Here is a 57,671-nt window from a genome sequence, read left to right as displayed (position 1 = left end):
TAGCGGCGCGGCTATATAGAAGGGAATATTATTTTCCTTTGCCAGCACTGCCACCATGTAAGTGCCGATTTTGTTGGCAGTATCGCCGTTTGCCGCTATGCGGTCAGCCCCAGTCACAATGAATTGAACCTTACCACGTTGCATCAGATGTCCCGACATATTGTCAGTTATCAGGGTATGAGGAATACCAAGTTGCTGCATTTCCCAAGCAGTAAGACGCGCCCCTTGCAGGTAAGGGCGAGTTTCATCCACCCAAACGTGAATCTTCTTACCAGCTTCATGCGCGGCGGTAATCACACCTACAGCAGTGCCATAACCAGCAGTAGCCAAGCCACCCGCGTTGCAATGGGTTAGAACATTATCGCCATCTTTGATAAGCTCTCCGCCAAACGCGCCGATTGCCTTGCAAAAAGCTAGGTCATCCGCTTGTATTTGCTTTGCCAATCTCAGGATTTCCCACGGAATGCTGACTACTTGAATATAAGCATCGTGCAGACGGTGTGCGAGCGCCAAGCATTGGTCAATCGCCCATTTGAGGTTAACAGCGGTGGGGCGGGTTTCATTAAGCCATACGCCCGCTTCGTCTAACTTTTTGATAAATTCGTCACGGGGGAGGTCACGGTATTCCAAAGCCGCCAAAGCCATAGCGTAAGCGGCAGTTACTCCGATGGCAGGAGCGCCTCGCACAATCATGGTGCGAATCGCTTCTCCGGCTTCATGGAAGTTACGGCACTCGACATTCTCAAAATGATGCGGCAACCTGATTTGGTCAATTAACAATAGCGTGAGGTCGGCATCTCGCCATTCTATTGTTTTAACTTTCAGTGTAGGCGTTGAAGTTGCATTCTCGTTCAATTGAACACCCCTTTGGCAAAACAAAAAAATCCTCGGTTTAGCAGTTGCTCGCATCAATCCGAGAATAGACGTAACTTACCAAAGTTAGCGCCTCTCATCTTTCAGGCAATAATTGCCTGCCGGAATTGGCACCACTCCCGAAATTCGGGCGGTTGCCGGGCTTCATAGGGCCAGTCCCTCCACCTCTCTTGATGAGAGCAATATTCAGTTGTTATGAATGCTTTATTCGCATCTAAACAAAATATAACATGGCAAAAAGTACATTGCAAATGACTTGTACTACAAAACAAAAAGTATTATGATACTGCCAAATATCATGATGTTATAATCTGATTATTTTTGCACCTTTTAAAAATAATACCAACGGGAGCTTGGGCTTTCCAGGCTGAGAGGAAGATTGAAAGTATCTTCGACCGTTTGAACCTGATCCGGGTAATACCGGCGAAGGGAAATTCTACGTAATTACGATTTATCTAGCTATTTCGTATCTAATTAAGTGGAATAAACGGGCGAGCCGCAGGATTTTTCTCCAGTATTCCTGTGGCTTTTTTGATTCTAACCTATCGAAATATATGGAAACAATACCAAAACTACAAATCAATAATCTAAACAAATCCTATGGCGCGTTGCCCACGCTGACTAACATCAGCCTTGTGGCAAATCGGGGCGAGTTTGTTTCGCTAGTTGGTCCTAGCGGTTGCGGAAAAAGCACCCTCTTTAATATTTTGGCGGGGCTTGAAACTGCCGATTCGGGCGAATTTCGCTACGACAATCAGCCCTTCCAGCCACAACCGGGCAAAATGGCGTATATGCTCCAGCGCGATGCCCTTTTACCGTGGCGTTCCGCTTTGGATAATGCCGCGCTTGGACTAGAGCTTGCCGGAACTCCCCGCAAAATTGCCCGCGAACATGCCCTTGCTTACTTTGAAATTTTCGGCTTGAAGGGCTTTGAAAAGAGCTTCCCGTGGCAAATGTCCGGCGGGATGCGCCAACGGCTTGCCCTCTTGCGAACCTTTCTGTCCGAACGCGAGGTTATGCTGCTGGATGAGCCGTTCGGAGCGTTAGACGCGCTCACCAGAGCAGGGCTTCAGGAATGGTTGGCAGAGATGCAAGCAAAGCTACGCCGTACCATCCTGTTCATCACCCACGATATTGAGGAAGCCTTGCTACTCAGCGAACGAATCTACCTATTCACCCATCTACCCACCACCATTCGCGTGGTGCAAGAAGTCCTGATTCCAAAACCGCGTTCGGTTTCCGACTCAGCCTTAGTAGAGCTAAAAGCTCGCCTGTTAGCAATCCTGAAACCGGAGGCAGATTTTGCCTAATTTTTTGAAATCCCTCTTACCGCCTGTTTTGCTAGTTATTGCGTTATTCGCTATCTGGCAAATATACGTGGATGTATCGGCTATTTCAGCCAGCATATTGCCTTCTCCCTTAAGAATAGCCAACGCGCTGGTAAATGCTTTTCCCGAAATCTGGGACAACACGCTGGTAACATTGCTCGAAACGTTGCTTGGCTTTACCGTAGCGCTGACACTTGGCTTTCTCTTTGCTATGCTGCTGGATAACTCGCTGCTGGCAAAAAGAGCAATTTACCCCTTGCTGGTGGCAAGCCAAACCATCCCCCTAATCGCAATTGCGCCCTTACTGATTATTTGGTTCGGCTTTGACATGCTGCCCAAGATTATTATTGTGTGGCTGGTATGTTTTTTCCCCATTACCGTTGGCGGAGTGGACGGATTCGCCGGAGTTGACCCCGATGCTGAGAAAATCTTCAGGGCTTTGGGCGCAAGCAAACGCCAGCTTTTCTGGAAATTGCGACTGCCCACCGCTCTTCCAAGCCTGTTTTCAGGCATCCGCATTGCCGTAACCTATAGCGTAGCGGGCGCAATTCTGGGCGAGTATGCCGGAGCGCAAAAAGGTTTGGGGCGATTGATTTCCCTTTACGCCCGTTCCTTTAACCGTGAATTGGTGTTCGCGGTAGTATTCGTAACCGCAATATTCAGCCTGTTACTATTTGGGCTTGTTTCGCTGGTGCAGTGGCGCGTTATGCCGTGGTATTACCAGATGCGCCAACTTAATAAGTAGTGTTATGTCAACTACAATAGTTGGCTCAAGGAGGATAAAATATGACTGTTAAGTTCAAGAAAAACGCCATCGTGTTGGCGTTGGTATTACTCGCAAGCCTATTGCTGGCAGCTTGTGGCGATAGTAGCGCCACTCCCGCCAAAAGCGGAGAAGCTACCAAAGTTCCTATCCAGACCCTTTCATTGGCTTTAGATTGGGTTCCCAACACCAACCACACCGGCATATATGTAGCGTTGGCGAAAGGTTGGTACGCCGAAGCGGGGATTGATTTGAAAATCCTGCCCTACAGTGAAGCCGCTACTCCCGAAAGCCTGATTGCCGGGGGCAAAGCTGAGTTAGGCATCGGTTCGGCTGAAAGCATTGCAGGCGCGGCAGCAGCCGGGCAAGCGCTTGTCTCTATTGCAGGGATTATCCAGAAGGATACCAGCGCATTAGTTACGCTCAAAAGCGCGGGGCTTATCTCCCCCAAAATGCTCGTTGGCAAAAAGTATGCGGGCTTCGGCGCAACCTACGAAGAACCTGTCATCAACTCTATGATTAAGTTTGACGGAGGCAACGGCACTTTTGAGAATATCACCGCCAATGTTTTTGGCTACGAAGCCGTTCTCAACAAGCAAGCCGATTTCGTGTGGATTTTCGAGGGATGGGACGGAATCGAGGCGAAATTGCGCGGGATTGACCTGAACGTAATCCCTATCACCAAATACGGCGTACCAGATCGCTATACCCCTGTAATTGAAACAAGCGCAGATGTGATTTCCAAAAAAGGCGATGCCCTCAAGCGTTTCATGGCGGCAACCGCTCGCGGCTATGATTACGCAATTGCCAATCCCAAAGATGCGGCAGACCTTTTGATAAACTCGAACCCTGCCGGAACTTTCAGCAACAAAGAGCTAGTTTATAAAAGCCAAGATTATCTCAGCCCGAAGTATAAGGAGGGCGCAACCCAATGGGGCAGCCAGACCCTTAAAATGTGGACTGATTACCCCAAGTTTATGTATCAGGTTGGCATCCTGAAAGATGCCGACAATAAGCCTCTCACCAAAGAATTGGACTACAACAAGCTATTCAGCAACGAGTTTTTACCCAAAAGCTGATTAGGATTTTACGCTCGTGAGAAACAAAAACAAGGGGCTTAAGCCCCTTGCCTGAAATAAAATCCTGATAAAGAGGCACTTTACTGCCCGAAGTGGAGGTTAGCGGATGCCTAATTCCAATAGTTGATCGCAAATCTTCTCGTAATTACGTAAAAGCTGAATCCAGTAATCTTCCCAATCCGCGATTTGGCGGGGGTTACGCCCGGCAGCGCGACCTTCTTCAATGGCAGATGCGCCTCGGTCTAGTCGCTCAATCAACTCATCTCTTTTCATTTCCAGAGCCGCAATAAGTTCTTCTTTTTCGCGCTGTACGCTTGCTGCTTCTAACTCAGCCTGAGCGGTAGCGGCGCGAGTTCGGCTGCGTGCCGTTCCAGAGCGTTCTCTTTTAACCGGAGCTTTATTTTCAGTTTTTGCAGCTTCCTGAGTTGTTCCATACCTAACATCTAATTCCCTCAGTGGCATTGCCATAGCTACTACTCCTTAATAATAAAATTAACAATATGATTTGTCTATTTGTTCTAATTTTAGCCCATTTTTTATCTGGAGTCAACAGTTTATAGAACTAATTTTCCAACTCTTGCAGTAAATTCCAATAGGTCAAAAAATGTAGTAACAACTACTGACTACCATACCGCGTTTTAGTAACATTTAGCCTTGATGGGTAAGGTTTTCTCACCCGTGTTGCTTGCCCATGCATCTGATTTGGCGTTTAGAAATTTTGTGCCGCACCAGTTTGTATATAAAGCTAAATAATGATGGAAACGCTGGTGGCGCGTTCCAAACATCCAGAGGGAGCAGTGCAATGACAATAGCGCCCGATACCCTTCCCGAAATCCCAGAAGCAGAAGTTTTGCGCGAAGATAACGGCTATCACGCTTTTTGTGGGCTAACCTGCACCGGGTGGCTTTACCAAAAAATGAAAGATAGCTTTTTCCTGATATTAGGAACGCATACTTGCTCTCATCTGATGCAAAATGCGCTTGGGGTTATGATTTTCGCAAAACCGCGCTTTGGCGTGGCTATGGTGGAAGAAAGCGACTTGAGCGCAGCCCAAATTGATATTACCGACATTGTTAAAAATATTGTGGAAGAACACAACCCTTCCATCATCTTCCTGCTAAACAGTTGCACGCCCGAAATCATGAAAGTTGATTTCGAAGCGATGGCTCGCCGCTTAAACCAGCAATTCAACAACGTGCCGGTTTTGCCAGTACGCGCCGATGGGCTTGAATACACCATGACCCAATCCGAAGATTGCGTCATCGAAAGCCTGCTGCAATTTTGCCCTGTAGCCCCCGCCGGAGATAAGCGCATCGTTTTTATGGGTGCAGTCAACGATGTTAATACCACCGACCTGAAACGAGAAGCCGAAAAATTGGGGCTACCCGTTGCCGGTTTCGTGCCTTCTAACACTATAGGCGAGCTTCCAGCGATTGGACCCGACACAATTTTAGCCCCGCTACACCCCTATGTAGCTAAATCTATCGCCCATTTCAGCCGCATACGGGGAGCAAAAGTGCTGCAAAGCCAATTCCCTATCGGACCCGATGGCTCTCGCGTTTTCTTTGAAGACTTGGGGCGCATGTTTGGCAAAGAAATCAACCTTGCCGAACGTGAAGCGGAAATCTGGCGCAACCTAGAAAGCAAAGTTTCGGCAATACGCGGCAAACGCATCTTCTTTACCGGAGATAACATGCTAGAATTGCCCATCGCGCGGTTTTTACGCAAGTGTGGCGCAGAACTAATTGAAGTTGGCACACCCTATGTAAATCGCAAATTCCACAAACGCGAATTGCAAGCATTGAACGGCTTGCGAGTAGTTGAAATGCCCAACATGCACCGCCAAATTCGCGACATCCGAGAGCTAAAGCCCGACCTCGTTGTCACAAATTTTTGGCAGGCTAACCCCTTTGAAGCTGAAGGCATTGCTACCAAATGGTCAACCGAAATTATCTTCACCCCAATCTACGGCTTTACGGGCGCAAGTGACCTCGCCAACCTGTTTGCTCGCGCTTTGAATCGGCACCGCAAACTCGATGTGCTGGATTGGAAAGAGTTTTTGCCCAACAATCGGGAGAATTAACTATGCGAATGAGTTTTTGGGAATATCAGGGAACCACCCATACCGGCGTAGCGCGAGTAGCAAGCAGCATGAAAGGCGTGCATGCCATAGCCTATTCCCCAATGGGCGATTGCTATATAAACTCGATGTTTACTATGATGGAGCGCGAACAACGCTTTCCGCCCGTACACACCAGCGTACTTGACCTGAAAACAATGGGCATGGGCATAAACCGCTTGCCCGAATCCTTGCGCGAAGTTAGCCGCGACCACAACCCAGACCTCATAGTAATCACCCAAACCTGCTCTTCCAGCCTACTACAGGAAGATTACGGTTCATTGGCACGGCAAGCGAACATCCCGAACGAAGTCTTGATATACGCGCCCAACCCCTTCCGGGTGGAGGAAGATGAATCGGCTAACGGCTTGCTAACCGCAATGGTTGAGCAATTTGCCACCCAGAAATTGCCGATAACGCCCAAGCCAAGCGTTAATATCATCGGACCCATCTCGTTGGGCTTCCACCATAAACACGACTTACTCAGCCTTCAGCGCATGCTAGAAACTATGGGAATTGCGGTTAACGTAGTTTTCCCGCTTGGCGCAACCATAGCCGATGTGAAAAAACTGCCGCAAGCATGGGCAACTATCGCCCCCTATCGTGAAATGGGCGCAGACGCGGCAATTGCGCTGGAAAAATTGCACCGGATTCCAGCCATTACCAGCGCCCCTATTGGAGTAGTTGCCACTCGTAAATGGGTGCGCGAAGTGCTAGAGAGCCTGAGCAAATTCGCTACCGGCAACGGGCTATCTTTCGACAGTAAAGAACCCGCGCTTGCCGCCTTTTCGATGGATCAGAAAAGCGCCCCTAGCGGCTTGCCTTGGTTCACCATCACCGCAGACGTGCAAGGCTACAGCTCAAAGAAGGCTTTTGTCTTTGGCGATTTTACCCACGCTGTCGCCATCACCCGCATGCTGGCAACCGAACTAGACATGCAAATAGTCGGCGCAGGCACCTATAATCGCAAGCTCGCCAACGAATTTCGAGAGCTAGTAAAACCTTATACCGATAACATCATCTGTAGCAATGAATTTGCCGAAGTACGCAAAGCAATCGGGGAAACGCTGCCCGATATAGTGCTGGGAACCCAGATGGAACGGCATACCGCCGCCGAGTTTGATGTACCTTGCGCTACTATCAGCAACCCCATCCATATAGAAGATTTCTCCCTGAGCTACCAGCCTTTTCTAGGCTATGACGGCTCAAACTTTATAACCGACCGCGTGTACCATACCTGCACATTGGGTCTTGAAAAGCATATGATTGAAATGTTCGGCGATGCCGGGCTTGGTGTGGATGAAGCGCGGCTCAAAGCAAATGACCGTGGCAAAATTCAGGTCGCAGAAGAACCAGAATCTCGCGAACAGGAATTGGAATCATATAAAGTCGCGGAAGAACTACGCGCTAAAGCAACCCAGTTAGCGGTAGAGAGCGGCGCAGCAGTAGTTGTCAAAACGCCTCCCGTTGCTGCAATCTCCGCTGAGTTGGTTTGGACGGACGAAGCGCAAAAAGCGATGAAACAAATACCCTTCTTCGTAAGACCAAAAGTCCAGAAGCGAGTCGAAGAATATGCGCGTTCACACGGTTACAGCCTTATTACACTAGACCTTGTATATGATGTCAGGGAAAAAGCTCAGCAATAGCTTGAACCCGGTAACTTAAAAAGCCGGTATTATAAAAAGGAGATTTACATAGATATGAACCATGCTTACGCTTTTTATGGGAAGGGTGGTATCGGCAAAAGCACTACTTCATCAAATGTGGCAGTTGCAATGGCAAAAATGGGGGCGAAAGTCTTACTAATCGGCTGTGACCCCAAACATGATTCCACCTTCACCATTACCGGACATATGATTGATACGGTAATTGATATTCTGGAAAAGAAAAATTATCATACCGAAGAAATCGAGCCGGACGACATCATCAAAACCGGGTATCTTGGCGTGGCAACCGTAGAAACGGGAGGACCTCCCGCAGGGGTAGGTTGTGGCGGGTATGTAGTGGGCGAAACCATGAAAATGCTCAACCGCATGGGTGTTTATGATAAGTACGACTGCATCCTGTTTGATGTATTGGGGGACGTGGTTTGTGGCGGTTTTGCTACTCCCTTGCAATGGGCAGACTACGCCATTATTGTAACAGCCAACGACTTCGATAGCCTCTTTGCCGCCAATCGCATCTGTGTAGCCGTCAAAGCCAAATCCGCCAAGTACAAAGTCAGGTTGGCGGGCGTGGTGGGCAACCGCATTCTGGCAAATGCCAACGGAAACGGCGAGAACGGTCATGAATTGATAGACCTCTTTGCCAATGAAGTTGGCACACAGGTTCTAGGCTATGTTCCGGCAGAAGACCATATCCGGCGCAGTCGCATAAACGGTAAAACCCTATTCGAGCTTGAAGGTATAGATACTTCCCCCTATGAAAACCTAGCAAACGCCTTGCTATGCGACCCTGAAACCGTGATTCCAAAACCAATGGGAGATAGAGCAGTATTTCAGGTTATTGGAAATCGCATTTAGCTTGAACGGTTGAAAGACTAACTACATTTGGCATCAGACCGAACCTTCGCGGGTTTGGTCTTTTTTATTAGGGTAAACTCATAAACCGCTTACATAAATAGCAGAATATTGGTAAAATATAGCAATCCAGTTCACAAAAATAAGTAAAGGAATTTATGGCAAAAGCTCTGAAAGAATTGGAACAAACGCCACTCCAAAACATACCCCCGAATTTTATACTGAGATTGCTCCGCATGCCTTTGCTTCTAAAGGTTTTGCTTGCAAACTCTATTATTGTAGGTATAGGCGCGTTTGTGGGTACATGGTTAACCACCTTTGTATCGGGTGGAGATGAGCATTTTACCAGCGGACTTGCCCTATTCCTGACTATCATCGGCTTCTTATTTAGCGGTTTAGTAAATTACGCCGTCCTTAGAGCCGCTTTTCAGCCCCTCTCCGAGCTTCAGCAGACCGCAGGAGCAGTCCGAAATGGAGATTTAAAAGCGCGGATTAAGCGCAGCCTTGTAGCAGACCACCAAACTGAAGAACTCGCCAATACTTTTAACACCATGCTTGACGCGCTAGAAGAGCGTAACCAGCAACTACGCGCTACCGCTGCACAAATAATAAAAGCGCAAGAAGATGAACGCACCCGTATTGCACGGGAGCTTCATGATGAAACGGCTCAATCTCTAACCGCTGCTATGGTACGCCTGAAATTTCTAGAGAAATCCTCAAATATAGACGATTTGAAAAAAGGGTTAAACGAATTGCGAGCTATCCTAAGCAAAACTATGGACGAAGTGCGCGAATTAAGCCGAAACTTGCGCCCTAGCTTGTTGGATGATCAGGGTTTGGTTGCTGCGCTGGAAAGTTATATTCAAATTATAAGCGAACGCTTGCCAAGCAAAATTACCTTCCAACATAAGGAAAGCGACCACTCCATAAGACTCCCAGAAATGGTAGAATTAGTTTGTTACAGGGTAGCGCAAGAAGCAATAACCAATGCAATAAAATATGCACAGGCAACAAAAATTGAGGCACTTTTGACTATCGACTCTAAAGTTACCCTCAGTATCAAAGATGATGGAACAGGGTTTAATACAGAGAAAACGTATGAAAAAGCCGGGTTGGGGCTAATTGGTATGCGCGAACGCGCCCAATTAGTTTCCGGTAGCTTGCATATAAGCAGCAAGCCGGGCAATGGTACAGAAATACGGCTTGAAATCCCACTTCAATATTTAAAAGATACTGGTTACATACAATAAATATTACTAAACTTTCGGAGAACTATGTCAGAGAAAATAAGGGTATTGTTAGCAGATGACCACGCGGTATTACGCAGCGGTTTACGCGCCCTTCTTAACGCAGAAGCAGATATTGAAGTTATCGGTGAGGCAGGCAATGGAGAAGAAGCAGTCAAGTTTACTCATGAGTTAAATCCAGAAGTGCTGGTGCTAGATTTAAACATGCCCGGTCTTGGTGGATTAGGCGCATTGAAAAAAATTAGGGGAACTAACTCGACCACTAAAATTCTAGTTCTAACTATGTACAGTGAAGAGCGTTATCTATACCAAGTTTTGCAACAGGGCGGTTCGGGTTATGTGCTAAAAAGCTCCGCCGATACCGATTTGCTAGAAGCGATTCGCACTGTACAAGCGGGCAATGTGTACCTATACCCCGCCGCCACCAAATTACTATTAAGAGGCTATCTAAACCGACGAGATGAAGAAGAAAAAACGGCGACATTGAGTGAGCGGGAGGAGGAAGTTTTGCGACTCACCGCCGAAGGCTATACCAGCCAAGAAATCGGCGAAAAGCTGGTAATTAGCTCAAAAACTGTGGATACCTATCGCAGCCGTATAATGGAAAAGTTGGGTTTTCATCATCGTTCCGAACTAGTACGCTATGCTCTTAAACATGGCATGCTTGAACCTAGCTTTGAAAAATAAGCGCATGTTGACGGCTTGCATCCGAAAGAACTAGAAACAATAAAAACTAGAGGAAACCAATTAGAGAAAAGGAACTCTATGAATGGTTTCCCCTAATTTTTGTTTATTCAACATTAGGAGGATTGTTTTTTGAGTCCAAAATTTCTTTTAGCGCAATTTGGAAATCCTCTGCCGTCAATAGCAATTTAATTCGGGTGTTATCAAATACAGCGCCGCTTTCTGTAGCTTCTTTCTCGGCTGTTACACGCAAATCCACCGCACGCCGTACTGCATTCAGAGAAGCGCGATTGCAAAGGGCTTCAATTTCTGCCCCGACCAAACCCTCAGTAAGCTGAACCAAATTCTCCACCAAACTAGGGTCTGCCAACGGTTTGCGGACGGTGTGTACCTCCAATATTTTGCGGCGGGAAGGCGGGTCAGGCAACCCAATCGTTAGCTTGACATCGAAACGCCCCGGTCTCATCAATGCCGGGTCTAGCATTTCAGGGCGATTAGTTGCCGCAATCATAATCAAACCGGCAGCGCGTTCGATACCATCAATTTCGGTGAGAAGTTGCGCCACCACGCGGTCTGCAACACTATCATTGACCCGCGCTCCCCGTACAGGCGCAACCGCATCAATCTCATCGAAAAAAATTATACAAGGCGCGGCATGCCGAGCTTTCTTAAAGATTTCCCGAACGGCTTTTTCGCTTTCCCCGACCCATTTACTTAATAGCTCAGGTCCCTTTACCGATATGAAATTAACTTCGCTTTCGGTTGCCAGAGCCTGTGCCAGCAAAGTTTTGCCACAACCGGGAGGTCCCGACAGCAATATGCCGTGGGGTGGCTTGGTATCGGCTTCTGCAAAATATTCAGGATACAATAGGGGCCATTCCACCGCTTCCCGCAAAGCCTGTTTCACATCTTCCAGCCCACCGACTCTATCCCATTTCACGTCAGGGACTTCAGTATAAACCTCACGAATAGCGGACGGTTCGATTTCCTTTAAAGCATTGAGGAAATCTTCCATTGAAACGCTCAGATTGACAAACTGCTCGTAGGGTATAGCGGTTTCCATGTCAGGAATTACACGCCGTACCGCGCTCAAAGCGGCTTCTCGACAAAGAGCGGCAAGGTCTGCCCCCACAAACCCATGCGTCAACGATGCCAAACGCCCGATGTCAACTTCGGATGTAAGCGGCATACTGCGCGTATATATTTCAAGAATTTCTTGGCGACCGGGTCTATCCGGCACACCAATGACTATCTCACGGTCAAACCGACCGGGGCGGCGCAAAGCGGGGTCGAGGTTGTTAGGAAGGTTGGTTGCGCCTATTACCATCACATGCCCGCGCCCCTGTAGCCCATCCATCAGAGAAAGCAACTGCCCGACTACGCGCTTTTCTACCTCGCCCTGTACATTTTCCCGGCGTGGGGCTAACGAATCTATTTCATCAAGGAAAATGATACTAGGCGCGTGTGAAGTCGCCTCTTGAAAAACCTTACGCAGGTTAGCTTCGCTTTCCCCGTAAAATTTCTGTATCAGTTCGGGACCGCTAACGCTTATAAAGTGAGCCGAAGTTTCATTGGCAACAGCACGCGCAATCAAAGTTTTACCGCTACCGGGTGGTCCATATAGCAAAACCCCTCTAGGCGGTTCAATGCCCAAACGGTCAAATACTTCGGGATATTTAAGCGGAAGCTCAATCATTTCCCGAATATGGGATAACTGCTTTGACAAGCCGCCAATATCTTCGTAGGTTACGCCTGAGCCAGAACGCCTTAAAGGGCGAGCGCGAGTCTCTTCGCGGACTATGCTGAATTTCAGAGCAGTAGCAGGTCCAATCACCAACGCGCCGATTTTTGGCACAGTTTCCTGTACTACAAATTCCTGAAAGCGACTACCCAGAAAATTAACTCGCAGCAAATCGCCGGATTTTACGACAATCCCTTCCAGCGTATGCTTCATATAAAGCTGCCCCTGCACATTCTGATTATTTGCATCGGGCGAGGATGAATCGGCAAGAGGGGTCAATATCAGGGTTTTAGCAGGAGTGGCGCTAGTTTTGCGGATAGTAACCCTACCATCCAGCGTTGCGCCGCAATTTGCTCTAACCAACCCATCAATTAAAATGAGGTTTCTGCCTCTATCTGCCGCAAAAGTGGGCAAAACTTTAGCAGCAGTGGTACGTGTTCCGCGCACTTCAATAACATCACCGATGGTCAGGTCAAGTTTCTTCATTTCATCGGGGTCTATTCTAGCAATAGTACGCCCCGTATCTCTTGAAGCTGCTTCGGCTACCCGCAAACTTAGGGTGTCAACTTGGTCGGAAGTATCATTCATTTTAGCCACCTGAAATTTAGCAAAATCCGGCTAAAACCGCATTTTGAAGTCACAACAGTTAAATGTTATAGAAATTAAGCTCGCTTTAATCTGAGTTCAAGCAAACCATTTTGATATTGCTGACTAACTGGTTCAGCCTTTACCATAGCCGGAAGCATAACTTCTTTCTCATAAAGGCAATCGGTGTTTTCGCCCCGCACTAGCAAAATATCATCATGAATTTCAAACCAAACTCTCTCTTCCTCCACACCCGGCAGTTCCACAATTACTAAAATCTGACTTTCTGATGCCTCGTCATGTATTTCAACATACGGCTCTCGGACGGTAGCAACGGGAGTAAGATTAGAAGTATTCGGATTTGGGCGTTGCCCTGCTTTATCTTTAGCAGGAGTGGTGTGTCCCGGCGTAGTAACAGGACGGACGGCGGAACGATTAGCAAAACCGGGAGGGCGACTAGCGAAAGGTCTAGCTGCGCCGGGGTTTTCTTCGAGTGTGGAATTATTAAAGCCCCACTTTACCACGAAGCCTTTGCTATTAAATTCGGATTTTAATTCGCCGCCGCTTCCATTTCCGCTGGCTTCGGCTTCTTTGGCTTTTCTGGAGAGTTCCTCTGCCTTTTCAACAACTTCATTAAGACGCTCGGCTATTTCGCCTAGCCCCTTGAAAAAGCCGCCCATATTTATGCTGCCGCTACCCGAACTACCGGTGGTTCGTTTTGTATTGCGGGAGGCGCGGGATGTCTCGTACTCCTCATCATTTGCATCTGGGTCATAAGAGCCAAATGAACCGGTTTTGTTATTTCTATTTTCAGACATAAGCTACTTCCTTATCTCTTAATTTCTTAATAATACTAATGATTCTATTCCGCAGGCGCTGCTTCATCCTTTTCGGACAACTGCTTTGGCGTAGCTGCTGACGCGCTAAGGAATGGGTCATACTGCCACCAGTTAATACCCATTTCCATCGCTTTATCTACGGAGGCTATAACTAATCGGATTTTTATGCTAACCAACTCGACTTGAGCCAACGCAATCGTAATGTCACCTGCTATTACGATACCTTTATCAAGTACCCTTTCAAGAATATCCGCCAGATTGGTTGTCTGGATGCCGCTTTGAATTGCCATACAAGTGTCTCCGATCTAAAGTAAATTGCCCAAAGGGCCTAAGTTCAGGTTCAATTCTTCATCCTGCAAACCAAATATTTCTTTTAATTCTTTCATGCGTGCCTCGAGCCTGATAAAAGTATCGCCCATTCGCTCGATTTCAGCATCGGTCAAGGAACCGCCCTCCACTCGCCTAACTGCCTGCCGCTCCAATAACTGGCGCAACAGTTCAATCAAAGTCAGCACAAGTTTAGCTAAGCCTTGTTCCACATCACTTGGTGACGCATCTATCCGCGCGATTTTATCATTTTTCAGATGGTCGCTGATAGTTTGTTGCAATTCTTCTGCCAGCGATTCAATCAGTAATTCATTATTCATGAGCGTTCCCCTCAAACGAAATCAAAAGGCGGGAACGGGCCTGTAACAACGGCGGGTATATCACAACTGCCCGTTACATCCCTGAAAGCCGCAAGGCTCTCTTGCGCTAGAAGGAAAGAAGCCTCTGCAAAATTAGAGCCGGGCGCAGGGGTATAATATTGGTAATCAACCGCCAAACTCGAAAGCTTTTTCACCACCGCATCTATTGCCGCTAACTGCGTATCCTCATGTGCCTGTCGTTGTGAAAGCCATTTCATATAATCTAGTCCGCGATTTTGCCCAGAAACGAAAGCATGTTCCGCTTCCTTCTTGTTTTGCAAGGCAAACCTGACGCACATCTCCAGTTTGTTGCCGATTCTTGCAAGGCTAGCTTTGTAATCGGCGGCGTTTTCGAGCAGAATCCTGCCTATTTCTTCTGGTCCATCAAAAACCGCGCCAGCACGCGCCGGCAAAATTGGCTGATTTCCCTCACACCAGCATAAGTTAACCGCCTTCTGATAACGGCGTAATCTTCCCACATTGGTCAAGTCGAAATCAGGCGTAATAACTTCTACCAGAGCCGCTAAATCTCCCGCTGCCACAACCCCAAAACCGCTCGGCAAAGCCGGGTTCTGACTCGTTTTCATACGGATAGCTCTGATTTCAAGCTTCATACTACTCGACCATTCTTCATTCGCACTGCTCCAACACTGACCGCTTTATCTACAGTAGAAATCATTAGCCGCAAGCCAATATATAATAAATCTACCCCTGCAATAGATAAAGTCAGGTCGCCGCTTATTACTACGCCTTTGGTCAACAGCTTGTCGAGCAATTCCAATAAAGTTACTTCTTCTTCTGGGTCAGGCGGTTGATTGGTGTCAACCATATTCAGCCCCAGAACCTCCTCTGCCAACCAGAAATCAAATGAAGGTTGTTCGTTAGATGCTTTAGAATCCATTACATCGCCTCTTCGCCCAGATTAATAAAGGAGTAAGGCGGAAGTGGCCCAATAGCCTCCACTAAACCGCCTTCTAGAGCCTCTCGATCCAGACGCTCCACCAGTTTTTGTAACTCACCAAAACGGGCGCGTTCCAATAGCACAGAAAAATTAATCAAAGGCAGGAAACCTTTTTTACCTACGTTAGGCAAAGAAAGAGTTTTTAGCTGTTCTGGACTTAAATTAAAAGCATTCTTCAATGTTCCTGCTAGACGTTGCCCCAGTTGTGGAGCCAATTTCTTCTTTGTTTCTACCAAAGCCAGTTCATATTTCTTAGCTGTGAAAAAGCTTTTCCCGCCAATCTGTTTTGACTGCTCATAAAGAGCTTGCAAATTCTTGTCATTACGGATAGCAAAAGCATCCAGCCATTCTTCTCTTGCCCAGATTTTTAGACCAAACTCTGCTTTACCTTCTAATCGTTGGAATTCTGATTGGAAATCCTTGAGGCGAGAAACCAACAAATCCTCTACAGCTTGAGGCGAAGAAAAAACGGTGAACAACCGGAAGGGTAAAAAATTATCGGACTCCTGAAATATCCTTTCGCAAGCCGCAAAGTGGAGCGTAGCAACCTCACCAACCCAATCCATATCCTGCATACGCTCAGAAACAACATCCTGCCCGAACTCATCTAGACTCACTTCACAACCGATTGCGCTTATACCAGCGTATTCAATGACAACTTCCAGTGGCTTACCTCCAAACCCCACCAGTTTGGGGCATTCCGTCCCACGCATCAGCCCAAATACATACCGGGCTGTATCATTTGTTGTCAAGGGAGTCGCCGATGTCATCCTCTTCGCCTTCGTCCTCGTCGCTTTCGTCCTCTTCATCCTCTTCTTCATCGGTGTCGCCGAACGAAAGAGAGTTAATAAGGTCTAATTGTTCCAGAATCTGTTGCTCTTGGGCATCGTAATCGGCTTGAGTTACTTCACCTGCATCGTAGCGCATCTGTAAATCAAGAAGCTTTTGCTGCCAGATAGTCTCATCGTAGAGTTCGCTATCTACCGACTTTCTTATCTGCTCAAGTACAAACATAACTCCTTTGTAGGGGCTACTTGCAATTCCGGTAATGATTCCCATCTTTTGATACTCCTAAATCCCAAGATTAAAGTGTACAAAATTATACGGCGGAAGTGGTCCCGCGTACTTGAGAGTCAACCTGCCTCCTAGTTCGTCATCCAGAGCATTTACAGCATCGTCAAAGGCGGCTTCTTTTTCATTATCTACCAAGAAAGAGGCATTCAACACTAGCATATCAAGAGTGATTGCATTGATTTTTACCTCTCTTGCCAACGGTTCCAAACGCGCTAGAATCAGTTGCGAGTCTCTTTCCCGCAAATTGTCCAGCGTGCGTTCCACCAATTGCCCTAGGTCAATTTTTTCCTGCTGCGAGTCACCAAGCCGCGCTCTAGCTTCTTGAATTTCTGGCAAAGCGGCAAGCTCAGCGAAAATGCGCTCACGCTGCCAGAGGGCTTTTATGCCGACTTCGACATGTTGCTTGAAGCCTTCCAGAAGTTCAGCCAGTTCTATTTCGCGATTGGTTAGCAACGTCTCAACCAATTCTTTTTCAGAACTGGCTACCGTTCCAAACTTAACCGGCAGCACGGGTCCCTTAACTGTATTCATTACATGCTCAACCACTTTTTCGTGAGAGAGCAAGTTGGTACGGTTTATGCTGTAGCGGATGATGGGAGAATCGCTTACTACTGCGGCTACGCGCCCGACCACAATCGAATATACTCTCGTAGCTCTTTCCAAATTAGGAACAGGCACACCAGCCATTTCTAACTCTGGAATAGCGTTATCAGACAAAGTAAAACAGTAGAGATAGCGACCTTTATTGCCCGATTTTGTTTTCTTCACCCCATCTTCTGCCACTTTAGTTCTCCTTAATATTCAATGATTACAGGTTCCGAGCTTTCCGGTTCATCCCTATCATCATTATGCATTATGGCTTCTAAAGTTGAGGGCTTTCGTACCGGACTCTGCCTAGGAACAGGCGGCTTATTCAACAAGTCTATTTGACTGCGATAATAATCAATCTCGGAATCTATCTTGGCAATGCGCCTTCGCTTCTGCTCCAACCGAGATAACAAGTCCGCTTCATCCACACAAAGCCTGTCTCTCTCCGTAGCCAGCCTATTCATCATCAAGAACATAGACCCTGACGTGCGTGGTATTGCGCTGAAAGTAGGCAGACTTTGGGTATCACGGAGGGTTTTATGTTTTGGCTTCATGGCACTCCCCTTTATCTACTATTCATTACAAAATTCTTCAGCCAGTTGTGCAATTATCTGGCGATGTTTCAGTCTTTCCAGCGGGTGTAAACCAGAACTGCGTAGCAAACCGCCACCCAATACATCAAAACAAACCTGCAAGAAATGGCTATCATGGGCAGTTACTTCATATTTCTGTAATTCTACTACTTTTGCTATCATAATAGCAGCCCGTACTGTAGGTTTAAGTTCTCCGGTACTTTGCTCACGGAAAGCTCGAACCAGACTTACGATTTTCTCGGCGCGTATTGGATCCATACCGGCGCGATTTGCCGTAATTAGCGTTTCGGTAGGCTTGTCAAAATAATCTAGGTATATAGTTATCATGCGGTCGCGCAACGCATCTTGAGTTTTATGAACTCCGGCGTAGTCTTCCGGGTTACTGGTAAAAATAGCTGCAAATTTAGGATGTACTTTTAAGTAGCTATTGCCAGCCCGCGCTACCGGTAAAACCATCAATTTTTCTTCCAGCACCGACAGCAAAACATTGTTAGCCTCCGGGCGGGAGCGGGTAAATTCATCATATACCAGCGTATAGCCCTCGCGACAGGCGATTGTCAGGCGGCTATCAGACCAACGTTGGGTCATATCTTCTTCGGTTTTTAGCACATTATGGACAAAATTATCCACAACCTTGCGTCTTCTATAACCAAATTGCCCACCAACCAAGTCAGAAGTGCCAAATTGGTCATCACCGGTTAAAAGCATCAAAGGCTGCTCCAATAGATTAGCCAGATGCATAGCCAGAGTGGTCTTACCGCTACCACTGGGTCCGCAGAAATGGACAGCAAACCCAGCAGCAATATAAGCCATGCCGCGCTCCATCAATTCTTGAATAAAGGGAGTATTTGCAAATCCGCTACGTGGTCTCAAGTTTAATATCGGTGGTGGTGTATTAGTAGCAGTTACAGTTGCATTAGTAGCCATTGGTCGGTATTCCTTCCCCAAAGCACAGAAAACCCGGCTGTCGCCGGCAGTGTAAATGGATAAATAAAATTATGAGTGGCTAGGGTGCAACCGGATTATTTACCAGTTGCACCCTTCAAATCATATAGCTAGGTAAACCTTGTCGTTCTTGCGTACCTTGCCACTCTCCATCAGCTTTTTGAGATGAGATCTGAGTTGCTGGCGGCTTAAGCCCAGCGGGAGAAAATGATGTTCCAATTCTTCATTGGTAAGCCCGTCTGGGTTTAACGCCAGTAGAGAGAAGATATCCGCAGTTCCAATAGGAGTACTAGCGTGGTTAGTTTCAGTTATACTCGTCACCGCTTCAGGCTCAGGTGTAGCAACTGGCGTGACGGATTCTATTACTTCACTTTTATACTCTACCACAGGAGTAACTTCTATTACAATAGGAGCCTCGACTACAGGAGTAACTTCTACCGCCAGTGTGACGGGCGCTTCAGGCTCGGCAACTTTGGCTGGCTCTGCTACTTCTACCGGAGCAGTCTCTACTTTTAGCTCTGGCTGTGGCTCTTTGGTTGCGGATGCTGTGGGCGGGGGGGGGGTTTCGGTTTTGATACCGAAGCGCTCATTGCGGAACCCTGCCAGTAATTCGGTAACTTCAGTGAGCCTTTGCAATACATCGAGGCGTAGCTTGTTAGCTTGCTCCGCAGAGGCAGCTACGCGGGAAGCGTTCGCTTCTTTTGTAAATGCTTCAACGCTTTGACGACGGGCAGCAGCATCTGCACTGAGTTGTTGGCGCAATTCATTTGATAACTGGAAACGACCAATCTGGAAGTTCTGTAGCATCCCCAGAATATTCGTTAATAACTCCAGCCTGTCATGATTTAGCTCTTCAGCCTGTTTTTCTGCGCCGCTTGCTCTTGCAGCAGTTGTTTCTTTCAGAAATTCTTCAACGCTCTGTTTCCGACTCTCATTATCGGCATTAAGCTGTTGTTCCTGTGCGCTTGCCTTTTCTGCCCGCTCTGTCTGATAGCTACGCAGCATCTCCAGCGCCTCATTGAGTAACGCAAGACGCGCAGTTTGTAGCTTTTCTTCTTGCTCAGCAGCAGAAGTTGCCCTTGAAGAACTGGTACTCACCAAAAACTCGTCCACGCTTTGCCGACGATTGTTGGCATCTGTTTGCAAGGCTTGCCGCAATTCCTCTGTCAATTCAGCCCTGTTGGACATGAAATCTTGGAGCAATTTACTTATCTCCGAGAGCAACGAAACACGGTCGGACTTCAATTTGTTGTCCTGATCCTGTGCCTGACTCTGGCGATTAGCCGCAAAATGACCCAGCAATTCGGCTAGGTCGGCGGCTCGGTCTGCAAAATCTGCGGCTAGATTCTCATGCAATTCTTGATGTAGAGCAGCACGCTGACCGCGCAAATTTTGGATTGACTCTGCCACATCTTCAGCCCTACCGGCTCTATTCCGGTTTAGATTCTCGCGCATCTCGCCAGCACGTTCAGAACGTTCTTTAGCGAAATTAGCAAGCATCTCAGCTACATTTTGAGTTCGGTTTTTGCGTTGTTCCGCAAGCTCATCTCGAAGCTTAGCAGTAAATTCAACACGTTCTTTTACAAATCCGCTCATTAGACCGCTAACTTCGCTTTGTAGGTTGAGGGCGTATGGACGAGAGTTGGGATCTTTTTCAGTAATCATTAGCCTGCACCTTTCTCTAAACTAGCGTGACGACATTTAACTTTTCAGTTACTAGGACTTGTAAGGGCGCTCCACTTACCCTTACAGATAACGTGTGAGCGCCCCTAAAGTTCAAAAAATGCCAGAGAAAGTATTAGGCTGCGGGGGCTGCAACGGTCTGGGTCAAACCGATGGCTTCAGCATACTTCAAGTAAGTTTCAACTGAAGCAATAACTACACGGGCTTCAATTGCAAGAAGTTCGATACCTACTAAAGATACACGTGCCCAAGCATCAATTACGATACCTTTGTCCAAAATGCGGTCAATTACTTCTACGAGGCTGCTGGATGAGTTAGTTTTCTCGACTGCCATGATAGTGGCTCCTTTCCCAAAACAAGTTTTAGGTAATAAATTTAGTTAATCCGTAAGTATCATTCGGTGCAGCAGTTTCCTGACTGCGCCCCAACTCTCTTTTCTTACATTACTACTATGCCTTACTATCATGGTTATTACTATTCCCCTATTTAGCTATTCCTTCTTACCCATTTGATACTACCCATTTGGGTAGTACCCTATTTGGGTAGTATCGTTAGTTTTTTTTAATTAACCAGACCTGAACGTATTGCTTTTACCGCCGCATTGGTGCGGTCTTGCGCCCCCAATTTGGTAATAATATTTTGCATGTGCTTCTTAACTGTTTCTTCCGATATCATTAAGCTTGTCCCAATCTGACGATTAGTACAGCCCTCCGTAACCAGCTTTAACACATCTAGCTCACGCTCGCTGAGATGGTAATGGGCAAAACCCTCACCGTTACGCGCCAGAGATTGCCCGCGTGAGGTTGCCATTACTGTTAGCGCATGGCGCAACATTTCGCTTTTCACCAGCACATGACCCGCATTGGCGTTCCGAATTGTTTCACACAATAATTCTTTGGAAGCGTCTTTTAATACATAACCTACTGCCCCTGCCCTGACCGATTCGATGATATTCGTATCTGCGCTATACATTGTAAGCATTACCACCCTAGTACTAGGTAATTGGGCTTTAAGACGAATTGTGGCTTCAATGCCGTTCATTCCCGGCATCATAATATCCATCAAAATTACATTGGGCTTATATTTTAACGCTTGTGCAATCGCTTCGGCGCCATCTCTTGCCTCTGCTACAACACTAACCCCTGCATCTTCACTCAAAATTGAGCGTAACCCCTCTAGTACTATTTGATGGTCATCTACAATTAGTACAGTAATTGGAGTAGATGGCGCATAAGTTGTAATTACCGATTCTTGAAAGTAATCCTCTGTCTGATTTATCATAGCGATGCCCTCATTATTCTGATTTATCCACGGGAAGGTTTAATCGTATCGTTGTGCCTTGATTTTTTATACTGCTCAATTCAAGGGTTGCCCCAATTTCCTGTGCGCGTTCTTGCATTGCTATTAATCCTAAACCACCTTTACCATTCCTTTTGATTTTCTTCGGATCAATACCAATACCCCAATCTCGCAATACAATTTCAAAGCTGCCATCTTCAAGGAACTTCATATGCAACTCAACCCGCTTGGCAGCAGCATGTTTGCGTATGTTATTTAAACCTTCTTTTAATATGCTATATATTTTCTCTTGATGGTCACGGGGAATATCAGGTTCATCGGCTTCAAACTCGTATGCCCAGCCTTGCTCTTCCTTGCAGCGTTGTAACTCAAGTTGTAGAGCATCTAGCAGACTGAGGTTGCCTAAATCGTCTAGCCGCAACCCTTCAATTACTGCTCTGGCTTCGCCTAATGCCTGTTGTACTAAAATGCGTGCCTTTAGAATCAAGTTTGTATATTCATGGCGACGTTCTGGAGGTAGATTCTCGATGATTTGTAGGTAGTGGAGTACAGGTATTAGGGTTTGGGCAACCCCATCATGAATATCATAACATACTCGGCGAATCTCACGTTCGTGAGACCTTATAAGTTGCTGAATAACTTTAACTGCATCATAGCCATTAACGAAATTATTCAATTCAAACTCTACTGCTTCTGAGGCTTCAAGCTGAGTGCCAGAATCAGCTTCATTGCCAAGATTCTTGTTGCTATCGTTATAGATTACCATTACCGCCCTATTATTCTGATCAGAGAAAAGCCTGCGATCTGGATATTGGCGAAATTTAATGTGCTTTTACTATGTAGCTTTAGCGACCTACCCCAAACAGTAATTATTATGGTTTTCAGGGTTGGGTGTTTTATTGCTCGTAGTAGTCCAAAAATTTGGTTCGAATTTGACTTTTCAACATGAAATTTAAGATAAAATTGGAATTTCAAGACTACAGCACATTAAAATTATTATGCTCATTTGCAATTATTTTTCTTCCGAGCATACCCCAACTTATCTTTTACTCGCACTATTCATTTTAATTCAGGTTCGATATAGTTACAATAGCAATATTTTTAATTAAAAACGCTTAATTAAAAAATAAACTAAGCATCATAATATCCTATGGTTGTTACAATCATTATGGATTTATCACATAGGGCGGTTGTAAGCCATACATCGCGGGCGTGTTTTGTGGGAGAGGGCTATTGCCCTAGACATTTACCAATTAAAAACCTGTACGAGCGACCTCCGGGTCGCGATTTCTCGCCCTTCGTCCGTTGCCCCTATGCGAGGCTGCTCTGCCAGCCGATAAACGCCACCCCATTTTATAGTATTTACTTGCAAGTGAATTTAAAGTATAATTTAATAAGTACGGGATTTGCTAGTACCTAATCACCTCGTTATAGAATATTCCCTCTCTACCCTTTTAACATAGCTCTTAGTAGCTATGCGAATGCTCATTTCTCCTATGAGGATAACTAAATGGATCGAATGAACCAAAATATTGACAACGAAAACCTAACGTCAACTCAATTCGAGTCATTCAATTCGATAGCAAATTTTCTTAACAATATACAAGGAAGCGTCTTCGTAATCAACTTTCGCGGGGATTTTATCCATATTAACACGGCTGCGGCACAATTGCTCCAACGTAATCAAAAAACGTTGCTGGGGAAAAATATCTTAGTCGAATTTCCGGAACTGAATAGCAACCTCTTTAAGTACAATTTCCAACGAGTAATAGAAAAAAAACTGTCTTCCGAATTTCAATACTACTACCCCCCCGCTGTCATGTTGGCTAAATGTTCAGATGTATCCTATGGAGGAAGGATTACTGGTATTATTCAAAAAAACCGATGACCTAGCTAAGCCAGAACCTAGCCCCGATTTTGAGAATCAAAATACAGAGAAAGTTCCCGAATTTTACTCCCAAATGACAGGATCAATTAATTTCAATCGAGATGTCAACGAAGATATTTTATTGCTCCAATCAATTTTTGAGAATAGCCAAGATGGGCTGATGCTGGCAACGGTAGATGGGATAATTCTAGGAGCTAATCCGGCAGCCTGTAATATGTTAGGTTATAGCAGAGCGGAGTTTCTCAAGCTGAGCAGAGCCGATATTGTTGAGGTTTCTGATTCTCGTTTCAAAGTGTTTCTGGAAAAACGCGCTAAAGAGGGCTATGCCTTTAGCGAGTTGATACTTAAACGAAAGAACGGTACTAAATTTCCGGTAGAAATTACCTCGCATATTTTTTACAATACGAACGGTGAAGCGCGTGCCAACCTGATGTTTCGGGATATTAGCGAGCGCAAGCATGCCGAACAACTAATCCACGAAAGAGGTGAGCAATTTTCCAAAGTTTTCAAATACGCCCCGATAGCTCTTTCCATCAGCAATTTGCGTGATGGTGTATTCGTTGAAGTAAATGATAGATTTCTGGAAATAACCGGCTACAGTCGAGATGATGTAATTGGACATGACTTGTTCCAAGTATTAGGCATTAATCCCGCTGAAAGTAATATCTGGCTGGAGAAAATTGCCCTTGACAATGTGTACAGATACTTTGAAGCCGCCATTACAAAAAAAGATGGGGAGAAGCTTTTCATAATTTCTTCTATCAGTAAAGAAACAATTAATGATAAGGGATTTATTCTAACCTCATTTTATGATATTACCGAATTGAACAAAGCTAAGGTAGCGCTACAACAATCTGAGGAAAAATTCTCCAGCATTTTCTACAATTCGCCTGCAATGATAACAATAACCAATGCGTCAGATGGAACAATCGTTGAAGCAAACGAGGTGTGGTTAAAAACCACAGGCTATATCCGTACAGAGGCAATAGGGCATACCAGTTCTGAACTAGGTGTATTCGATAACAATGTGCGAGAGGAGACTTATAGGCAAGTTAAAGAATTCGGTTTTGTTGATAATTTGGAAGCAAAAATCAGAACCAAAAGCGGTAAATATCGGAATGCACTAGTATCATTCAGGCTGCTAACAATAGCCGGGCAATCCTATTTTCTAGGAATGGGATTAGATATTACCGAACGCAAAAAGCTGGAAGAAGCTTTACAGAACGAGAAAGACCGCCTTGATATTACTCTGCGCTCGATTGGGGATGGGGTTATAGTTATCAACCGAGAAGGTAAAATTGAGCTATTTAACCGGGCTGCCGAGAATATGACCGATTGGTTACAGGAAGAAGTGCTATGGAAACCGCTCGATAAGGTTATCCAAATCGTAAATAGCAGAACCGGAGAACACCTCGAAAGCCTAATATTGCAACAATTAATAAGTGGGGGAAATATTCAACAAGAAAGCGAACACTACCTGCTAGTAGCCCGAAACGGAACAACGCATTATATTTCCTATCAAGGCGCACCTTTACTCGATACAGATGGGAATTTCTTGGGAACGGTATTAGCTTTTCTCGATATTACCGACAAAAAGAAATTAACTGAAGAAAGACTAAAAGCCCGCAACCTCGAATCGCTAGGAGTGCTGGCAGGCGGCATTGCCCACAACTTTAACAATATTCTTACAGCGATTCTTGGCAATATTTCGCTGGCAATGCTGGAAAGTGATGAAACTAGTCCTAATTTGCAATTTCTTGAAGAAGCTGAAAAAGCTTCACTCCGCGCCAAAGACATAGCGCAACAACTGATTACCTTTGCTAAAGGGGGTTCCCCTCTCAAACAGCCCACCAGAATTCAGGACGTAATTAAAGGCACCGTTCAATTTATGCTAGAAAACAGTAACTTAAATGCCGAATTTGAGCTAAGCGATAATACTTGGAACACAATAGCGGATCAGCGACAAATAAGTCAGGTAATCCAAAATCTAGTGCAGAATGCCATAGATGCAATGCCAAATGGTGGGGTTCTCTATGTCAGTACAGCTAACATAACCTTGGAAGCAGAACAAGTTCCGTTGCTGAATCCGGGTAATTATATTCTTATTACCATTCGAGATTGTGGGTCAGGGATTCCTGCTGACAACATTCCTATGATTTTTGACCCATATTTTAGTACCAAATTTATGGGTAATGGCTTGGGGCTATCCATTTGTTACTCGATTATGCGAAAACATGAGGGTCAAATTGTACTAGAAAGTGAAAAAGGCAAAGGTACAACCGTTTCTCTCTATCTACCCGCTTACATTGAACCGAGTACCGGGAAACCCAGCGCGTGGAGCACCGCAACAACTCGCCTAGGGCGAATTTTGGTGGTAGATGAAGATGAAAGTACCAGAATTATAATAAGTAAAGTTCTTACTAAAATAGGCTATACAGTAGAAACAGTTGAAACAAGGAAAGCCGCCTTACAAGCGATTCAGACTGAGCAACCCTTTAATGTTATCATATTCGAATTAGGGGAGTCAGAACACAGCAAAGCTACGGATTTTATCGAAATAATACACCAGCTGGACCGAAATATAAAAGCTCTTGGAGCTACCGATTATATTACTGACCCAATAATGACCTATTACCGGGAGTACGGCTTCGATGGCGCAATTTGCAAGCCCTTTACACCATCTCTTTTGAAACAAGCCTTGCACGAAGTTTTAAACCCCTAATAAAACCAGTCTAGGTTATCTTCCCTAAATATGAGTTCTCTTTTTTAGGGACAATATCATGACTATACGCTCAGCTAATGAGACATGATTCGGATAAGCTCGTAAATCTCAGCATCTGTTTCCTTCACGCGTCCGACTACCTCGCTGAGGGGAGTCTCGCAGAGCCTTCCATGCACTAGCCCACACATTACCCCACTTTTCCCGCTCAACAAGGTCTGAACTGCCCTTGCGCCCAAACGAGTAGCGATAATTCGGTCAAATGCGCTAGGCGAACCGCCTCTTTGCACATGCCCCAAAATAGTCAGGCGGGTTTCGTAATAATCCATTATCTCTTTGGTCAGATAGTGAGCAATTTCCTCGGATTTTAAGCTAGAGCCTTCCGCCACAATAATAATCGCATGGCTTCTACCAAAGTTGCGAGATTGTCGGAGCATTTGAGACACTTCCTCCAGCGTAGGGGTTCTGTCCGGCGTAATAACCACATCCGCGCCGCCATTCAGGGAAGCCATCAACGCCAAGTACCCGCAATTTCTACCCATTACCTCGATAATAAAAGCGCGATGATGACTGCTGGCGGTATCACGAATGTTATCGAGCGCAGCCATTATGGTATTAAGGCAAGTATCCACCCCGATAGCCATATCAGTTCCCACCAAATCATTATCAATCGAAGCGGGCAAGCCCACTACCGGCATACCAAGCTTTTCAAGTTCAAGAGCGCCGGTCAAACTGCCGTTCCCGCCGATAATTATCATTCCATCTATACCGGCTTCGCGCAGAATATTCACCGCATCTACCCTACCTGCCGCATCCATAAAACGATTAGAACGGCTAGAGCCTAGAACAGTTCCGCCTTTATCAATAATATTGGCTACACTTCGGGAGTTCATTTTTACAAAGTTGCGGGTAAAAATCCCATTGTATCCTCGCCGGATACCTAATACCTCCCAACCGCTAGATACTGCCGTGCGTACTACCGCGCGTACTGCCGCATTCATACCGGGCGAATCGCCCCCACTGGTCAAAACCCCTAGCCGTTTCTGGTTAGGCATTGCCATTCGTCCATTCCTCCTCAGCTTATCTAAATTTGCGTTCTTCTAGGGTTTGGTCACCGCAGCATCGAGGTGTTTATCTGACATGCCCAGTCATAATATGAGTTCGATTATATAGGATATTTGAAATTTTTCTACTTTGTGAATTAGATTATTATCACACCGACGTTTTATCAAATAATTAGTTTCGCCACCCATCGAGAGCAATGCCATTCTTGCAACCGCCCTGTTTCTAGGTGTATTTTTCTAGACATATATTCTTATAAATCTTATAATGTTGACGATGCCAATTGCGCCGGTGGCTGCTCATTGTCAGTTGCCGGGTTTCTTTTGGGGCATTATCATAGAAAGTGAGACTATCTTATGTCGAAAGTGCTTGACCTTGAAATAACCTGCCCCGAGTGTGGTACAGCTTTCCAAGCAAGTGGTTATACTGTTATTGACTCCGCAGATGAAGCCGATGCAGATGCCTTTGGCGCGTTAAAAGAAGGCAGTATTAACATTGCACATTGCCCCAAATGCAGCGCATCGGGTTTTATACCTGTACCACTTGTTCTGCACGAATCGGAACGTGAAATGGTGCTGGCATTCGTCCCAAATGCCGAAGAAATGGACGAAGAAACCATCAGCTCAATGATTGGTCCTATTCTGGAAGAATTTTTGGCAAGCGTACCGGAAGAAGAACAGGCTGATTATATGTTTGAGCCAATCGTCACCGATGACCCAATGGCTTTGGTTATGGCAGCCCGTGGCGAAAGCCTTGAAGATTACGAGTATGACGAAGAAGAGGAAGACGAGGACGGAGACGAGGAGGATGAACTAACCGAAGAGGAGATGCGCGAGATTCATGCACGACAGGCTTTGTTGCAGGACCTCTTGCAAGTTTCAGTTTCGGATAGCCTCAGCCGAATAACTATGCTGCGAAACAACCAAACGATTGTTGACGATATGCTCGTGCAATTAATCGGGATAGTGACAGAGCAGGCGCGGGCTATCCAACCGGATGCGCTCCAAGCCTTGAATAAAATAATGAATGAAATAGAAGTCTTTATGGCTTCCAACTAAGACTCAAAAACGGCGTTACTTTAAGGGGTAGCGCCGTTTTTGTTACTACTTATTTTATTTACCAAGTTTTAGGCTTAACCTAGCTTTTGCAACCCACCCATATAAGGCTGTAATGCCGCCGGAAGGCTAATCGAGCCATCTGCCTGCTGATGATTCTCCAAGAACGGAACCATGATACGCGGTGTCGCCAGCGCAGTATTATTTAGAGTATGGGCGAACCGTACCTTGCCATCCTCTCCTCGATAGCGCAAGTTAGTTCGCCGCGCTTGCCAATCGTGCAGAGACGAGCAGCTATGCGTTTCTCGATATTTGCCCTCACTTGGTACCCACGAATTGATGTCATTCATCCGAAACTTGCCAAGCCCCATATCTCCGGTGCAACATTCTACGACCTGATAGGGCAACTCCAACGCTTGCAAAATCTCTTCAGAAGTGTTGAGCAATTTCTGATGCCATGCCGCCGACTCTTCCGAGTCATTTTTGCATAAGACATATTGCTCTACCTTGTTAAACTGATGCACCCGGATAAGCCCGCGAACATCGCGCCCGCTACTACCCGCTTCCCGCCTGAAACAAGCAGAGAAACCCCCATAAAGGATGGGTAGCTCACTTTCGCTTAGAATTTCATCCTTGTGCAAGCTATTAAGCGCGACCTCAGAGGTTCCCGCTAGATAAATATCATCTTCAGGGACAGAATAAACTTGGTCGCGAGCTTTAGGAAACATTCCCTGCCCCATAAAAGTGTACTCACGCGCCATCGAAGGAACACTGGCTAAAGTAAAGCCCTTTGCCATCATTTTCTCAAGGGCAAACCGCAACAAGGCAAACTCAAGTAACACCGCCTCATTCCGTAACGAATAACTTCGACTACCGGACACCGCAGCGATGCGCTGAAAATCAGCCCATTTGTGATTTTCTAGTATCTGCACATGGTCGAGGGGTGGAAAATCAAAATGGCGAGGCTCTCCCCAGCTTTTGATAACAACGTTATCATCTTCGCTTTCACCGATGGGCGCAAACTCTGCTGGTATATTGGGTACTTCCAGCATCAATGCCGCTAAACGGTCACGTGCTTCCTGTAGTTGTGGCGTTAACGCAGTGATTTCAGCGTTGATGTCACGACCCCGCTCTTTTAAAGCTTCTCTTTCTTCAGGAGTAGCTTTACCGAATTTTTTAGCATTGGCGTTGGACTCGGTGTTCAACGCCATTATTTTCTTTTCAAGGTCAAGGGAGTAACGATCAGCTTCCAGCAATTCATCCAGATTTAAATCAACGTGCTTAACCTCAATAGCCCTACGAACTACCTCTGGATTTTCCCTTATTAATTTTAGGTCGAGCATTACACCCTTTCTTCAATGGGGATATAGTGCTGATTGATGGGCCCGTTGTAATGCGCTCGCGGGCGAATCAAACGATTGTCAGCATATTGTTCAAAACAATGGGCAATCCACCCTGATATACGGCTACAAGCAAACACAGGGGTAAAAGCTTCTATTGGAATGCCAAGCACATAGTAAAGGCTGGCGGAATAGAAGTCAACATTGGGTAACAAGCCTTTTTCGTGTGAAACGTAGTCATCAATGATGATGGACATTTCATACCAGCGCGTCTCACCCTTTAGCTTACCCAATTCTTCGCTCATTTTACGCAGGTGCTTAGCGCGAGGGTCACCATTTTTATACACGCGATGACCGAAGCCCATTATCTTTTCCTTATGGGCAATCGCATCCTTAATCCACTGCTCGGCTTTGCTTACATCGTCAATTTTCAGCAACATCTTCATAACTGCCTCGTTCGCGCCACCATGCAAAGGACCCTTCAGGGTACCAATTGCGCTTACAATCGCACTATGAATATCGGAAAGAGTTGATACAGTGCCGCGAGCAGAGAAAGTGCTGGCGTTCAACTCATGGTCGGCGTGTAGAACCAAGGCAGTATCAATAGCGCGAATTGCAATCCGGTCAGGCTCTACCCCATCAAGCATATACACGAAATTTCCGGCGATACTTAAATCCTTGCGCGGCTTAATCGGCTCCAGCCCATTTTTAGCACGCTCAATAGCGGTGACAAGAATCGGGAAAGCAGCGGTCATGCGAATAGCTTTTCGCAGGTTGGCTTCCGGGTCATCCGGTTTTGCCGCTGCATCTGGGTCATAATGCCCTAGCACCGAAACAGCCGAGCGCAACCCGTCCATCGGAATAATGTCTTTGGGGAAACTTTTTATAAGTTGATATACCGGTTCGGGCAATTCTGAATTTTCACGCAGACGGGCATCTAATTCATCCAGTTCGGCGCGATTGGGCAATTTGCCAAACCATAATAGATAAATTACTTCTTCAAACGTAGCTTTTTCAGCCAGTTCATCAATTTCAATGCCGCGATAGGTTAGAGTGCTGCCAATTATCGAACTTATAGAGCTTTCGAGAGCAACAACACCCTCTAGACCTTTTTCGACTTTACCCTCTTCAGCCTTGGGGTCTCCGGCTGCTTCCACTTTTTCAACCGACATTGGCTTTTTCCTTCCTCATATATGAGCTAAATTGCTTAGAACAATACTCCACAAGAGGGTATTCTTCATTGAATAGTCTAAATATTTTAATTAAGGTCTAATGTGCTTCACATTCATTATAACCTATACCTATTACCGATTCAATTCAATATGTTTTTCTTTGCGACTTCCAAAAGGCTATACACAATAGTGTTTCATTATGGAATGAATTAGCCATTGCAATAATTCATTGGATTTCGGCAGTGTTTGTAGCCTGATTAGTTGCTAAAATACCTTGCTTCTGATACTCTCTGATAATAGAATCAACATTGAGAAAATTAGCTTAGAGGGGTAATCAGGCAAACAGGGAGGGCTTTGAAAATGCCAGAAAAGCGCGGTCGCGCACTTATCAGTGTATCAGATAAAACCGGTATAGTTGAGTTTGCTAGAGGGCTAGTAGCGGCTGGTTTCGAAATATACTCTACCGGCGGTACCAAGAATGTACTAGCCGATTCAGAAGTAGAGGTTCATTCAATAACCGAATTAACCAATTTTCCTGAAATTCTGGAAGGGCGGGTTAAAACCCTGCACCCCGGCATTCACGGAGGCATCCTCGCAAAGCGTGACAAGGCTGAACACCTCTCTGACCTTTCCGAACATCACATCTCCTTGATTGATTTGGTGGTGGTAAATCTTTACCCCTTCTCCTCGACTGTAGCCAAACCGGACACAACCCTTGACCTTGCTTTGGAAGATATAGATATTGGTGGGGTTGCCTTACTACGCGCCGCCGCTAAAAACTTCCAGAATGTACTGGTTGTGGTAAGCCCGGATGACTACAAAGAAGTAATAACCGCGTTGGCTGAGCCACCGCAAGAAGGCATTGCCGATAATGATTTTCGCCAGAAGCTTGCTGCTAAAGCCTTCCAACACACCGCTTCTTACGATACCTATATTGCCCAATATTTACGCACCAAAACGGAACACTTCCCAGAACGTATGACTGTCGCGCTCGAAAAGGTTCAAGATTTGCGCTATGGGGAAAATCCGCATCAGATAGCGGCTTTTTATGGGTGGCGCAGTAGCGGGGATCAGAAATTTACCAGCATCGCTACCGCCAAACAATTACAGGGCAAAGAGTTATCCTATAATAATATCCTCGATGCGGATGCCGCGCTCGAAATTGTGCGCGATTTCTCCGCACCCACCGTTACCGTAGTTAAGCATAGTAACCCATGCGGATTAGCCAGCAATTCCAATCTGCAAACCGCCTATGAATTGGCTTTGGCGGGAGATGCCATCTCAGCCTATGGGGGTATTATCGGTGTAAATCGCACCATAACCGCCGAACTAGCCAGTTCTATTTCAGCGTCATTCTTCGAGGTAGTAGTTGCGCCGGGTTTTACGCCGGAAGCTCTTGAAATTTTCAAGAAACGCAAAAATTTGCGCCTTCTGGAAACGGGAGACTTAACCGTAGGTTTGGATCAAATAGTGATGAATTTGGAATTGCGCCCAGTGTTAGGCGGCTTCCTCGCCCAAACCCGCGATGTGTTAGCTGAACGCGATATTCCAATGCAGGTTATGACCGGACGTGAGCCAACTCTTGAGGAAATAACAAACCTACAATTCGCGTGGCGTGCCGTCAAACACGTTAAATCTAATGCTATCGTACTGGCTAAAAACCATGCTATCATTGGAATGGGAGCGGGGCAACCTAGCCGGGTAGATTCGGTTAAAATTGCTCTTTCAAAAGCAGGTTCTCGCGCCAATGGCTGCGTACTTGCCAGCGATGCCTATTTCCCTAAAGTGGATGGGGTGGAAACCGCTGCGTATGGTGGGGTCACAGCCATTATACAACCCGGCGGCTCAATCAGTGACCAAGATGTAATCGAAGTAGCGCAGAAACATAACCTTGCAATGATTTTTACCGGACAACGTCATTTCAAACACTAGAAAATAAATATGAGCCAAAATCAAGAATTTACCAAAGCATTAACCCGCTATGCCGCCGCAATAGACGCTGAAATCAAAGATGAGTTAGCTATAAAGCTTGACGAATTTATGCGTGGCGCGATTAGTTACCAATTTGGTTGGGTTGACGAGGATTTCAAAGAGGTAGTGGGCGGCAATAGCGGCAAAAAATTGCGCCCTGTAATGTACCTTCTTGCCTATCAAGCGTGCCATCCTATGGGCTTTGACGCACCGCTTGCGCCCGCCCTTCCCGCGGCAGCTTGCCTCGAAATGATTCATAATTACAGCCTGATTCATGATGACATAGAAGACGATGACATAGAGCGGCGCGGTCGTCCTACCATTTGGGCGCTCTGGGGCAAACCCAAAGCGATAAATGTGGGCGATTGCTTGCATGTGTTGGCTTTCCGGCGGCTATATCGCGCCGCTAATAAGGGGCTAACCCAAGAACGCACCTTGCGAATAGCGGAATCAATATCTGATATGTCCGTCAAGTTAGCGTTGGGTCAGCACAAAGACATGAGCTTCGAGGATACGCTTGAAGTAACGCCAGAAATGTATATTGATATGATTGGCGGCAAAACCGCCGCTATTTTCAGTTGCGCTCTTGAGTGTGCCGCTATCTCCGGGTTACCAGAACCGCTGGATGAAAGCGTAGTGCATAACCTCGCCACTTTCGGCTTGAAAATCGGGTTGGCTTTTCAGATTAGAGATGATATTCTGGGTATCTGGGGGCTTTCCAGCGAAACGGGCAAACCTAGCGGCAGCGACATTAGACGGCGCAAGAAAAGCCTGCCTGTTATATATGCCTTGACCCATGCTACAGGTTCAGACCATGAGCAATTGCTTGAGATTTACCATCGCACTAACCCTGTGAATCCGTCCGAAGAACAATTTATTATGGATGCTTTTGAGCGATGCGGCGCGAAAGACTTTTCGCAAAATCAGGCAGATAAATTGCGGGCAGAAGCGGAAACAGCCTTGTCAGAAGCAATGCCCGATTCTATTGAAAAGAATCCGCCCTTAAAACAACTGCACGATTTATGCGCTTTCCTAGTTGAGCGAAGTTTCTGAGAAAAAAGCAAGCATGCCGGGTGAAACTCGACTGAAAAATAAGGCGCCGCTAAAAGATAATACCGGCATTCTTACTTGGGTGGCGCAGAATATTACAAATTTTACTGCGCCGCCTATTATTGCTATACCCACGTACTTGATTCTAGGCTTGTATGATACTGAAAAACACATCCCACCCGAAAATTACTGGCTTGGTCAGTTTTTGGCAATTACCTTTGGAGTCACAATTCCGATATTTGTAGTGCTAACGCTGCGGGTTAGCCACAAGGTAAACAACATTCACATTCCTATTCGTAGCCAACGTACTATTCCATTTATTCTAACTATCGCCTCTTACTTGGTAGGCGTGCTATTTTTGTTAGGTTTCTACGGTAACGGTTATGTTACCGCTTTGGCAACCTGCTACACTGTCAATCTTATAATTGTATTGCTGATTAATTTCTTCTGGAAAATCAGCGTGCATATGACAGGGGTGGGTTCGCCCTTAGCTATCTTGACTATAACTAGCGGTGGAATTATAGCGCCTCTCTTTTTCCTCTTCCCGATGGTAGGTTGGACACGGGTCTATCTAAAGGCGCATACCCTCCCGCAAGTAATCTGGGGTAGCATCTTTGGCTACTTCTTTTCGCTCTTTCAGTTTATTTATATTTTCAAGCCGCTAGGCTGGTTCTGATTTTTACCCAGTAGCCTCTCTTGGAGGGGTAGAATCGTCAGGGTAAGATGAAGTGGGGCGATTCCCTCTTTTTAACAGCCAACCAAAGCCATAATACCGCCGCGTTGCTCTACGAATGCGCTTGAGTCTTATGCGAGCGCGGCGGCGGTTTTCGCTGCGTTCGTAAAAGGCAAGAACACGCTGAGCTACTTTTTCCCATGTATAATCCAAAGCGCGGGCGCGTCCGGCTTCACCCATCTTCTTGCTTAAATCAGCATCTGCCAACAAATGCACCAACGACAAGGCAAGAGCCTCACGGTTACGCGGCTCAATTAACAAACCCTGCACCCCGTGTTGCAAAACGCTGGCATAACCGGGAATATCGCTGGCAATTACGGGCAAACCGCTTGCCATTGCTTCCAGCAAGATAATCCCAAAACTCTCGCCTCCAATGGAAGGAGCGCAAAAAACATGGCAGCTTCTATAGTAGCGAGGCAACATTTCATCCGGTACAAAGCCGGTAAAGACCACATCTTTTATACCGTTTCGGTTCAGGTAATTTTGATAGCCTTTAGTCTCACCTTTACCAACAATTACCAGCCTTGCATTTGGAATTTGCGTCTTTACCGTATTATAGGCACGCAACAAGAATTTAAGACCCTTGCGCCGTTCGCTAAACCTTCCCACAAAAAGAATGTTCACCTTGCCGTCAGTCAGTTCAGGGATAGGTTCATGCTCTTTTTCAAAGCGGCTGAGGTCAATACCGTTGGGGATGATTTCATAATTCCCCCTGAAATACTGGCTGATAAATTCGAGAGCAGGCTTTGAAACAGCAATTCTCCCATCCAGCCTATTAAGAAAAGGGCGCAAGAAGGGGCGCATATAATAATAGCCGATATGCGACTGTGAAAAAGCGTGGAAAGTGCCGATATTTACTGCTTTGGAATTTAACAGAACGGTTAGAGGCAACGCGGGCATGAGCGGCTCATGCACATGCACCACATCGAATTGCTCATCCAGCATGATTTGCTTTATTTTGCTACTGAGATTGAGAGAAAGAGTAATACGGGCAACACTGCCGTTAGCCTTAATGGGTACAACATTACCCACCAAATAAACATCGGGGTCAGGGTGCAAAAACTCTTCAGGGTCAACTGAAGTTGGGGCAATAATTTTAGCAGAATGTCCCATTGCTCGAAAATTTTCGGCAAGGTACATTATATGCTGATTAACGCCACCTTCACGTGTATAATCGTAAGGCGAAACAAGGCAAATCTTCATTAGCTAAATTCTTTCCCGCCTTCGCTCACTTATTAGGCAATCGCCGCGATACAGTAGCAATAGCTCTACGCATTTTATCAGCGGGTAGAACAACCAAACTTCTCAGATTTTGTTTACCAGCGCCCTGCAACTGTTCTTTAATAGTCAGATAACGCCCATGTGGCTCAGTGGTACGGTCTTTGATAGCTTGAAGCAAATCCTCAATAGTATTGCCGGGAAAAGAAGTATAAGCAGTGGCGATATGTCTCGGAAAATGAGCATCGCTACTACCAATTTGCGCCAAATTCCATTCTTCATCATTAATGGCTTTTACTTCGTGGCGGCGCACATAACCCGCAATACTGGGATTAATTATTTCTATGCCATCAACGTGCAGTTGCTTGCTGAAAAGCTTGCGAAGCTGGCTTTCGCCTACGCTGAGAGTCATATAGCTGAGCGGGTGAGGGATAATAACCACGCCTCCGCGCTCATGCGCCCATTCTACCGTTGCTTCCAACGATTTGAACATTTTAAAAGGTTCTTCTACGCCATAAATCAAGATATGCCCATGACGGCTGGTAATTTCCTGCCCCATTACTATCTTGAAGCGGTAATTATTCTTAGCAGCCAGTTCTCGCGCTGCCCAAGCTCCTCTTATTTCATCGTGGTCAGTAATAGCTATGACATCGAGATCTGTTTTATTTTCAACGTAGTCAAGCATTTCTTCAACAGTTCCCATACCATCGCTGGCAGTGGTATGGAGGTGCAAATCAGCTTTGCCCCTAACGGGTTGCGCTACGATTCGCTCTATATTATCTTCGCTCAAGTTATCAATCCTTTGTAATTAATTAATTAATCGGCGAACAGTTCAATTATACACTACTCTGCTAAATATCGCCTAAACTCTATAGCAATAAAAGAAAAGCGTATTCAAATACGCCCCTATGGGAACGGGTTCTGGTTCTGTGGGAGGTTGCTCTTACCCTCGATGCGTCCGGTGGGTAACATATTTAAGGACTCTAAAGTACGGGTCATAGAATGGTACTAATCAGTAAAAATTAATAGCAAAAAAGTAATAGCAGCCTATTCATAATAAAATGGTATCATTAATATCATATTAGTGTAGTAGTAATTTTGTCAGGCTGAGGTTTTTACTTATGAGCAGAGAATCAAATTATCGGCTTGAACGCTTTAGAGATACTACTGATTTTAATTTGAAAGTAGTCAGCGCACTGGATATTGAGACCGATACCCAAGTTGTATGGTCGGCGTTGCTTAGTACCGCCAATATAGAGTCAGTATCTTCTAAGAATCAGGTTGAACACAAATTCTCGCCCTTTAGCACATTTCTTCAAGCACTTAGCCCACTTAACGACAGAAATCGCGCATCCCGACTGACCGAAATTGAATCGGAGTCATATTTTAGCTGGCAAGCACAATGCAAAGAATTTAAAGCGCGGCACACTTGGACTGTTCTGCCCACTAACTCCGGCACGCATTTGAGTGTTGAGGTTATTTTTGAAGGGATGACCCTTTGGTATTTTAATGTTATGGGCGTGGAGCAGAAGATACACAGAGCGAGTGAACTTTTACTATATAAGGTGCGAGAAATTGCGCTTAGCGAGAATTTTAATCTTGGTGTGGCATAAGAATTACATATCGTTTCTCAACTGCCATAGAAAAAAAGCCTCATCCTACTCCAACTCGTAGGGTGGGGTTTTTTTAGCTCGCGCCGGATACCGCCAGCGCATTGATAATACTATATACAATCAGAAATTGCGCCGGTCCATAGGTTAGCCAGATTACATCACCGATATGCCGAAAGTTTAAGCCTGAAAATAATTGAGCCGCTATTAATAAATCGCTGAAAAGAAAAAGAGCGGCACCGATTGCTAAAAAGCTGAACCCGCCAGATTGTACAGCAAGACCGCTGGCAAATCCGGCGATACTGCTTAACAAAAGCGCGTAGGGCAAAGCGGCTAATCGAAGCGCATCCGGTTTACCCTTCCGCCCCACTACGATATACCACCCTCCCAAACCAATCAACCACCATATTACTAAAGCCAGCCAACGCGAAACAGGAGAATCCAACCCGTAGCTATTCCCAAAAGTAAGCATTGCTATGATATAAAAGACATGCCCAACTCCGAACGCGCCAATCCCGCCAAGCGCGGGCTGAGGTAAGGGTATGACGCTTGCCATACACAAATCGCCGATAAATCCGAACGTCATACCCAACGCAATAAAAAGGGCAAAATCACCGGGTTTAGTACCTACCGCCAATACCCAACACCACCCGGCTATCACTAGCGCAAACGAGGAGCTTAACCTAGCATTAAGGGGCATCCGGTAAGTTTTTTCAGGATTATCGCTGCCTAGAACAAAGCCGCCAAATAATAATATTGCCCAAACAGCAGCTAACAAACCTAGCCAGATTTCCATTGCAACCTCTTTAGCGATTAATGAATTATAGGGCTAGAGCTTAACCCAATTTTCCCTGCTTGTCCAACCATGGCAGCTGCAAGGTCGGTATTCCAATGTCAACGCGCCAGCCAACCCATCAAGAGAATTAACCCGTAGGAGCGGTTCGTGAACCGCCCTTCCCCCACGATAAACGCCACCCAACGAGGGCGCATCGCGAAAACCCCTACCAATCCGAACCTACTTCTTTGTCAAACCACCTATAAAAAGGATTTTAATTTCTTTCTTGCATTCGCTCAGCTTGTCCAACGTTTCTAAAAGCTCTAAATTGCCAATTATGATATGATTATTGAACGTATATTTTTTAGAAATTTCTTTTCAAGAAAGGCTTACAATGGGTTACGAAAAAACTACGCTGACTAATGGAGTGCGAGTCATCTCAAACTCTATGCCACATACCCAATCAGTCAGTACAATCTTATATTACGGTGTAGGTAGCCGTTACGAGGAAGATAAAGTAGCAGGCATTAGCCATTTCATAGAGCATATGGTTTTCAAGGGAACTAACAAACGCCCAACCGCTAAAGATATAAGCGAAGCAATCGAAGCGGTGGGGGGGATTCTAAATGCCAGCACCGGGCGCGAAGTCACCAATTATTGGGCGAAAGTCCCTAAAGCGCATTTCCCCCTTGCCTTTGATGTGCTAAGTGATATGATGCTTAACGCTAAATTTGACCCGAACGAGATTGAAAAAGAACGCAAGGTTATTATCGAAGAAATTCATATGACCCTTGACTCCCCACCTGAGTTGGCAAACGAAATAATCTCCCATGTAATTTGGGGTGAACAACCCGCAGGGCGCGACATTGCCGGTAACGATGAAACCGTAGGTGGCATCAACCGCGAACATTTAATGGACTACCTACAACAAAATTACCTTCCAGCAGACATGATAGTTAGTGTCGCCGGCAATATAGAACATGCGGAAGTAGTGGCAATGGTGGAGGCTACTCTCGGTCAATTGCCTGCGGGGGAACGCCCTGCCGCTACGCCCACCGTGCCAATCAATGGCGGACCCCGTTTGAAGATTTACTTCAAAGAAACAGAGCAAACTAATCTGTGTGTTGCAGTCCCAGCCCTCGCCTATGTTGACCCGCGCCGCTATGTTTTATCAATCCTCGATACCATAATGGGTAGTGGCATGAGTAGCCGCTTATTTCAGGAAATTCGGGAAGAGCGCGGCTTATGCTACACCGTTGATAGCTATTCTAGCCAAATGAGCGATACCGGAGCGTGGATTGTTTACAGCGGGGTTGACCCCGATAATACCGATGAAACTATCACGGCAATTATCGGAGAAATGCGGAAAATCCGAGATGAGCGCGTATCCGATGCTGAATTACTGAAAGCTAAAGAATACAATAAAGGGCGAATGTTACTAGGGCTAGAAGATACCCGCGCTGTCGCTTCTTGGGCGGGAGGTCAGGAATTGTTGCTAGACCGGATTCTGACGGTGGAAGAAGTAGTCGAGCGAATTGAAGCCGTTACAGCCGAACAGATTCAGGAACTAGCAAAAGAAATGTTCACCGATGAAAACCTACGCTTATCGGTGGTAGGTCCTTATAAAGAGCATGACGAGCATTTTATGAGCTTGCTAAAATTCTAGATAAAAAAACGGGCGACCTGTGAAAAAGCCGCCCGTTTATTCTTTGTCCCGATTCAGCCAAATAGAAAATAGACCTATGCAACTGACGGAATCCGAGCGGGGTCGCAAGGGGTGTCCCCTTGAACTCCTCTCTCCTATTCCCCCCTTGAGGGGGGGGCTAGGTGGGTGAATAGTTACTATTATTTTAATCCTAGATAAACAACGGTACTAACACCAACGTAATGGTGGACAGCAATTTGATAAGCACATGCAGCGAAGGTCCGCTGGTATCCTTGAAGGGGTCGCCCACCGTGTCGCCTACTACAGCGGCAGCATGCGCGTCACTCTTTTTGCCAAGAACCTTGCCCGTAGCGTCCTTCAAATTACCTGCCTCAATGTACTTCTTGGCGTTATCCCACGCGCCACCCGCGTTATTCAAATAGTTCGCCATCAATACACCCACGATAGTACCAATCATCAACATACCGGCGGCGCCTTGCGCTCTCAACGTCAAACCGACTATTATCGGCGTACCGACTGCAAGCAAACCGGGCATAACCATCGCCTTGAGTGCGCCGCGAGTGGAAATATCCACACAGCGGGCATAATCAGGTTCGCTAGTTCCAGCCATAATACCGGGGTCGCTGCGGAACTGGCGGCGCACTTCTTCAATCATGCTACCTGCCGCTTTACCCACAGCGCGTACCGTCATTGAGCTAAACAGGAAGATAAGAGCCGCCCCGATAAAGCCGCCCACAAACACCACCGGGTTAGCTAGGTTTACCAGCGGCTCCGGTTTTTGAACAGTGGAGGAGGGCGACATCAGTTTTGCCGCTTCCAGATAAGCCGAGAACAGCAAGAAGGCAGCCAAAGCAGCCGAACCAACCGCATAACCTTTGGTTAAAGCTTTGGTGGTATTGCCAACCGAATCCAGCGCATCTGTAATTTCGCGAACCTCTTTAGGAGAATCGCTCATTTCAGTGATGCCGCCGGCATTATCGGTAATAGGTCCAAAGGTATCCATCGCCAAGATATAAGCGGCAGACATCAACATACCCATCGTTGCTACGGCTGTTCCAAAGATACCGCCCAACGGCAAACCGGGAATCGAGTCACCCACGAAGTAAGAGCCGAGCAAAGCCGCGCCGATTACCAAAGTGCTAGGCGCAGTGGTTTCAAAACCAACCGCCGTACCGGCAATAACTACCGTAGCAGGTCCCGTTTTGGAGGCTTCGGCAATTTCCCTAACGGGTCGCCACGCACCCGCAGTGTAATACTGGGTAAACAGCACGAAAGCGAAGCTAGTCAAGATACCGAAAATACCGCAAAGGGCGAATTTCCAGTTTGCATCCGCATATCCGGTACTGCCAAACATCCAGAAGGAAACGCCCACCAGCCCGATTACACAGAAGAAAGCGGTGGTATAGTAACCAATGTTTAAGTCACTCATCGCATCGTGCATCTTCTTGCTGGGACGAACTACCAACACCCCGATAAGCGAAGCAATGATACCAAGAGCCATAATTACCAGCGGGAACATCACCCATGCCGCATCATGAGTAGGGCTGACTTTGTACAATACCGCGCCCAATATAATTGCGCCGATGTTCTCAGCAGCGGTGGATTCAAACAGGTCAGCGCCACGACCGGCGCAGTCACCCACGTTGTCACCCACCAAGTCGGCAATTACCGCCGGGTTGCGCGGGTCGTCTTCGGGAATGCCTGCTTCAACCTTACCCACCAAGTCTGCGCCCACGTCTGCCGCTTTGGTGTAGATACCGCCGCCAAGCTGTGCGAACAACGCCACAAAACTAGCGCCAAAACCAAAGCCCACGATGCTAGTCAGGATATTATTAACGGTTGCCTCATCCTTGAAATCACTGCCAAAGCTGGTACCGCCGTATGCCAGCAAAATGGTGGTAACACCCATTAGGCTGAGAGCCACTACCAAAAAGCCGGAAACCGCCCCACCCCGTAGAGACATAGTCAGAGCATCTGCTAAACTACGCCGAGCAGCGGCAGCAGTACGCAGGTTAGCCTGAACGGCTATGTACATACCGATAAAACCGGAAAGACCGGAACATAGCGCCCCAACCAAAAAGGCTACTGAAGTTTTAATACCTAGTCCCACCCCATCAATGGAAGTGCCGGAAGTAGGTTTGGAGTTTTGAAGCACTGCCAGTAACACACCTAGAGCAACAGCCGCCACTACAGCAAGGTATGCAATAGTGGTGTACTGACGTTTCAAGAAAGCCATCGCACCTTGAAAAATCTTAGACGCAATGTTTTGCATTTCGGGTGTACCCCGATCGCTACCAAGCACCTGCCGGGCAAGGAACAAAGCAAAAATAATGCCTACAAGCCCAGCGCCGTAAATAATGGCAAGCCATACTGCAAACATAGTGGGGGTTCTCCCTCCTGTTTTGGATGTTTTGGATGTACTAGCATCGTAGTGTGAAGGGATGCGGAAAGCGGAGCGGAACTTTAAACGGTAACGAGCGATACCGCAACGGCTGTGTTCCACTGTGCATCCTTGCACAATCTTGAGTGATTTTAACACATAAAGGCAAGCCTTGTAAAACAAGGTTTTTGCATTATAAGTTGAAGGGTTTTATTCCACTAATAAAGAATTTTTATGAATTATCCAAATTTATGCTAGAATGCGGCAACATGAGCAATAAGCGGAAAATGCAGGAGCAATCTCCCCAAACAGCTATGAATACAAACCTTACTGATATTCGTCTGCGCTTAATAGTATGGACGGCAGGGTTCATTTTCTTTGCCTTATTCACGCCGCGTATGCAAGATTTCTTACGCCCGCCTACTGGAGATGAGCCTTTTTACCTGATTACCGCACAGAGTATTCTATACGACCATGATTTGGATGAAACCAATCAGTTCACTACTAAATCATGGCTGGAATTTTACCCAACTTGTGAGGAATATCTGGCTGGCTGGAAAGGCTTTTTCCCGCCCGGTATTCCCTGTTCAGGCTTGGAAACGCTTAATCCCCAAAATACCACAGCCAAACGCGCCGGAATCTATACCAAACACGGTCTGGGTCTTTCCTTTATCATTGCGCCAGCTTATGCGCTTGGTAAAAGGTTGGGCGTGATGTTTTTGATGAACGCTATTGCAGCAACTCTCGCTTTAAATATTTTTATGTTAAGCTGGGAAGCTACCCGACAACGCCGGATAGCATGGTTATGCTTGGGGTTGCTTGGCTTGAGCGCCCCGCTTTTCAGCTTCGCGTATCTGATTTTTCCCCAACTTCCGGCGGCACTTTGCGTCATATATTGCTACAGACAGGCGCGATTATTGGCGGAAGGCAGCAAAGTAAGTAATTTGCGGCTGGCGTTGGCGGGCATTTGTTTTGGAATCTTGCCTTGGTTGCACTACCTATACCTATTACTCTCGGCATTGCTCGGTTTATACTTGCTCTGGAGTTTGCGAAAAGGCGGTAGCGGGAATATCTCCCGGAGGGGATATGTAGCATTATTGCTACCCGTAGCCTTTTTTGGTATCCTATTCATCGGATATTTCATGTATCTCTATGGAACGCCTTTTCCCAATACCGCCGACCACGATGGTTTCGCCAATCCGTTAACACTACCGATAGGTTTGTTAGGTTTGTTATTCGACCAAAAATACGGTTTGCTGATGTACAGCCCGGTGTACTTGATACCGCTGGCATGGCTGGTAAAACGGGGCTTTTCAGGCAACCTACCAAACAAAGCTGAATTTTACTGGCTAATAGCAATTATCCTACCTTATTACATACTTGTAGCCGATTATAATAAATGGTGGGGACAATGGTGTCCGCCCGCCCGTTATTTATTGCCGATAGTGCCTTTGCTGGCTTTACCAATGGCGCAAGCGTTTAGCGCATTGCAAGGTAAATTATTTAAGCTATTCATAGTGGTATCAGCGGGTTGGGGTGCGCTTATTACCGTAGCATTTGTGCTTAACCCGCGCCTTAGCTACCATTGGGAAGATACAAACCCGGCAAAATTATTGTTAGGGCTAGAGGAGAACATACCGTTTCTAAAAGGGGTGGGACTTGCGAATTTTTTCCCCTCTTACGTCAATTTTATAGAACCAGCCTCGCCGCTCTACTGGATTTCCCCATTTTTCTGGCTAGGTCTAACGCTGTGGCTCGGATTTCGGTTGGTCAAAACGGCGCAATTAAAAGGGTAATTTCAGGCAAGGGGCTTACGCCCCTCGTCTTAGTGATTATCTAGCGGGGAGCCATGCGAATCGCGCCATCAAGGCGGATAACCTCACCGTTGAGCATGCGGTTCTCGGTGATATGCTTTGCCAAAGCTGCGTATTCGTCTGGATTACCCAAGCGCGAGGGGAATGGAACTTGTTGCCCCAAAGATAAACGCGCCGGTTCGGGCAAACCTGCCAGCAAAGGCGTATCAAAAAGACCCGGAGCAATGGTTACTACTCTTATACCGAGTCGAGACAGGTCGCGGGCTATCGGTAGAGTCATACCAACAATGCCGCCTTTGGAAGCCGCATATGCCGCCTGTCCGATTTGACCATCAAAAGCCGCTACCGAAGCAGTATTGATAATTACGCCACGCTCTCCATCTTCGCCCGGTTCATTAGTGGACATTGCAAAGGCTGCCAAACGAATAATATTGAAAGTGCCGACTAAATTAATCTGAATAACCTTGTTAAAAGAATTGAGGGGATGGGGCGCATCTTTGCCAACGGTGCGCTCTGCGCTACCGATACCAGCGCAATTGATTGCAATGTGAATGCCTCCAAATGCTTCTACCGTAGCTTTTACCGTAGCGGTTGCCGATTCCTCGCTAACTACATCGGTTTTAACAAATTTAACGTTTTCACCTAGTTCATTGGCAAGTTGTAAGCCAAGTTCTTCATTGAGGTCAGCTACTATCACCTTTGCACCGGAAGCATTAAATAACCGCACACAGGCTGCCCCTAAGCCGGAAGCCCCGCCTGTTACCAAAACACCCTTGTTCTGCAAATCCATCTGTCTTTACCTTTCAGAGTACGCTTGGAATAAAAAAGAGCATTGCAAGCAAAGATATTAGTATAAAGTGCTTTACACCGCAACTAAAAAAGCCAACGCAAAAATCCCGAGCAACCCATCGAGGGCGCATCTGATTTTGGATGAAAATATCACCACAAAGGCACAAAGGACACGAAGAATTATTTATTTCAGTTCTCTTGGTGTTCTCGGTGTCTTGGTGGTTAATTTGGGTTGAATCCCCTTAATCTAAAATCCCTACCAATCCGAACCTCAGAATCCTGTACGAGCGACCTCCGGGTCGCGATTTCCCGCCCTGCTTTTATTGCCCCATCTATTTGGAAATTCATTAAAGCGCACTATAATGAGTATGTGAAAGGGGTGCGTTTAGCAATGTCAATGTTAATGCCAGAACCTACTAATCAAACTTACTTGTTGAACCAGCAGTACAGTTCCGCAGATAACCTTAAAGCCCGCATCGAACTACACGAGCGGTTTAGTACCCGAAATTATTCATGGCAACGCTGGGTATTTGACCACTTTAACCTTCCGGCACAAGCCCACGTGCTTGAACTCGGTTGTGGAACTGGCAAACTCTGGGCTGAAAATCTTGACCGAATACCAACCGGTTGGGAAATTACTCTGTCCGATTTCTCAGCGGGAATGCTGCAAGCCACCAAAACCCAACTAAAAAAGCTAAATCATTTCAAATTTGCCAGTTTTGACGCTCAGGCTATGCCCTACCATGCTGCCAGTTTCGATGCGATTATTGCTAACCATATGCTGTATCATCTACCAGACCGCAAAAAAGGTTTGGCGGAAATAAGACGAGTCTTAAAACCAAGTGGGCATTTTTTTGCTGCCACCAATGGGTTGGCGCATTTGCAAGAATTGGGCGACTTGATGGCTAAATTTTTTGACCACCATCCACATCCTACGCATGCCCGCGCCTTCAGCCTTGAGAACGGTCGCACACAACTTGAGGAGGTTTTTACCAACGTGGAGCTTTTCCTTTTTGAAGGAAACTTACATGTTACCGAAGCGACCTCAGTTGTAAATTACATCGCTTCGTACCAAAACTTGACCGAATCGCAAAAAAACGAGATTATTGAGTATGTAGAAACTGAAATAGCGCAGCAAGGTTATTTTTTCATTCGGAAAAACACCGGGCTATTTATTGCTTGCTAAACCACAATATTATCTGTTACCTTCTATCTATAGTGGGAGGAGATAACATCAATGCCAGTTTTGATAAACTAGCGCAAGAAACAACCGTGCGTCAGGTGCTTTTCTTTTAACTCTACTCTACTCTATTGCATTGAGTCGTATAATAAGGCTATATGTAAAGGGGTTTTAGACAGCAAAGCTTTAAATATATTGAATTGTTTTCAGTTGGCAAAAATGTATTACGCAGCTTCGGAGGAATAACGTTTAATATGAGTCAAGAAATAGACCCGTCACAGAAGATTGAGACGGGTTCTGGCGCTGCTTCATCTGCAAATTCTGGAACAAAACGCCAGAGCTTTAAAGTTAGTTCCAAAACCGCCCAAAGTGAAATAATCACAGGACAAATCGACAATGCAGTCGCCCTTCCTGACCCTAGAACCTCTAACGAAATCGCCAATACTGCCGCCCCTGTCGGCAAAACTACGCCAAGTAGCGTACCTGAAAAAGATGAAAACGATTGGTATGAAGAACCTTTACGCCGAGGGAAAAAACCGGGTGACCGTTATGTGCGTATTGCCAAGTCCACTTCCAGCAATAATATCCGTTACCAAAGCGGGTTAAGCTTTACGGCAAAAGCTACCTCCGCACCACGCACCACCTTTGGTCGTTCCATACTAAAAGCCAAACGATTTCTAATCGGGCAACCTATCGCCAGTTCCGAAGCGCAACACCAACGTTTGAGCAAGGTACAGGCGCTGGCGGTACTTTCTTCCGATGCGCTATCCTCTACTGCCTACGCCACCGAAGCTATTTTGTTGGTGTTGATTTTGACTGGAAGGGACAACCTCAGCCTAGCGTTACCTATCTCAATGGGTATCGGCTTATTACTGATAATAGTAAGTCTTAGCTACCGACAAACTATTGCCGCTTATCCCAAAGGCGGGGGAAGCTATATAGTGGCTAAGGATAATCTAGGAGTCACGCCGGGCTTGGTAGCGGCGGCTTCCTTACTGATTGACTATGTTTTGACTGTCGCCGTGAGTATTTCCGCAGGTGTTTCCGCTATAACCTCAGCCTTTCCCGGTCTAAACATAGTGAGGTCTGAAATCTGCCTCTTGTTTATCGCGTTCATAACGCTGGCAAACCTTCGCGGTGTGCGTGAGAGTGGCATGATATTTACGCTGCCGACTTACTTGTTTATTTTCAGTATCTCATTATTACTGATACTAGGTTTTATTAATGTCGCTTTCGGGTTTAGCATTGGCAACCCGGTAACGCCTCCCGAAATTGAGTTGCCTAAGCAGTTCGAAAATATAAGCCTGTTTGTAATTCTACGCGCCTTTGCTTCTGGCTGTACGGCAATGACGGGGATTGAAGCTATTTCAGATGGTGTGCCGGCTTTCCGCGCCCCCGAAGCTAAAAACGCCCGCGCCACCTTGACATGGATGGCTACTATCTTGGTGATTTTGTTTATCGGTATTTCCTTCTTATCTTCCCAATACCACATTGTACCAATCGAAGAAACTGCGCCACACTACGAGACATTAATCTCACAGCTTACCAAGCATATTGTGGGTGATAGCCCTTTCTACTTTGTAGTTTCAGCCACTACCGCCTTGATTCTAGTGCTGGCAGCAAATACCGCTTTCAGCGATTTCCCGCGCCTTTCTTGGTTTTTAGCGCGTGACCGTTTTATGCCCAACCTGTTCAAGCATCAGGGTGATAGGCTGGCTTTCTCCACCGGTATTATTGCGCTAGGTTTTCTTGCCGGCATTTTGATTGTAATTTTTGACGGCAATACTAACGCTTTGTTGCCCTTATATGCTGTGGGGGTTTTTACCTCCTTTACGCTCTCGCAAGCAGGCATGGTGGTGCGTTGGTGGCGTTTACGAACGCCGGGTTGGGGCAAAAATATTGCAATGAACGGGTTGGGATGTTTAACCACTTTCGTAGTTCTGCTGGTAATTGCTTTTACCAAATTCCTATTGGGCGCATGGTTAGTGGTAGCCCTTATTCCAATACTATACCTGATATTCCTCTCAATACATCGCCACTATAGCCGTTTTGGCGAAGACTTGACCGTTTCAAAAGAAAAAAAGCTGCCGAAGCAAGTCCAATCTTTAAATATGGAGCATCATACTGTGGTTGTGCCTGTCTCCAATCTTAACCAAGTTACTTTGCGTACTCTCTCCTATGCCAAAGCTTTATCAGATGAAGTTGTGGCGGTTTTTGTAAGCGATAGCAGCGAAGCAATAGATGGCTTGCGCGAAAAATGGGATGAGTCCGGTGTAGAAATCCCGCTCGTTGGCGTAGAAACGCCTTACCGCAATGTTATAGGCGCTCTATTGACTTACATAGATGATTTGCACCGCCAAGACCCAGATGAAACAATTACGGTAGTCATCCCAGAATTTGTAACTGCTAAGTGGTGGCAAAGACTGCTGCACAACCAGACCGCGTTTCGTCTCAGAGCCGCGCTACACAATATGCGAGGGGTGGTAATTACTTCCGTACCTTATCACTTGGAGAGATAGCAATGCGTGTGGTTGATATTATTATCAAGAAGCGTGACGGCTTCGCCCTTACTACCGAAGAAATTAATTTCCTCATCGAGGGGTATAGCAAGGGCGAAATCCCGGATTATCAGGCGGCGGCATTCGCAATGGCGGTGTTTTTTCGCGGGATGACTGCCGAAGAAACCATTGCGTTGACTCTTGCGATGGCAGCCAGCGGTAAGCAACTGGATTTAAGCCATATTGCGCCGGTAGTTGCGGACAAACATAGTACGGGTGGGGTGGGCGACAAAACCACAATGGTAGTTACCCCTCTGGTAGCGGCTACCGGGCTACCTATCGCCAAAATGAGCGGGCGGGGCTTGGGCTATTTTGGCGGTACGGTGGATAAACTGGAAACTATTCCGGGTTTCCATGCGGCTCTATCCGATACCGAATTTCTCGAAGCTTTCGCTAAGGTGGGATTGGTGGTAAGCGGACAAAGTAGCGAGCTTGCGCCCGCCGATGGCAAGCTTTACGCCTTGCGCGATGTAACTGGTACGGTCGAGAGCATCCCCTTAATTGCGGCAAGCGTGATGAGCAAAAAAATTGCGGCAGGCACAAACTGTATCGTGCTGGATGTAAAATTCGGCAAAGGCGCGTTTATGAAAACGCTTGAGGATGCCACACATTTGGCAAAAACTATGGTGGAAATTGGGCAGGGCGCAGGGCGCAAAGTGCGGGCTGTTCTAAGTAGTATGGAGCAACCTTTAGGTCGGGCGGTAGGCAATGCGCTAGAAGTACGTGAAGCAATTGAAACTCTTCAGAGAAAGGGTCCTCCTGACCTCTTAGAGCTTGCTTTTATACTTGGTAGCCAATTAATTGTAATGAGCGGACGCGCAGAAAGTGAGCTAGAAGCCCACGCTCAATTACATTTTGCGCTAGATTCGGGCGCGGCTTTTGAAAAATACAAGCAATTCGTAGCTAATCAGGGCGGGGATACGAAGTTTTTGGATAACCCTGAGCTTTTACCTAACGCCCCCTTTAAGGGTGAGGTCTTAGCGCCACAATCCGGCTATATCTCCGCTATTGATGCCGAAACTGTGGGCATTACCGCTCATTTGCTTGGCGCAGGACGCAAAGTAAAAACAGATGCAATAGACCCGGCAGTGGGTTTAATACTGCATCACAAGGTCGGGGACTATGTGGAGCGGGGAGAGTCTTTGCTACAAATTCACGCCCGTACAAATGACGCGCTCAAAGAAGCAACCATGCAAATTCTTGCCGCCTTTATTTTTAGCCCAATAAAAGCGATACCGCCTAAATTAGTTGCTATAATAGTATAATTATTTAGATAATTATACCCTTGAATTAAATCTCATTGCCACTGGAGACTTATGATGAGCGATATTACTTTGCCGGTTGAAACAAACCCCTATAACTCAGCCGAACATGAGTTGCCTATGGAATTGTTTACCGATTTCTATCGTATCACCGGTTCGATTTTCACCTCGATAAAACGTACTAATGGCGTTTTAAACGGGGATAGCCCACATTTGGTATTGCATAAGGTAATTACTAACAACTTAGTTCGTAACATAGATTCAGGAATAGAAAGCCAATATGCTAGAATTGATAAAAAGGCGATTAGACTAGCAGTGCCAAACGAAGAAGCGGAGAATGAACGGTTAGCAGGACACAATCGCGCCTCTGGTTTTTCACTATTGCGGCGCGTATTAATGGGAATGGGTAATTTTGAAATAAGCGGTAATTTGCATCTGGAGCAAGAAACCGAAATAGAAACGCTATTATTGCACCGTACTGATAGTTTTATTGGCATAACAGATGCCCATATTATCTATCTTCCTAATCCAAGCCGGAAATTTACTACCAGCACGGTGTTAATCAACAAGAACCATGTCGAATTTGTATGCTCAGGAGCTTATTAAGCTATCAGGCTAGTTTTACGCCGAAGATGCGCTTCAAAAAAGCCTGTTACCCTTTTGGCATAAATATTGCGCTCTGCTTGCAACGCGGCAATATGCCCCGAACCTTCAATAATCCACAATTCTTTTGGTCCGGTATGGGCGCTATATAAAATAACAGCTTCCGAAACCGGAACAGCCGGGTCTTTATCGGTATGGATAAAGAGTATCGGTATTTTGCGATTTTCGGTTGCCAGCTTACGAAGCGATTCTACAGGGTGGATTCGGCGCAATACCGTTCGGGAAAATACCTTGCTTGCCAGAATCGTAGGCGATTTGAAAGGGAAACGCGGCAGCCGATAAAAATACTTGAAGCTGCTTTTCAAAACAGTATCTAAAGAAGCAAACGCGCTATCGGTAATCACCGCTTTAATATCGGGAGAAATAGCAGTAGCCATTAAGGCAGTAGCCCCACCCATTGAAAAACCATAAACCCCTATCCGGGTAGCATCTACATCTGTACGAGTTTTTACATACGAAATTGCGCCCAATAGGTCGCGCACTTCATAATAACCCACCGAAGTAGTATGCCCACCACTAGCACCGCAGCCTCTAAAATCAAAGGTAAGGGCGTTAAACCCTGCGGCTTGCATAGTAAGAGCCGGTTCATGGACATCAAAGGCAGCGCCATGAAAGCCATGCAGGATTATTATTGTTGCGCCATTATGGTAAAAACCGGGATAAAAATAGCCTTTCAAAGTTAAGCCATCCACACTTTTGAAGTCCACTTTTTCGGGAGAGAGGGGCGCGAGGAGTGTATCGGCAACGCGGCGGCGCGGTCTAACAGCTTTATAGCCAACAAAAGCCGATATCGTAGTAACAAGCGCAGTTGCGCCACCACCTGCCACTGAGATAGCCTTTAACGCGGTTCTCAGGTGGTGGCTATCTATATATTCAAAAGAATTGTTAAAGTTTGTGGCTCGCATAACACCACACCTCCATGCACCGGCGCTATTGCCGATTTATTTATATATCACAGCTAAATTACTATTATAAAAACACAAAAGGGACAAGCATACTTATGCCAAGTCCCTGTTCCAAATTCAATAGAATTATTATAGCCTGATTAATCTTATTTGAGAAGCGCTCTCCGCAGAAGATTTAAAGAAAATACGGAGGCGAGCCTTTTTACCTCAGAGGGCTTAGTTCGATAGTTTAATTCACTACTTTCAAGGTGTCCATCCAAATCTACTGCCATAATAATATGCCCAGCAGGCTTGCCCTCAAACTCGCCATGACCCGGCGAAACGCAAATAGCCAGCCCTGCCTCAGCCCCAGTTTGGCGGCGGGCAGCAGTAGCCATTACCTCTGCCACCTCTCGGCTCATAATTCCATACTTTTCAAGCATGTTGCTATCAACGCCCCAACCAGCCAGCATTGACCGCTGTTGGCTGACTAGCCCACCTCTTAAAAAATTGATGCTATTTGGCGCTTCCGATAACATTGCCGCTACCATACCGCCCGTTCCAACCTCCATTACACCGAGAGTCAGGTTTCGGTCTGTCAACATTGTACCCACCACACCTTCGATTGTTTCGGCATCGTCACCGTAGATAAAAGTACCAAGAATTGTGCGGGCTTTTATCTCCATCTCAAAAATTAAATCACGCGCCGTTGTTTCATCGGCGGCTTTTGCGGTTATACGCAAATGGACTCCATCCGGCTTGGCATAGGTAGCCATAGTGGGATTGTTGGAATTAATCAGATCTTTTACCATTTCCTCGACTGACGACTCGCCTTTGCCCAGTATTTTCAAGGTGCGGCTGAGGATAACGCCCGGAGGAAGCAAAGGTTTAAGACGGGGCACCGCTTGGGTTTCCCACATCTGTTTCATTTCATGCGGAACTCCGGGCATAGCCACAATCACGTGTCCATCTTTGCTAACCCACCACCCCGGCGCTGTGCCGATAGGGTTTTCGAGAAATTGGGCTGATGGAATCAAGGCAGCCTGTTTGATATTCTTTTCCGGCATTATAATGTTACGCTGAGAAAAATACTCTTGTAGCGCAATTGCCACAGGTTCTTGTATAACCATTTTTTCTTCAAGCAATTCGCTTATTGCTTCACGAGTAAGGTCGTCCTCGGTGGGTCCCACGCCTCCGGTACAAATTATTAACTCAGAGCGATTCCAAGCACTCCGAAGTGTTTCCACCAAGCGTCCTAAGTTATCCCCTACTTGAGAGATAAAGTATAAATCTATGCCATGTCCAGACAGTTCGCCTGCCAACCACTGAGCATTAGTATCAACGATTTGTCCAAGCAATAACTCGGTACCGATTGAAAGGATTTCGGCTCTCATTTTCTATTACCCGGTTCTTCCTTTTGAATAGCGGCTCTATTAAACAGGTTAGCAGCAATTGGCAATTCAATTTTATTTTATCAATATTCTAACCAATTCGCTGAAAATTTCAAATCAAGCACTTTGCAGTTCAAGGGCGGTTGCAAGAAGGGCATTGCCCAATACAAAGAAGGTTTTAATTCGTATCCCCCGTTCGGGTTCGGAGGATTCGGATTGGTAGGGGCGTGGCTCGGCACGCCCGCGTTCGGTGGCGCAATTCTCATAGGATTGGTGGCAATCTTGGGAAGAGCGGGAAATCGCGCCACCGCTGCCCATATAGGCACTCTATCTTTTAGGCGTTAAGGGGCAAACCCTCTACCGCCAAGCCCGCCTCTGCCAATACCTCAGACAAAGTTGGATGCGGGTGTACTGCCCGGTGTAATTCTTCAACCGTTCCTTCCAGCAAGCGAAGAATGCTAAATTCTGCGATTAACTCGGTCACTTCGGGTCCGATTAGATGCGCCCCAAGAATTTCTCCGGTTTTGGCATCCGCAATAATTTTGGCGAAGCCGACCGCTTCCCCTAACGCTTGGGCTTTACCGTTAGGCTGGAAACCGAACTTTCCGCTTTTCACCTCGTAGCCCCGCTCCTTAGCTTGCGCCTCATTCAAACCGATTGAGGCAATCTGCGGAGAAGTATAGGTGCAGCGCGGCATGCTCAGATAATCCAGTTCTACCGTTTCATGTCCCGCGATGACTTCCGCCACCACTACGCCCATCGCCGAAGCAACATGCGCCAACGCCAGTTTTCCGGTAACATCACCGATAGCGTAAATGCCGGGTACGTTGGTTTGCATCTTTTCATCAACCTGAATAAAACCGCGCTCTAGCTTCACCCCAAGTTCTTCCAGCCCTAGCCCATCGCTACTAGGCGAAAAGCCAAGCCCGATTACCACCAGTTCTGCCTCAAGCGTCTGCTGCTTGCCGCCCTCCACCGCTTCGGCTGTTACCTTAACCAGCCCGTTCTCTTTCACCACCGAAGCCACCTTCTGCCCGGTCATCACCTTGATGCCCTTTTTCTTGAACTCACGGGCAAGAGTGCTACTTATTTCTTCATCTTCCAGCGGTACCACCCGCGAAAGCATTTCCACCACCGTAACCTCAGTTGCATAAGCGTTAAACACAGTGGCAAACTCAACCCCGATTGGTCCCGCGCCTAGAATGATTACCGATTTCGGCTGTTTCTTGATATTCCAAAGCTCTTTCGAGGTTATGATGCTTTCGCCATCAATAATGGAAGGATTCATGCCAGGCAGCAACTTAACCCGTGAGCCAGTAGCAATAATAATGTGATTTGCCGTTAGTTGCTGCTCGCTGCCATCGGGCGCAATTACGCCAACCGTGTTTTTATCAATGACTCTGCCTGTCCCGCGCACAACCTCAATTTTGTTCTTACGCATCAAGAAAGCAACCCCTTTGACCTGCCGCTCGATGATGCCCCGCGCCCGCGCCAGTCCGGCGGTAAAATCAGCCTCAACCGTACCGTTTATTTTTATTCCGTAGTCTTTTGCGTGGTTGATAGTATTAAGGACTTCTGCATTTCGGAGAATAGTTTTAGAGGGGATACAACCCCAGTTAAGGCAAATTCCGCCCAAACCTTCTTCGCGCTCTACCACCGCCGCTTTTAGCCCAAGCTGCGAAGCGCGAATAGCAGCGATATAACCGCCGGGTCCACTTCCAATTAATATTACATCATAATCAGTGTTTTGCTGTGCCATTTGATAGTAAGCTCCTGAATAAATAACCGATTTTTAGAGAAAGCCTAATAACAAATATATTATACCCTTAAAAATTCTCAAAGGGGTTCGGATTGGTAGGGGCGTGTCGAGCCACCCTCGTTCGGTGGCGCAATTCTCATGGGATTGATACAATCGTGGGAAGGGCGACTCAAGCGCATTTGTCCCAACTAAATCAAAAATACACTTTTTTATGTGCCAATTCTACTTATTAATGAACGCTAACTAAAATTTTATACATCAAAACTGGAATATTTTGACCTGTCACGATTTGTAAAAGGTTTGGCAATTGGTTCTTGGGTAGCAAATCTCCCAAATTTGGGCTACTTAGGGCTTTTAAAGAGATTATTTCAAACTTTCCAGTATCCAGCATTCATTAATAAGTACATATTCTGGTTAATTCTCGAATTACTTGGAACAGATGGACTCAAGCGTCGCCCCTACGGGTTAATTCTCTTGGTATTGGTGAGGATGGTTTTAATTCTGTGGGAGAGGGCTATTGCCCTCGATGATGCGATGCGCGAAATCAAAATCTCCGCCCCCTTATTACAGGAAGCGAAGACTTTTTTACAAGAAACCTTACTCTTGGGGCGTTAGCTCACACACCCCATCGATTAAGGAGTAGCAGTAGGTCGCTGAGTAGTATTGATTGTGGTTACGTACTTAACCACATCTTCAAGCTCTTGAGGAGTCAGGTTCGGGCCAAACGGAGGCATTAATGTCGCTATAGGGCTGCCGTTGTAAACAAAGCTGCGGACATAGTTTGGATTCCAAGTATTTACACCCAAAGAGTGGTTGGGTTGATTCTTGGTACCAAGTGTCCGACCGCCGTTAGCGTGGCAACGCTGGCAAGAGTTCCTGAAAATGACATCGCCTCTGATAGCACTACCAACAATAGGAGTACCATCAGCACCATTTGGCGGAGTCGGAGCAGGGCGAGTCGGAGCGGCAGTTGGAGTAGCTAAAATAGTTGGCATCACTGTAGGTGTTGGAGGGACATAGCCAGCCGGAACGTGCTGGAGAGATACCACATACGCCACAAGGTCTTCAAGCTCACTGTCGCGAATAAGATCCGCGGTCCAAGTGGGCATATCAATACCCGGAGTTATCGTACTCTTCTTACCGCTGCGAATGATTTGGCGGACAAACTCAGGGTTCTTCCGATCTACGTCATCTTCAGCAAGGTTAGGTTGTCCAAAAGGACCGGTTTCGGTTCCGCCTTTAGCGTGGCAAACTTGGCAAGTTCTTCTGAAAATCTGGGAGCCTCTGGTAATATCTCCCGGCGCCGCAATAGGTGTAACAGTAGGTTGCCAAATAACATCAGCAGCAGCCTCTGTAGTTGCGCCGGCGGCGGGTGTAGTTGCGCCAGCTGCGGGTGCAGCAGTCGTAGCAGCAACCTGCGCGGCGGTAGTAGCAGCAGCAGTCGTAGCAACAGCGGGTGCAGCACTAGTAGCAGCAGCTTGTGCCGCAGTGGTAGCAGCAGGAGCAGCATTTGGTGTAGCAGTAGTCTTAGTGGTGCCGTTATCGCCACAAGCCACTAGAACCAGAACAACAAGAGGCAACAGCCATGAAAAGCGGAGCAACTTTCCCTTCAAATTCATAGTAATTCTTACCCTTTCTCAAAACCCATCAGAAACGAAATAACTAAATGCCACATAAATACTTCACTCAAAAAATAAGAGAGAGCCTTTTCTTGAGTAGCGAAAAAACCAAATGTAGGGCGTTCTTTCGTATTACTCAAAAAAATATATGCCTAGCAAACTTAAAGCGCGTCTCATCTCCAAGTGTCAATGTAAAGCTGAATTGCAACTGGATTACAACAATGTCAGAAAGGTTTTCAGCATATACAAAAACAATTTCGGTTTTATATGGCTTTTATAGAACAGTATTTATGTTTTACTAAAAAAGGTTTTAGAAAGAGATAATAGGAAGTCTTTAATTACAGTAGCTTGGTGCTACCCATAAATAAAGTATTTGTAAAGAGGATAAAATCAACTATATCCTTTACAACGAGCTTACTTCCGTCCAGTCACAAATTTTGAAAAATAATGATATTCATTTCTGTTGTATCAGAGATTTTTCTAATCTGTTTTTAATTTTCTAATGTGTTTCTAATCTATCTTCTTTTTGGCAAAATGTCCAATATAATTTACTCTATGCATATATAGGTAAATATATATAAGATTACTAAATTTTAATGTGAGGAAAGAACCGCAGTGCTGATTTCTTGAGTAAACTCAAAATCTCCGCCCCTTGTGACAGGAAGCGGAGACTTTTGTTTTAGCGATAAGCTTGTCTGTTGATAGCCCAGCCCCAAATCAACGGTTCGGGCTATCTTGAGGCATTACCTATACACCCATCCTTACACCGTTGTTACGGGGTGGCGATGGGGGTAGTCGGCTTCTGAATGGTATTGATTGTGGTTATGTATTTAACCAAATCTTCCAATTCTTGAGGAGTCAGATTCGGACCAAACGATGGCATCAAAGCCGGAGTCGGGCTACCGTTGAAGATGAAGCTCCGTACAAAGTCCGGATTCCAAGTATTGCCGTTTGTAGAAAGGTTAGGCTGATCCTTGTCACCGCGGGTACGTCCACCATTAGCGTGGCAGCGTTGGCAAGAGTTTCTGAAAATAACCTCGCCTCTGGATGCGCTGCTCGCAATGACCTTACCGTCTGAGCCGTTCGGCGGAGTCGGGGCAGGGCGAGTCGGAGCAACAGTGTTAGGTGGCACTACAACAGTGTTCATCGGGGTCGGGGTCGGCGCAACATAGCCAGCTTTCTTGATAGAAGCAATATAGGCAACTACATCTTCAAGTTCAGCATCGCGAATGTTGACGGAGTTAAACGAAGGCATATCAATACCCGGAGTAATAACACCCTTGCGACCATCGCGAACAGTCTGGCGGATAAAGGCAGGGTCATTAGTCTTGGTACTGGAAGCAAGGTTAGGCTGTCCATCCGTACCGACCTCGGTTCCGCCTTTAGCATGACAAACTTGGCAAGTTCTTCTGAAAATCTGGGAACCTCTGGTAGCATCACCGACAGGAAGTGCAGCAGTGGTAGCAGCAGCGGTGGTAGTAGCTGCTTGTCCCGCAGTAGTAGCAGC

At 46.3% G+C, this 57,671-nt stretch carries 52 protein-coding genes and 2 riboswitches (1 of these 54 running past the window's edge); of the genes, 21 read left to right on the top strand and 31 right to left on the bottom strand.

Features of this window, described 5'->3' with window-relative positions; genetic code table 11:
* Positions 1-855: the 5' portion of an S-methyl-5-thioribose-1-phosphate isomerase gene (gene mtnA, locus WCK19_RS10805; protein ID WP_342397389.1), read on the bottom strand. Its footprint begins 228 nt before the window's first position; the window shows 855 of its 1,083 coding nt (coding positions 1-855); its start codon is at positions 853-855; its stop codon lies off the left edge, out of view.
* A gap of 91 nt (positions 856-946) precedes the next feature.
* A riboswitch (SAM riboswitch) is annotated at positions 947-1,053 on the bottom strand.
* A 155-nt stretch (positions 1,054-1,208) separates the two neighbouring features.
* A riboswitch (TPP riboswitch) is annotated at positions 1,209-1,324 on the top strand.
* 103 nt (positions 1,325-1,427) lie between these two features.
* Between mtnA and WCK19_RS10800 the strand changes: the two genes are divergently transcribed.
* From WCK19_RS10800 to WCK19_RS10790, 3 genes are read left to right on the top strand one after another with little or no spacing between them, the layout of a single operon-like run.
* Positions 1,428-2,183: an ABC transporter ATP-binding protein gene (locus tag WCK19_RS10800; RefSeq protein WP_342397388.1), complete on the top strand. Its 756-nt coding sequence runs from the start codon at positions 1,428-1,430 to the stop codon at positions 2,181-2,183.
* The gene (locus tag WCK19_RS10795) at positions 2,176-2,946 is read left to right on the top strand and encodes an ABC transporter permease (RefSeq protein WP_342397387.1); all 771 of its coding nucleotides are present in this window, start codon (positions 2,176-2,178) and stop codon (positions 2,944-2,946) included. Before WCK19_RS10800 ends, WCK19_RS10795 begins: the two co-directional genes overlap by 8 nt.
* A gap of 41 nt (positions 2,947-2,987) precedes the next feature.
* The gene (locus WCK19_RS10790) at positions 2,988-4,043 is read left to right on the top strand and encodes an ABC transporter substrate-binding protein (protein WP_342397386.1); all 1,056 of its coding nucleotides are present in this window, start codon (positions 2,988-2,990) and stop codon (positions 4,041-4,043) included.
* Positions 4,044-4,142: 99 nt separating this feature from the next.
* Here WCK19_RS10790 and WCK19_RS10785 read toward each other — a convergent pair whose 3' ends face one another.
* Complete coding sequence (locus WCK19_RS10785; protein ID WP_342397385.1) at positions 4,143-4,511, bottom strand: hypothetical protein; 369 nt, start codon at positions 4,509-4,511, stop codon at positions 4,143-4,145.
* Positions 4,512-4,845: 334 nt separating this feature from the next.
* Between WCK19_RS10785 and bchN the strand changes: the two genes are divergently transcribed.
* The 5 genes from bchN (at position 4,846) to WCK19_RS10760 (ending at position 10,615) form a co-directional block, all read left to right on the top strand.
* Entirely contained in the window at positions 4,846-6,126 is a 1,281-nt protein-coding gene (gene bchN, locus WCK19_RS10780; protein WP_342397384.1) for a ferredoxin:protochlorophyllide reductase (ATP-dependent) subunit N, read from the top strand.
* 2 nt (positions 6,127-6,128) lie between these two features.
* A complete protein-coding gene (locus WCK19_RS10775; RefSeq protein WP_342397383.1) occupies positions 6,129-7,808 on the top strand; it encodes a ferredoxin:protochlorophyllide reductase (ATP-dependent) subunit B in 1,680 nt (559 codons plus the stop codon).
* A 54-nt stretch (positions 7,809-7,862) separates the two neighbouring features.
* The gene (bchL, locus tag WCK19_RS10770; RefSeq protein ID WP_342397382.1) at positions 7,863-8,684 is read left to right on the top strand and encodes a ferredoxin:protochlorophyllide reductase (ATP-dependent) iron-sulfur ATP-binding protein; all 822 of its coding nucleotides are present in this window, start codon (positions 7,863-7,865) and stop codon (positions 8,682-8,684) included.
* A 155-nt stretch (positions 8,685-8,839) separates the two neighbouring features.
* A complete protein-coding gene (locus WCK19_RS10765; protein WP_342397381.1) occupies positions 8,840-9,931 on the top strand; it encodes a sensor histidine kinase in 1,092 nt (363 codons plus the stop codon).
* Between the two features lie 24 nt (positions 9,932-9,955).
* Positions 9,956-10,615, top strand: coding sequence for a response regulator transcription factor (locus WCK19_RS10760; RefSeq protein WP_342397380.1), 660 nt, complete (start codon positions 9,956-9,958; stop codon positions 10,613-10,615).
* Positions 10,616-10,718: 103 nt separating this feature from the next.
* Here the strand turns inward: WCK19_RS10760 and WCK19_RS10755 are convergent, their stop codons facing one another.
* The 15 genes from WCK19_RS10755 to WCK19_RS10685 all read right to left on the bottom strand — a co-directional run bounded on the left by WCK19_RS10755 (position 10,719) and on the right by WCK19_RS10685 (position 22,372).
* On the bottom strand, positions 10,719-12,941 hold the full coding sequence (locus WCK19_RS10755; RefSeq protein ID WP_342397379.1) for a CDC48 family AAA ATPase: 2,223 nt from the start codon (positions 12,939-12,941) through the stop codon (positions 10,719-10,721).
* A 74-nt stretch (positions 12,942-13,015) separates the two neighbouring features.
* The gene (locus tag WCK19_RS10750; RefSeq protein WP_342397378.1) at positions 13,016-13,756 is read right to left on the bottom strand and encodes an Hsp20/alpha crystallin family protein; all 741 of its coding nucleotides are present in this window, start codon (positions 13,754-13,756) and stop codon (positions 13,016-13,018) included.
* Positions 13,757-13,800: 44 nt separating this feature from the next.
* Complete coding sequence (locus tag WCK19_RS10745) at positions 13,801-14,067, bottom strand: gas vesicle protein (protein ID WP_342397377.1); 267 nt, start codon at positions 14,065-14,067, stop codon at positions 13,801-13,803.
* 15 nt (positions 14,068-14,082) lie between these two features.
* The gene (locus WCK19_RS10740; protein WP_342397376.1) at positions 14,083-14,424 is read right to left on the bottom strand and encodes a gas vesicle protein K; all 342 of its coding nucleotides are present in this window, start codon (positions 14,422-14,424) and stop codon (positions 14,083-14,085) included.
* An 11-nt stretch (positions 14,425-14,435) separates the two neighbouring features.
* Positions 14,436-15,077, bottom strand: a complete 642-nt coding sequence (locus tag WCK19_RS10735) for a GvpL/GvpF family gas vesicle protein (protein WP_342397375.1) — start codon at positions 15,075-15,077, stop codon at positions 14,436-14,438.
* Positions 15,074-15,364: a gas vesicle protein gene (locus WCK19_RS10730; protein ID WP_342397374.1), complete on the bottom strand. Its 291-nt coding sequence runs from the start codon at positions 15,362-15,364 to the stop codon at positions 15,074-15,076. Before WCK19_RS10730 ends, WCK19_RS10735 begins: the two co-directional genes overlap by 4 nt.
* A complete protein-coding gene (locus tag WCK19_RS10725) occupies positions 15,364-16,194 on the bottom strand; it encodes a GvpL/GvpF family gas vesicle protein (protein WP_342397373.1) in 831 nt (276 codons plus the stop codon). The genes WCK19_RS10730 and WCK19_RS10725 overlap by 1 nt, the downstream gene beginning before the upstream one ends.
* Complete coding sequence (locus WCK19_RS10720) at positions 16,163-16,483, bottom strand: gas vesicle protein GvpG (RefSeq protein ID WP_342397372.1); 321 nt, start codon at positions 16,481-16,483, stop codon at positions 16,163-16,165. The genes WCK19_RS10725 and WCK19_RS10720 overlap by 32 nt, the downstream gene beginning before the upstream one ends.
* Before the next feature lie 12 nt (positions 16,484-16,495).
* A complete protein-coding gene (locus WCK19_RS10715) occupies positions 16,496-17,281 on the bottom strand; it encodes a GvpL/GvpF family gas vesicle protein (RefSeq protein ID WP_342397371.1) in 786 nt (261 codons plus the stop codon).
* An 11-nt stretch (positions 17,282-17,292) separates the two neighbouring features.
* Entirely contained in the window at positions 17,293-17,640 is a 348-nt protein-coding gene (locus tag WCK19_RS10710) for a hypothetical protein (RefSeq protein ID WP_342397370.1), read from the bottom strand.
* An 18-nt stretch (positions 17,641-17,658) separates the two neighbouring features.
* Positions 17,659-18,606 carry a gas vesicle protein GvpN gene (gene gvpN / locus WCK19_RS10705; protein ID WP_342397369.1) on the bottom strand — a complete coding sequence of 316 codons (948 nt, stop codon included), beginning with the start codon at positions 18,604-18,606 and terminating at the stop codon, positions 17,659-17,661.
* A gap of 120 nt (positions 18,607-18,726) precedes the next feature.
* Positions 18,727-20,289: a gas vesicle protein GvpC gene (gene gvpC / locus WCK19_RS10700; protein WP_342397368.1), complete on the bottom strand. Its 1,563-nt coding sequence runs from the start codon at positions 20,287-20,289 to the stop codon at positions 18,727-18,729.
* A 133-nt stretch (positions 20,290-20,422) separates the two neighbouring features.
* Entirely contained in the window at positions 20,423-20,641 is a 219-nt protein-coding gene (gene gvpA, locus WCK19_RS10695) for a gas vesicle structural protein GvpA (protein ID WP_341471618.1), read from the bottom strand.
* Between the two features lie 227 nt (positions 20,642-20,868).
* The gene (locus WCK19_RS10690; protein WP_342397367.1) at positions 20,869-21,588 is read right to left on the bottom strand and encodes a response regulator transcription factor; all 720 of its coding nucleotides are present in this window, start codon (positions 21,586-21,588) and stop codon (positions 20,869-20,871) included.
* 13 nt (positions 21,589-21,601) lie between these two features.
* Entirely contained in the window at positions 21,602-22,372 is a 771-nt protein-coding gene (locus WCK19_RS10685) for an ATP-binding protein (protein ID WP_342397366.1), read from the bottom strand.
* 1,081 nt (positions 22,373-23,453) lie between these two features.
* Between WCK19_RS10685 and WCK19_RS10680 the strand changes: the two genes are divergently transcribed.
* Entirely contained in the window at positions 23,454-26,216 is a 2,763-nt protein-coding gene (locus WCK19_RS10680; RefSeq protein ID WP_342397365.1) for a PAS domain S-box protein, read from the top strand.
* A 74-nt stretch (positions 26,217-26,290) separates the two neighbouring features.
* Here WCK19_RS10680 and pfkA read toward each other — a convergent pair whose 3' ends face one another.
* Positions 26,291-27,274, bottom strand: a complete 984-nt coding sequence (pfkA, locus tag WCK19_RS10675; protein WP_342397364.1) for a 6-phosphofructokinase — start codon at positions 27,272-27,274, stop codon at positions 26,291-26,293.
* Between the two features lie 357 nt (positions 27,275-27,631).
* Here pfkA and WCK19_RS10670 point away from each other — a divergent pair, with 357 nt between their 5' ends.
* Complete coding sequence (locus tag WCK19_RS10670) at positions 27,632-28,333, top strand: CpXC domain-containing protein (protein ID WP_342397363.1); 702 nt, start codon at positions 27,632-27,634, stop codon at positions 28,331-28,333.
* Positions 28,334-28,407: 74 nt separating this feature from the next.
* Here the strand turns inward: WCK19_RS10670 and serS are convergent, their stop codons facing one another.
* A complete protein-coding gene (gene serS / locus WCK19_RS10665; protein ID WP_342397362.1) occupies positions 28,408-29,673 on the bottom strand; it encodes a serine--tRNA ligase in 1,266 nt (421 codons plus the stop codon).
* Positions 29,673-30,842, bottom strand: a complete 1,170-nt coding sequence (locus WCK19_RS10660; RefSeq protein ID WP_342397361.1) for a citrate/2-methylcitrate synthase — start codon at positions 30,840-30,842, stop codon at positions 29,673-29,675. Before WCK19_RS10660 ends, serS begins: the two co-directional genes overlap by 1 nt.
* A 360-nt stretch (positions 30,843-31,202) precedes the next feature.
* Between WCK19_RS10660 and purH the strand changes: the two genes are divergently transcribed.
* Genes purH through WCK19_RS10645 form a run of 3 tightly spaced genes read left to right on the top strand, consistent with a single transcriptional unit; the run spans position 31,203 to position 34,539 of the window.
* Positions 31,203-32,774 carry a bifunctional phosphoribosylaminoimidazolecarboxamide formyltransferase/IMP cyclohydrolase gene (gene purH, locus WCK19_RS10655; protein WP_342397360.1) on the top strand — a complete coding sequence of 524 codons (1,572 nt, stop codon included), beginning with the start codon at positions 31,203-31,205 and terminating at the stop codon, positions 32,772-32,774.
* A gap of 9 nt (positions 32,775-32,783) precedes the next feature.
* Positions 32,784-33,866, top strand: a complete 1,083-nt coding sequence (locus tag WCK19_RS10650; RefSeq protein WP_342397359.1) for a polyprenyl synthetase family protein — start codon at positions 32,784-32,786, stop codon at positions 33,864-33,866.
* A 13-nt stretch (positions 33,867-33,879) separates the two neighbouring features.
* Complete coding sequence (locus WCK19_RS10645; RefSeq protein ID WP_342397358.1) at positions 33,880-34,539, top strand: hypothetical protein; 660 nt, start codon at positions 33,880-33,882, stop codon at positions 34,537-34,539.
* Positions 34,540-34,542: 3 nt separating this feature from the next.
* Here the strand turns inward: WCK19_RS10645 and WCK19_RS10640 are convergent, their stop codons facing one another.
* Complete coding sequence (locus WCK19_RS10640) at positions 34,543-35,799, bottom strand: glycosyltransferase family 4 protein (protein ID WP_342397357.1); 1,257 nt, start codon at positions 35,797-35,799, stop codon at positions 34,543-34,545.
* A 25-nt stretch (positions 35,800-35,824) separates the two neighbouring features.
* The gene (locus WCK19_RS10635) at positions 35,825-36,604 is read right to left on the bottom strand and encodes a PHP-associated domain-containing protein (protein ID WP_342397356.1); all 780 of its coding nucleotides are present in this window, start codon (positions 36,602-36,604) and stop codon (positions 35,825-35,827) included.
* Positions 36,605-36,935: 331 nt separating this feature from the next.
* Between WCK19_RS10635 and WCK19_RS10630 the strand changes: the two genes are divergently transcribed.
* Positions 36,936-37,427, top strand: a complete 492-nt coding sequence (locus tag WCK19_RS10630) for a hypothetical protein (protein ID WP_342397355.1) — start codon at positions 36,936-36,938, stop codon at positions 37,425-37,427.
* Positions 37,428-37,500: 73 nt separating this feature from the next.
* Here WCK19_RS10630 and WCK19_RS10625 read toward each other — a convergent pair whose 3' ends face one another.
* The gene (locus WCK19_RS10625; protein ID WP_342397354.1) at positions 37,501-38,220 is read right to left on the bottom strand and encodes a lysoplasmalogenase; all 720 of its coding nucleotides are present in this window, start codon (positions 38,218-38,220) and stop codon (positions 37,501-37,503) included.
* A 373-nt stretch (positions 38,221-38,593) separates the two neighbouring features.
* Between WCK19_RS10625 and WCK19_RS10620 the strand changes: the two genes are divergently transcribed.
* Complete coding sequence (locus WCK19_RS10620; protein ID WP_342397353.1) at positions 38,594-39,865, top strand: pitrilysin family protein; 1,272 nt, start codon at positions 38,594-38,596, stop codon at positions 39,863-39,865.
* Between the two features lie 190 nt (positions 39,866-40,055).
* On the opposite strand, the gene WCK19_RS10615 is transcribed toward WCK19_RS10620, so the two are convergent.
* Complete coding sequence (locus WCK19_RS10615; RefSeq protein ID WP_342397352.1) at positions 40,056-42,368, bottom strand: sodium-translocating pyrophosphatase; 2,313 nt, start codon at positions 42,366-42,368, stop codon at positions 40,056-40,058.
* 146 nt (positions 42,369-42,514) lie between these two features.
* On the opposite strand from WCK19_RS10615, the gene WCK19_RS10610 reads away from it, so the two are divergent.
* Complete coding sequence (locus WCK19_RS10610) at positions 42,515-44,041, top strand: hypothetical protein (RefSeq protein ID WP_342397351.1); 1,527 nt, start codon at positions 42,515-42,517, stop codon at positions 44,039-44,041.
* Positions 44,042-44,081: 40 nt separating this feature from the next.
* Here the strand turns inward: WCK19_RS10610 and WCK19_RS10605 are convergent, their stop codons facing one another.
* Positions 44,082-44,849 (bottom strand): 3-hydroxyacyl-CoA dehydrogenase, encoded by a 768-nt coding sequence (locus tag WCK19_RS10605; protein WP_342397350.1) that lies wholly within the window; start codon positions 44,847-44,849, stop codon positions 44,082-44,084.
* 390 nt (positions 44,850-45,239) lie between these two features.
* Between WCK19_RS10605 and WCK19_RS10600 the strand changes: the two genes are divergently transcribed.
* The 4 genes from WCK19_RS10600 (at position 45,240) to WCK19_RS10585 (ending at position 50,454) form a co-directional block, all read left to right on the top strand.
* Positions 45,240-46,034 (top strand): methyltransferase domain-containing protein, encoded by a 795-nt coding sequence (locus tag WCK19_RS10600; RefSeq protein WP_342397349.1) that lies wholly within the window; start codon positions 45,240-45,242, stop codon positions 46,032-46,034.
* 248 nt (positions 46,035-46,282) lie between these two features.
* Positions 46,283-48,547 carry an APC family permease gene (locus WCK19_RS10595; protein WP_342397348.1) on the top strand — a complete coding sequence of 755 codons (2,265 nt, stop codon included), beginning with the start codon at positions 46,283-46,285 and terminating at the stop codon, positions 48,545-48,547.
* Between the two features lie 2 nt (positions 48,548-48,549).
* On the top strand, positions 48,550-49,851 hold the full coding sequence (locus tag WCK19_RS10590; RefSeq protein WP_342397347.1) for a pyrimidine-nucleoside phosphorylase: 1,302 nt from the start codon (positions 48,550-48,552) through the stop codon (positions 49,849-49,851).
* A 51-nt stretch (positions 49,852-49,902) separates the two neighbouring features.
* Positions 49,903-50,454: a hypothetical protein gene (locus WCK19_RS10585; RefSeq protein WP_342397346.1), complete on the top strand. Its 552-nt coding sequence runs from the start codon at positions 49,903-49,905 to the stop codon at positions 50,452-50,454.
* Here the strand turns inward: WCK19_RS10585 and WCK19_RS10580 are convergent.
* The 4 genes from WCK19_RS10580 to lpdA all read right to left on the bottom strand — a co-directional run bounded on the left by WCK19_RS10580 (position 50,451) and on the right by lpdA (position 54,545).
* Complete coding sequence (locus WCK19_RS10580; RefSeq protein WP_342397345.1) at positions 50,451-51,416, bottom strand: alpha/beta fold hydrolase; 966 nt, start codon at positions 51,414-51,416, stop codon at positions 50,451-50,453. The two genes, WCK19_RS10585 and WCK19_RS10580, sit on opposite strands and share 4 nt — an antisense overlap.
* 146 nt (positions 51,417-51,562) lie before the next feature.
* On the bottom strand, positions 51,563-52,789 hold the full coding sequence (locus WCK19_RS10575) for a competence/damage-inducible protein A (protein WP_342397344.1): 1,227 nt from the start codon (positions 52,787-52,789) through the stop codon (positions 51,563-51,565).
* Between the two features lie 114 nt (positions 52,790-52,903).
* Positions 52,904-53,104 carry a hypothetical protein gene (locus WCK19_RS10570; protein ID WP_342397343.1) on the bottom strand — a complete coding sequence of 67 codons (201 nt, stop codon included), beginning with the start codon at positions 53,102-53,104 and terminating at the stop codon, positions 52,904-52,906.
* Positions 53,105-53,120: 16 nt separating this feature from the next.
* Positions 53,121-54,545 carry a dihydrolipoyl dehydrogenase gene (gene lpdA, locus WCK19_RS10565; RefSeq protein ID WP_342397342.1) on the bottom strand — a complete coding sequence of 475 codons (1,425 nt, stop codon included), beginning with the start codon at positions 54,543-54,545 and terminating at the stop codon, positions 53,121-53,123.
* Positions 54,546-54,845: 300 nt separating this feature from the next.
* On the opposite strand from lpdA, the gene WCK19_RS10560 reads away from it, so the two are divergent.
* Positions 54,846-55,160 carry a hypothetical protein gene (locus WCK19_RS10560; protein ID WP_342397341.1) on the top strand — a complete coding sequence of 105 codons (315 nt, stop codon included), beginning with the start codon at positions 54,846-54,848 and terminating at the stop codon, positions 55,158-55,160.
* Positions 55,161-55,177: 17 nt separating this feature from the next.
* Here the strand turns inward: WCK19_RS10560 and WCK19_RS10555 are convergent, their stop codons facing one another.
* Both WCK19_RS10555 and WCK19_RS10550 read right to left on the bottom strand, forming a co-directional pair.
* The gene (locus tag WCK19_RS10555; protein WP_342397340.1) at positions 55,178-56,164 is read right to left on the bottom strand and encodes a cytochrome c; all 987 of its coding nucleotides are present in this window, start codon (positions 56,162-56,164) and stop codon (positions 55,178-55,180) included.
* A 772-nt stretch (positions 56,165-56,936) separates the two neighbouring features.
* A partial coding sequence (locus WCK19_RS10550) for a cytochrome c (RefSeq protein WP_342397339.1) occupies positions 56,937-57,671 on the bottom strand: 735 nt, incomplete at its 5' end.

Origin of the sequence: Candidatus Chlorohelix sp. (genome assembly GCF_037138995.1) — a bacterium.
Taxonomy (GTDB): domain Bacteria; phylum Chloroflexota; class Chloroflexia; order Chloroheliales; family Chloroheliaceae; genus Chlorohelix.
This window is presented reverse-complemented; position numbering and strand designations above follow the sequence as displayed.

Excerpts from the sequence above, each read along its gene's own strand:
- WCK19_RS10800 (WP_342397388.1), top strand. The coding sequence starts at position 1,428 with ATGGAAACAATACCAAAACTACAAATCAATAATCTAAACAAATCCTAT.
- WCK19_RS10790 (WP_342397386.1), top strand. The coding sequence starts at position 2,988 with ATGACTGTTAAGTTCAAGAAAAACGCCATCGTGTTGGCGTTGGTATTA.
- WCK19_RS10785 (WP_342397385.1), bottom strand. The coding sequence starts at position 4,511 with ATGGCAATGCCACTGAGGGAATTAGATGTTAGGTATGGAACAACTCAG.
- bchN (WP_342397384.1), top strand. The coding sequence starts at position 4,846 with ATGACAATAGCGCCCGATACCCTTCCCGAAATCCCAGAAGCAGAAGTT.
- WCK19_RS10775 (WP_342397383.1), top strand. The coding sequence starts at position 6,129 with ATGCGAATGAGTTTTTGGGAATATCAGGGAACCACCCATACCGGCGTA.
- bchL (WP_342397382.1), top strand. The coding sequence starts at position 7,863 with ATGAACCATGCTTACGCTTTTTATGGGAAGGGTGGTATCGGCAAAAGC.
- WCK19_RS10765 (WP_342397381.1), top strand. The coding sequence starts at position 8,840 with ATGGCAAAAGCTCTGAAAGAATTGGAACAAACGCCACTCCAAAACATA.
- WCK19_RS10760 (WP_342397380.1), top strand. The coding sequence starts at position 9,956 with ATGTCAGAGAAAATAAGGGTATTGTTAGCAGATGACCACGCGGTATTA.
- WCK19_RS10755 (WP_342397379.1), bottom strand. The coding sequence starts at position 12,941 with ATGAATGATACTTCCGACCAAGTTGACACCCTAAGTTTGCGGGTAGCC.
- WCK19_RS10750 (WP_342397378.1), bottom strand. The coding sequence starts at position 13,756 with ATGTCTGAAAATAGAAATAACAAAACCGGTTCATTTGGCTCTTATGAC.
- WCK19_RS10745 (WP_342397377.1), bottom strand. The coding sequence starts at position 14,067 with ATGGCAATTCAAAGCGGCATCCAGACAACCAATCTGGCGGATATTCTT.
- WCK19_RS10740 (WP_342397376.1), bottom strand. The coding sequence starts at position 14,424 with ATGAATAATGAATTACTGATTGAATCGCTGGCAGAAGAATTGCAACAA.
- WCK19_RS10735 (WP_342397375.1), bottom strand. The coding sequence starts at position 15,077 with ATGAAGCTTGAAATCAGAGCTATCCGTATGAAAACGAGTCAGAACCCG.
- WCK19_RS10730 (WP_342397374.1), bottom strand. The coding sequence starts at position 15,364 with ATGGATTCTAAAGCATCTAACGAACAACCTTCATTTGATTTCTGGTTG.
- WCK19_RS10725 (WP_342397373.1), bottom strand. The coding sequence starts at position 16,194 with ATGACATCGGCGACTCCCTTGACAACAAATGATACAGCCCGGTATGTA.
- WCK19_RS10720 (WP_342397372.1), bottom strand. The coding sequence starts at position 16,483 with ATGGGAATCATTACCGGAATTGCAAGTAGCCCCTACAAAGGAGTTATG.
- WCK19_RS10710 (WP_342397370.1), bottom strand. The coding sequence starts at position 17,640 with ATGAAGCCAAAACATAAAACCCTCCGTGATACCCAAAGTCTGCCTACT.
- gvpN (WP_342397369.1), bottom strand. The coding sequence starts at position 18,606 with ATGGCTACTAATGCAACTGTAACTGCTACTAATACACCACCACCGATA.
- gvpC (WP_342397368.1), bottom strand. The coding sequence starts at position 20,289 with ATGATTACTGAAAAAGATCCCAACTCTCGTCCATACGCCCTCAACCTA.
- gvpA (WP_341471618.1), bottom strand. The coding sequence starts at position 20,641 with ATGGCAGTCGAGAAAACTAACTCATCCAGCAGCCTCGTAGAAGTAATT.
- WCK19_RS10690 (WP_342397367.1), bottom strand. The coding sequence starts at position 21,588 with ATGATAAATCAGACAGAGGATTACTTTCAAGAATCGGTAATTACAACT.
- WCK19_RS10685 (WP_342397366.1), bottom strand. The coding sequence starts at position 22,372 with ATGGTAATCTATAACGATAGCAACAAGAATCTTGGCAATGAAGCTGAT.
- WCK19_RS10680 (WP_342397365.1), top strand. The coding sequence starts at position 23,454 with ATGGAGGAAGGATTACTGGTATTATTCAAAAAAACCGATGACCTAGCT.
- pfkA (WP_342397364.1), bottom strand. The coding sequence starts at position 27,274 with ATGGCAATGCCTAACCAGAAACGGCTAGGGGTTTTGACCAGTGGGGGC.
- WCK19_RS10670 (WP_342397363.1), top strand. The coding sequence starts at position 27,632 with ATGTCGAAAGTGCTTGACCTTGAAATAACCTGCCCCGAGTGTGGTACA.
- serS (WP_342397362.1), bottom strand. The coding sequence starts at position 29,673 with ATGCTCGACCTAAAATTAATAAGGGAAAATCCAGAGGTAGTTCGTAGG.
- WCK19_RS10660 (WP_342397361.1), bottom strand. The coding sequence starts at position 30,842 with ATGTCGGTTGAAAAAGTGGAAGCAGCCGGAGACCCCAAGGCTGAAGAG.
- purH (WP_342397360.1), top strand. The coding sequence starts at position 31,203 with ATGCCAGAAAAGCGCGGTCGCGCACTTATCAGTGTATCAGATAAAACC.
- WCK19_RS10650 (WP_342397359.1), top strand. The coding sequence starts at position 32,784 with ATGAGCCAAAATCAAGAATTTACCAAAGCATTAACCCGCTATGCCGCC.
- WCK19_RS10645 (WP_342397358.1), top strand. The coding sequence starts at position 33,880 with ATGCCGGGTGAAACTCGACTGAAAAATAAGGCGCCGCTAAAAGATAAT.
- WCK19_RS10640 (WP_342397357.1), bottom strand. The coding sequence starts at position 35,799 with ATGAAGATTTGCCTTGTTTCGCCTTACGATTATACACGTGAAGGTGGC.
- WCK19_RS10630 (WP_342397355.1), top strand. The coding sequence starts at position 36,936 with ATGAGCAGAGAATCAAATTATCGGCTTGAACGCTTTAGAGATACTACT.
- WCK19_RS10625 (WP_342397354.1), bottom strand. The coding sequence starts at position 38,220 with ATGGAAATCTGGCTAGGTTTGTTAGCTGCTGTTTGGGCAATATTATTA.
- WCK19_RS10620 (WP_342397353.1), top strand. The coding sequence starts at position 38,594 with ATGGGTTACGAAAAAACTACGCTGACTAATGGAGTGCGAGTCATCTCA.
- WCK19_RS10610 (WP_342397351.1), top strand. The coding sequence starts at position 42,515 with ATGAGCAATAAGCGGAAAATGCAGGAGCAATCTCCCCAAACAGCTATG.
- WCK19_RS10605 (WP_342397350.1), bottom strand. The coding sequence starts at position 44,849 with ATGGATTTGCAGAACAAGGGTGTTTTGGTAACAGGCGGGGCTTCCGGC.
- WCK19_RS10600 (WP_342397349.1), top strand. The coding sequence starts at position 45,240 with ATGTCAATGTTAATGCCAGAACCTACTAATCAAACTTACTTGTTGAAC.
- WCK19_RS10595 (WP_342397348.1), top strand. The coding sequence starts at position 46,283 with ATGAGTCAAGAAATAGACCCGTCACAGAAGATTGAGACGGGTTCTGGC.
- WCK19_RS10590 (WP_342397347.1), top strand. The coding sequence starts at position 48,550 with ATGCGTGTGGTTGATATTATTATCAAGAAGCGTGACGGCTTCGCCCTT.
- WCK19_RS10585 (WP_342397346.1), top strand. The coding sequence starts at position 49,903 with ATGATGAGCGATATTACTTTGCCGGTTGAAACAAACCCCTATAACTCA.
- WCK19_RS10580 (WP_342397345.1), bottom strand. The coding sequence starts at position 51,416 with ATGCGAGCCACAAACTTTAACAATTCTTTTGAATATATAGATAGCCAC.
- WCK19_RS10575 (WP_342397344.1), bottom strand. The coding sequence starts at position 52,789 with ATGAGAGCCGAAATCCTTTCAATCGGTACCGAGTTATTGCTTGGACAA.
- WCK19_RS10570 (WP_342397343.1), bottom strand. The coding sequence starts at position 53,104 with ATGGGCAGCGGTGGCGCGATTTCCCGCTCTTCCCAAGATTGCCACCAA.
- lpdA (WP_342397342.1), bottom strand. The coding sequence starts at position 54,545 with ATGGCACAGCAAAACACTGATTATGATGTAATATTAATTGGAAGTGGA.
- WCK19_RS10555 (WP_342397340.1), bottom strand. The coding sequence starts at position 56,164 with ATGAATTTGAAGGGAAAGTTGCTCCGCTTTTCATGGCTGTTGCCTCTT.